This is a genomic window from Streptomyces sp. NPDC096132 (genome assembly GCF_044763345.1).
GTDB lineage: Bacteria > Actinomycetota > Actinomycetes > Streptomycetales > Streptomycetaceae > Streptomyces.
On record NZ_JBIWGA010000010.1, the window covers coordinates 277132 to 330863 of the forward strand.

Annotated in this window: 62 protein-coding genes and 1 pseudogene (1 of these 63 running past the window's edge); 32 read left to right on the plus strand and 31 right to left on the minus strand. The window is 72.2% G+C overall.

Translation table 11 applies throughout. From position 1 onward, the window contains the following. A partial coding sequence (locus ACIRF9_RS24880) for a sensor histidine kinase (protein ID WP_403826181.1) occupies positions 1-1286 on the minus strand: 1286 nt, incomplete at its 3' end. Positions 1287-1439: 153 nt separating this feature from the next. Here ACIRF9_RS24880 and ACIRF9_RS24885 point away from each other — a divergent pair. Next, on the plus strand, positions 1440-2075 hold the full coding sequence (locus ACIRF9_RS24885) for a VanZ family protein (protein WP_403826184.1): 636 nt from the start codon (positions 1440-1442) through the stop codon (positions 2073-2075). 22 nt (positions 2076-2097) lie between these two features. On the opposite strand, the gene ACIRF9_RS24890 is transcribed toward ACIRF9_RS24885, so the two are convergent. The 3 genes from ACIRF9_RS24890 to ACIRF9_RS24900 form a co-directional block, all read right to left on the minus strand. After that, entirely contained in the window at positions 2098-2307 is a 210-nt protein-coding gene (locus tag ACIRF9_RS24890) for a hypothetical protein (RefSeq protein WP_403826187.1), read from the minus strand. A gap of 11 nt (positions 2308-2318) precedes the next feature. Next, a complete protein-coding gene (locus ACIRF9_RS24895) occupies positions 2319-2729 on the minus strand; it encodes a VOC family protein (protein ID WP_403826189.1) in 411 nt (136 codons plus the stop codon). Between the two features lie 66 nt (positions 2730-2795). Further along, entirely contained in the window at positions 2796-3536 is a 741-nt protein-coding gene (locus tag ACIRF9_RS24900; RefSeq protein ID WP_403826192.1) for a flavodoxin family protein, read from the minus strand. A gap of 190 nt (positions 3537-3726) precedes the next feature. Here ACIRF9_RS24900 and ACIRF9_RS24905 point away from each other — a divergent pair, with 190 nt between their 5' ends. Continuing rightward, positions 3727-4728 carry an NAD-dependent epimerase/dehydratase family protein gene (locus ACIRF9_RS24905; RefSeq protein ID WP_403826195.1) on the plus strand — a complete coding sequence of 334 codons (1002 nt, stop codon included), beginning with the start codon at positions 3727-3729 and terminating at the stop codon, positions 4726-4728. Between the two features lie 309 nt (positions 4729-5037). Here ACIRF9_RS24905 and ACIRF9_RS24910 read toward each other — a convergent pair whose 3' ends face one another. Both ACIRF9_RS24910 and ACIRF9_RS24915 read right to left on the minus strand, forming a co-directional pair. Continuing rightward, on the minus strand, positions 5038-6159 hold the full coding sequence (locus ACIRF9_RS24910) for a sensor histidine kinase (protein WP_403826198.1): 1122 nt from the start codon (positions 6157-6159) through the stop codon (positions 5038-5040). A 2-nt stretch (positions 6160-6161) separates the two neighbouring features. Then, positions 6162-6899: a response regulator transcription factor gene (locus ACIRF9_RS24915; RefSeq protein WP_403826201.1), complete on the minus strand. Its 738-nt coding sequence runs from the start codon at positions 6897-6899 to the stop codon at positions 6162-6164. A 129-nt stretch (positions 6900-7028) separates the two neighbouring features. On the opposite strand from ACIRF9_RS24915, the gene ACIRF9_RS24920 reads away from it, so the two are divergent. The 3 genes and pseudogenes from ACIRF9_RS24920 to ACIRF9_RS24930 all read left to right on the plus strand — a co-directional run. Next, the gene (locus ACIRF9_RS24920; protein WP_403826439.1) at positions 7029-7724 is read left to right on the plus strand and encodes a glycosyltransferase family 2 protein; all 696 of its coding nucleotides are present in this window, start codon (positions 7029-7031) and stop codon (positions 7722-7724) included. Further along, positions 7721-8338, plus strand: a complete 618-nt coding sequence (locus ACIRF9_RS24925) for a DUF2064 domain-containing protein (RefSeq protein WP_403826204.1) — start codon at positions 7721-7723, stop codon at positions 8336-8338. The genes ACIRF9_RS24920 and ACIRF9_RS24925 overlap by 4 nt, the downstream gene beginning before the upstream one ends. Then, positions 8335-8811 (plus strand): annotated as a pseudogene (locus ACIRF9_RS24930) (class I SAM-dependent methyltransferase); the annotation flags it as partial. The gene ACIRF9_RS24925 and the pseudogene ACIRF9_RS24930, both read left to right, overlap by 4 nt. A 158-nt stretch (positions 8812-8969) precedes the next feature. Here ACIRF9_RS24930 and ACIRF9_RS24935 read toward each other — a convergent pair. Next, complete coding sequence (locus tag ACIRF9_RS24935; protein ID WP_403826207.1) at positions 8970-9443, minus strand: hypothetical protein; 474 nt, start codon at positions 9441-9443, stop codon at positions 8970-8972. Beyond that, positions 9443-10693 (minus strand): molybdopterin-dependent oxidoreductase, encoded by a 1251-nt coding sequence (locus tag ACIRF9_RS24940; protein WP_403826210.1) that lies wholly within the window; start codon positions 10691-10693, stop codon positions 9443-9445. Before ACIRF9_RS24940 ends, ACIRF9_RS24935 begins: the two co-directional genes overlap by 1 nt. A 113-nt stretch (positions 10694-10806) precedes the next feature. On the opposite strand from ACIRF9_RS24940, the gene ACIRF9_RS24945 reads away from it, so the two are divergent. The 3 genes from ACIRF9_RS24945 to ACIRF9_RS24955 all read left to right on the plus strand — a co-directional run bounded on the left by ACIRF9_RS24945 (position 10807) and on the right by ACIRF9_RS24955 (position 13030). Next, complete coding sequence (locus ACIRF9_RS24945) at positions 10807-12135, plus strand: hypothetical protein (protein ID WP_403826213.1); 1329 nt, start codon at positions 10807-10809, stop codon at positions 12133-12135. Positions 12136-12164: 29 nt separating this feature from the next. Beyond that, complete coding sequence (locus ACIRF9_RS24950; RefSeq protein WP_403826215.1) at positions 12165-12578, plus strand: TfoX/Sxy family protein; 414 nt, start codon at positions 12165-12167, stop codon at positions 12576-12578. 95 nt (positions 12579-12673) lie between these two features. Further along, the gene (locus tag ACIRF9_RS24955; RefSeq protein WP_403826218.1) at positions 12674-13030 is read left to right on the plus strand and encodes a PRC-barrel domain-containing protein; all 357 of its coding nucleotides are present in this window, start codon (positions 12674-12676) and stop codon (positions 13028-13030) included. 68 nt (positions 13031-13098) lie between these two features. On the opposite strand, the gene ACIRF9_RS24960 is transcribed toward ACIRF9_RS24955, so the two are convergent. Both ACIRF9_RS24960 and ACIRF9_RS24965 read right to left on the minus strand, forming a co-directional pair. Then, entirely contained in the window at positions 13099-13896 is a 798-nt protein-coding gene (locus tag ACIRF9_RS24960; protein ID WP_403826221.1) for an SGNH/GDSL hydrolase family protein, read from the minus strand. A 302-nt stretch (positions 13897-14198) separates the two neighbouring features. Then, positions 14199-14591, minus strand: coding sequence for a winged helix-turn-helix transcriptional regulator (locus ACIRF9_RS24965; protein ID WP_403826224.1), 393 nt, complete (start codon positions 14589-14591; stop codon positions 14199-14201). 330 nt (positions 14592-14921) lie between these two features. On the opposite strand from ACIRF9_RS24965, the gene ACIRF9_RS24970 reads away from it, so the two are divergent. After that, positions 14922-15797, plus strand: a complete 876-nt coding sequence (locus tag ACIRF9_RS24970; RefSeq protein WP_403826226.1) for a glycerophosphodiester phosphodiesterase — start codon at positions 14922-14924, stop codon at positions 15795-15797. 7 nt (positions 15798-15804) lie between these two features. Here the strand turns inward: ACIRF9_RS24970 and ACIRF9_RS24975 are convergent, their stop codons facing one another. Then, positions 15805-16422, minus strand: coding sequence for a phosphoribosylanthranilate isomerase (locus tag ACIRF9_RS24975; RefSeq protein WP_403826229.1), 618 nt, complete (start codon positions 16420-16422; stop codon positions 15805-15807). A 137-nt stretch (positions 16423-16559) separates the two neighbouring features. On the opposite strand from ACIRF9_RS24975, the gene ACIRF9_RS24980 reads away from it, so the two are divergent. Both ACIRF9_RS24980 and ACIRF9_RS24985 read left to right on the plus strand, forming a co-directional pair. Continuing rightward, positions 16560-16763: a DUF4287 domain-containing protein gene (locus ACIRF9_RS24980; RefSeq protein ID WP_403826232.1), complete on the plus strand. Its 204-nt coding sequence runs from the start codon at positions 16560-16562 to the stop codon at positions 16761-16763. A 66-nt stretch (positions 16764-16829) separates the two neighbouring features. Next, positions 16830-17243 (plus strand): VOC family protein, encoded by a 414-nt coding sequence (locus ACIRF9_RS24985; protein WP_403826235.1) that lies wholly within the window; start codon positions 16830-16832, stop codon positions 17241-17243. A gap of 6 nt (positions 17244-17249) precedes the next feature. Here ACIRF9_RS24985 and ACIRF9_RS24990 read toward each other — a convergent pair whose 3' ends face one another. Both ACIRF9_RS24990 and ACIRF9_RS24995 read right to left on the minus strand, forming a co-directional pair. Next, positions 17250-18332, minus strand: a complete 1083-nt coding sequence (locus ACIRF9_RS24990) for a class I SAM-dependent methyltransferase (RefSeq protein ID WP_403826237.1) — start codon at positions 18330-18332, stop codon at positions 17250-17252. A 106-nt stretch (positions 18333-18438) separates the two neighbouring features. Continuing rightward, the gene (locus tag ACIRF9_RS24995) at positions 18439-19053 is read right to left on the minus strand and encodes an ALF repeat-containing protein (RefSeq protein ID WP_403826240.1); all 615 of its coding nucleotides are present in this window, start codon (positions 19051-19053) and stop codon (positions 18439-18441) included. A gap of 135 nt (positions 19054-19188) precedes the next feature. On the opposite strand from ACIRF9_RS24995, the gene ACIRF9_RS25000 reads away from it, so the two are divergent. Beyond that, positions 19189-20241, plus strand: a complete 1053-nt coding sequence (locus tag ACIRF9_RS25000) for a PucR family transcriptional regulator (protein WP_403826243.1) — start codon at positions 19189-19191, stop codon at positions 20239-20241. Positions 20242-20305: 64 nt separating this feature from the next. After that, the gene (locus tag ACIRF9_RS25005; protein WP_403826245.1) at positions 20306-20518 is read left to right on the plus strand and encodes a hypothetical protein; all 213 of its coding nucleotides are present in this window, start codon (positions 20306-20308) and stop codon (positions 20516-20518) included. A 119-nt stretch (positions 20519-20637) separates the two neighbouring features. Here the strand turns inward: ACIRF9_RS25005 and ACIRF9_RS25010 are convergent, their stop codons facing one another. Both ACIRF9_RS25010 and ACIRF9_RS25015 read right to left on the minus strand, forming a co-directional pair. Beyond that, positions 20638-22281: an IS200/IS605 family accessory protein TnpB-related protein gene (locus ACIRF9_RS25010; RefSeq protein WP_403826248.1), complete on the minus strand. Its 1644-nt coding sequence runs from the start codon at positions 22279-22281 to the stop codon at positions 20638-20640. After that, positions 22274-22852 carry an IS607 family transposase gene (locus ACIRF9_RS25015; protein WP_403826442.1) on the minus strand — a complete coding sequence of 193 codons (579 nt, stop codon included), beginning with the start codon at positions 22850-22852 and terminating at the stop codon, positions 22274-22276. Before ACIRF9_RS25015 ends, ACIRF9_RS25010 begins: the two co-directional genes overlap by 8 nt. Here ACIRF9_RS25015 and ACIRF9_RS25020 point away from each other — a divergent pair. The 4 genes from ACIRF9_RS25020 (at position 22779) to ACIRF9_RS25035 (ending at position 26348) form a co-directional block, all read left to right on the plus strand. Continuing rightward, positions 22779-23798, plus strand: coding sequence for a sortase (locus tag ACIRF9_RS25020; protein WP_403826250.1), 1020 nt, complete (start codon positions 22779-22781; stop codon positions 23796-23798). The two genes, ACIRF9_RS25015 and ACIRF9_RS25020, sit on opposite strands and share 74 nt — an antisense overlap. A 98-nt stretch (positions 23799-23896) precedes the next feature. Then, the gene (gene pstB / locus ACIRF9_RS25025; RefSeq protein ID WP_403826445.1) at positions 23897-24661 is read left to right on the plus strand and encodes a phosphate ABC transporter ATP-binding protein PstB; all 765 of its coding nucleotides are present in this window, start codon (positions 23897-23899) and stop codon (positions 24659-24661) included. A 39-nt stretch (positions 24662-24700) separates the two neighbouring features. Beyond that, the gene (locus ACIRF9_RS25030; RefSeq protein WP_403826253.1) at positions 24701-25879 is read left to right on the plus strand and encodes a pyridoxal phosphate-dependent aminotransferase; all 1179 of its coding nucleotides are present in this window, start codon (positions 24701-24703) and stop codon (positions 25877-25879) included. A gap of 55 nt (positions 25880-25934) precedes the next feature. Then, positions 25935-26348, plus strand: a complete 414-nt coding sequence (locus ACIRF9_RS25035; protein ID WP_403826256.1) for a RidA family protein — start codon at positions 25935-25937, stop codon at positions 26346-26348. Positions 26349-26356: 8 nt separating this feature from the next. On the opposite strand, the gene ACIRF9_RS25040 is transcribed toward ACIRF9_RS25035, so the two are convergent. Together ACIRF9_RS25040 and ACIRF9_RS25045 are read right to left on the minus strand one after the other, a co-directional pair. Continuing rightward, the gene (locus ACIRF9_RS25040; protein WP_403826448.1) at positions 26357-26911 is read right to left on the minus strand and encodes a TetR/AcrR family transcriptional regulator; all 555 of its coding nucleotides are present in this window, start codon (positions 26909-26911) and stop codon (positions 26357-26359) included. Positions 26912-27194: 283 nt separating this feature from the next. Continuing rightward, the gene (locus ACIRF9_RS25045) at positions 27195-27668 is read right to left on the minus strand and encodes a DUF1569 domain-containing protein (RefSeq protein WP_403826259.1); all 474 of its coding nucleotides are present in this window, start codon (positions 27666-27668) and stop codon (positions 27195-27197) included. A 57-nt stretch (positions 27669-27725) separates the two neighbouring features. Between ACIRF9_RS25045 and ACIRF9_RS25050 the strand changes: the two genes are divergently transcribed. After that, the gene (locus tag ACIRF9_RS25050) at positions 27726-29147 is read left to right on the plus strand and encodes an aldehyde dehydrogenase family protein (RefSeq protein ID WP_403826262.1); all 1422 of its coding nucleotides are present in this window, start codon (positions 27726-27728) and stop codon (positions 29145-29147) included. A gap of 5 nt (positions 29148-29152) precedes the next feature. Here the strand turns inward: ACIRF9_RS25050 and ACIRF9_RS25055 are convergent, their stop codons facing one another. Beyond that, positions 29153-30028 (minus strand): carotenoid biosynthesis protein, encoded by an 876-nt coding sequence (locus ACIRF9_RS25055; protein WP_403826265.1) that lies wholly within the window; start codon positions 30026-30028, stop codon positions 29153-29155. A 156-nt stretch (positions 30029-30184) separates the two neighbouring features. Beyond that, positions 30185-31768, minus strand: coding sequence for a CBM35 domain-containing protein (locus tag ACIRF9_RS25060; RefSeq protein WP_403826268.1), 1584 nt, complete (start codon positions 31766-31768; stop codon positions 30185-30187). 250 nt (positions 31769-32018) lie between these two features. Between ACIRF9_RS25060 and ACIRF9_RS25065 the strand changes: the two genes are divergently transcribed. Beyond that, a complete protein-coding gene (locus ACIRF9_RS25065; protein WP_403826271.1) occupies positions 32019-32840 on the plus strand; it encodes a hypothetical protein in 822 nt (273 codons plus the stop codon). Here the strand turns inward: ACIRF9_RS25065 and ACIRF9_RS25070 are convergent. The 6 genes from ACIRF9_RS25070 to ACIRF9_RS25095 form a co-directional block, all read right to left on the minus strand. After that, positions 32833-33648: a hypothetical protein gene (locus ACIRF9_RS25070; protein ID WP_403826273.1), complete on the minus strand. Its 816-nt coding sequence runs from the start codon at positions 33646-33648 to the stop codon at positions 32833-32835. The two genes, ACIRF9_RS25065 and ACIRF9_RS25070, sit on opposite strands and share 8 nt — an antisense overlap. Positions 33649-33666: 18 nt before the next feature. Beyond that, a complete protein-coding gene (locus ACIRF9_RS25075) occupies positions 33667-34203 on the minus strand; it encodes an RNA polymerase sigma factor (RefSeq protein WP_403826276.1) in 537 nt (178 codons plus the stop codon). A 129-nt stretch (positions 34204-34332) separates the two neighbouring features. Further along, positions 34333-36909 carry a hypothetical protein gene (locus tag ACIRF9_RS25080; protein ID WP_403826278.1) on the minus strand — a complete coding sequence of 859 codons (2577 nt, stop codon included), beginning with the start codon at positions 36907-36909 and terminating at the stop codon, positions 34333-34335. Positions 36910-36982: 73 nt separating this feature from the next. Beyond that, positions 36983-37375, minus strand: coding sequence for a signal peptidase I (locus ACIRF9_RS25085; RefSeq protein WP_403826281.1), 393 nt, complete (start codon positions 37373-37375; stop codon positions 36983-36985). A 7-nt stretch (positions 37376-37382) separates the two neighbouring features. Continuing rightward, positions 37383-37895: a hypothetical protein gene (locus ACIRF9_RS25090; RefSeq protein ID WP_403826284.1), complete on the minus strand. Its 513-nt coding sequence runs from the start codon at positions 37893-37895 to the stop codon at positions 37383-37385. Between the two features lie 139 nt (positions 37896-38034). After that, positions 38035-39276, minus strand: coding sequence for a wax ester/triacylglycerol synthase domain-containing protein (locus ACIRF9_RS25095; protein ID WP_403826287.1), 1242 nt, complete (start codon positions 39274-39276; stop codon positions 38035-38037). A gap of 193 nt (positions 39277-39469) precedes the next feature. Between ACIRF9_RS25095 and ACIRF9_RS25100 the strand changes: the two genes are divergently transcribed. From ACIRF9_RS25100 to dcd, 4 genes are all read left to right on the plus strand, one after another. Then, positions 39470-40651, plus strand: coding sequence for a macrolide family glycosyltransferase (locus tag ACIRF9_RS25100; protein ID WP_403826290.1), 1182 nt, complete (start codon positions 39470-39472; stop codon positions 40649-40651). Between the two features lie 180 nt (positions 40652-40831). Further along, the gene (locus tag ACIRF9_RS25105; RefSeq protein WP_403826451.1) at positions 40832-41068 is read left to right on the plus strand and encodes a DUF1653 domain-containing protein; all 237 of its coding nucleotides are present in this window, start codon (positions 40832-40834) and stop codon (positions 41066-41068) included. Then, positions 41040-41297 carry a hypothetical protein gene (locus ACIRF9_RS25110; protein ID WP_403826293.1) on the plus strand — a complete coding sequence of 86 codons (258 nt, stop codon included), beginning with the start codon at positions 41040-41042 and terminating at the stop codon, positions 41295-41297. Before ACIRF9_RS25105 ends, ACIRF9_RS25110 begins: the two co-directional genes overlap by 29 nt. Next, complete coding sequence (gene dcd, locus ACIRF9_RS25115; protein WP_403826296.1) at positions 41298-42338, plus strand: dCTP deaminase; 1041 nt, start codon at positions 41298-41300, stop codon at positions 42336-42338. It begins immediately after the preceding gene. A gap of 3 nt (positions 42339-42341) precedes the next feature. Here dcd and ACIRF9_RS25120 read toward each other — a convergent pair whose 3' ends face one another. Further along, entirely contained in the window at positions 42342-42524 is a 183-nt protein-coding gene (locus ACIRF9_RS25120; protein WP_403826299.1) for a DUF397 domain-containing protein, read from the minus strand. Then, entirely contained in the window at positions 42524-43369 is an 846-nt protein-coding gene (locus ACIRF9_RS25125; protein ID WP_403826302.1) for a helix-turn-helix domain-containing protein, read from the minus strand. Before ACIRF9_RS25125 ends, ACIRF9_RS25120 begins: the two co-directional genes overlap by 1 nt. 123 nt (positions 43370-43492) lie before the next feature. On the opposite strand from ACIRF9_RS25125, the gene ACIRF9_RS25130 reads away from it, so the two are divergent. The 5 genes from ACIRF9_RS25130 (at position 43493) to ACIRF9_RS25150 (ending at position 46310) form a co-directional block, all read left to right on the plus strand. Continuing rightward, positions 43493-44026: an ATP-binding protein gene (locus tag ACIRF9_RS25130; RefSeq protein WP_403826304.1), complete on the plus strand. Its 534-nt coding sequence runs from the start codon at positions 43493-43495 to the stop codon at positions 44024-44026. A gap of 169 nt (positions 44027-44195) precedes the next feature. Beyond that, positions 44196-45050, plus strand: coding sequence for a helix-turn-helix domain-containing protein (locus tag ACIRF9_RS25135; protein ID WP_403826307.1), 855 nt, complete (start codon positions 44196-44198; stop codon positions 45048-45050). Positions 45051-45117: 67 nt separating this feature from the next. Beyond that, entirely contained in the window at positions 45118-45465 is a 348-nt protein-coding gene (locus ACIRF9_RS25140; protein ID WP_403826310.1) for a hypothetical protein, read from the plus strand. Further along, on the plus strand, positions 45462-45719 hold the full coding sequence (locus ACIRF9_RS25145; protein WP_403826312.1) for a hypothetical protein: 258 nt from the start codon (positions 45462-45464) through the stop codon (positions 45717-45719). Before ACIRF9_RS25140 ends, ACIRF9_RS25145 begins: the two co-directional genes overlap by 4 nt. A gap of 6 nt (positions 45720-45725) precedes the next feature. Then, entirely contained in the window at positions 45726-46310 is a 585-nt protein-coding gene (locus tag ACIRF9_RS25150) for a Uma2 family endonuclease (RefSeq protein ID WP_403826315.1), read from the plus strand. A gap of 9 nt (positions 46311-46319) precedes the next feature. Here the strand turns inward: ACIRF9_RS25150 and ACIRF9_RS25155 are convergent, their stop codons facing one another. Further along, positions 46320-47477: a sensor histidine kinase gene (locus ACIRF9_RS25155; protein ID WP_403826318.1), complete on the minus strand. Its 1158-nt coding sequence runs from the start codon at positions 47475-47477 to the stop codon at positions 46320-46322. Between the two features lie 86 nt (positions 47478-47563). Here ACIRF9_RS25155 and ACIRF9_RS25160 point away from each other — a divergent pair, with 86 nt between their 5' ends. Further along, positions 47564-47932: a DUF4333 domain-containing protein gene (locus ACIRF9_RS25160; protein WP_403826321.1), complete on the plus strand. Its 369-nt coding sequence runs from the start codon at positions 47564-47566 to the stop codon at positions 47930-47932. Between the two features lie 104 nt (positions 47933-48036). Beyond that, positions 48037-48786, plus strand: a complete 750-nt coding sequence (locus ACIRF9_RS25165; RefSeq protein ID WP_403826325.1) for an SDR family NAD(P)-dependent oxidoreductase — start codon at positions 48037-48039, stop codon at positions 48784-48786. Positions 48787-48813: 27 nt separating this feature from the next. Here ACIRF9_RS25165 and ACIRF9_RS25170 read toward each other — a convergent pair whose 3' ends face one another. After that, the gene (locus ACIRF9_RS25170) at positions 48814-49641 is read right to left on the minus strand and encodes an NAD(P)H-binding protein (RefSeq protein WP_403826328.1); all 828 of its coding nucleotides are present in this window, start codon (positions 49639-49641) and stop codon (positions 48814-48816) included. A 119-nt stretch (positions 49642-49760) separates the two neighbouring features. On the opposite strand from ACIRF9_RS25170, the gene ACIRF9_RS25175 reads away from it, so the two are divergent. Further along, the gene (locus ACIRF9_RS25175) at positions 49761-50168 is read left to right on the plus strand and encodes a winged helix-turn-helix transcriptional regulator (RefSeq protein ID WP_403826331.1); all 408 of its coding nucleotides are present in this window, start codon (positions 49761-49763) and stop codon (positions 50166-50168) included. On the opposite strand, the gene ACIRF9_RS25180 is transcribed toward ACIRF9_RS25175, so the two are convergent. Both ACIRF9_RS25180 and ACIRF9_RS25185 read right to left on the minus strand, forming a co-directional pair. Next, a complete protein-coding gene (locus ACIRF9_RS25180) occupies positions 50157-50534 on the minus strand; it encodes an AQJ64_40280 family protein (protein ID WP_403826334.1) in 378 nt (125 codons plus the stop codon). The two genes, ACIRF9_RS25175 and ACIRF9_RS25180, sit on opposite strands and share 12 nt — an antisense overlap. A 61-nt stretch (positions 50535-50595) precedes the next feature. Continuing rightward, complete coding sequence (locus ACIRF9_RS25185) at positions 50596-53343, minus strand: AAA family ATPase (protein ID WP_403826337.1); 2748 nt, start codon at positions 53341-53343, stop codon at positions 50596-50598. A 276-nt stretch (positions 53344-53619) separates the two neighbouring features. Between ACIRF9_RS25185 and ACIRF9_RS25190 the strand changes: the two genes are divergently transcribed. Then, a protein-coding gene (locus tag ACIRF9_RS25190) for a LuxR C-terminal-related transcriptional regulator (RefSeq protein WP_403826340.1) crosses the window boundary here: on the plus strand, positions 53620-53732 show its beginning. Its footprint extends 574 nt past the window's final position; only the first 113 of its 687 coding nucleotides appear in the window; the start codon lies at positions 53620-53622; the stop codon falls past the right edge of the window.

Here is a 53732-nt window from a genome sequence, read left to right on the forward strand (position 1 = left end):
CCGGGTGCGGCTCCCGGCACGGATCCATCGGCCGGCAGCGTCGCCTCGATCCTCCAGCCCCCGTCCGGCGCCGGTCCGGCCTGGACCCGGCCGCCGATCAGGCCCACCCGTTCGGCCAGGCCCTTCAGCCCGTAGCCGCCGCCCAGCTTCTGGAGGGCGTGCAGTGCCTGCTGGCCGGCGCGGGGGCGTCCGTCGTCGGTCACCGTGACGGTGACCCGGGACCCGGACCGGACCAGGCACACCTCCACCTCGCCGAAGTCGCGGGCGTGCTTGCGTATGTTGGTCAGCGCCTCCATCACCACCCGGTGCACGGTGGTGACCACCTCCATCGGCAGGTCCCCGAACTCGCCCTCCGTGCGCAGCGTCGCCCGGCCGCCGCCGACCGGCGCGAACTCCTCGACGAGGGACCGCACTTCGGCCATGCCCGCGAGCGGCGCGAGCGCCGGCTCCCACGCCGCGTCCGCCCCGCCGCGGCTCTCCGGGCTCTGCGGGCCGCTGTCGCGCAGCATCCCGACCATCGCGCGCATCGACTTCAGCGCCTCCGCACCCGCGCGTTCGATCCGTTCCAGGGCCGGAGGCACCAGGTCGGGGCGGCGTACGGCGACCGAGCGGGCGCCCTGTGCCTGGATGACGATGCCCGTCACATGGTGGGCGACGAAGTCGTGCAGGTCCCGGGCGAACTCCGCGCGCTGCTCCAGCCGTACGGTGGTCTCCCGCCGCTGCCGGTCCGCGACGACGAGCCGCACGGTCAGGCCGACGGCCAGGGCCGCGGTCGTCGTCAGGGTGAAGAAGAACGCGATGATGATGCTGCCCTCGTCGATGTCGACGGCCAGCGGGCGCACGATGATCGCCGCCATCGACGCCGGTGCGGCCACCGCCGCCCACAGGGGCGCCCCGCGCCAGGCGGTCAGGATCAACAGACCTGACAGCGCCGCCGGTTCGCAGAGTCCGAACGGGTCCTCGACGGGTTGGATGTCGCCGCCGAACGGGACCCTCGCGATGACGTGGACGGCGATCGTGGTGCCGAGCGACACCGCCGCCGCGACCCCGGTCGCCACCGGCAGGCCCCGCGCCCCGAGCCGGGGCCAGAGCAGCAGCGCGACGGCCGCCAGCAGGGCGGATGCCAGCAGCAACGGACCGGTCGTGGTGGCGTCGAGCCTGGTGAACGCCGAGCGGACACGTGTCCCACCGAACGTGTAGTCGAAGAGGCCGAGGCCGAGCAGCAGCACGACCACCACGGGCCACACCGCCGCCGCACGCAACGGGGGCCAACGCCGGGAGCTCATACGGGGAGCGTAGCCGTGGGGTCGGCCAAAAGTCGTAGCGCTCCGTCGAAGATCTGCCTTTCGCAAGATCCGGCGCCCGGGTGCGGCGGGCGAGAGTTGCCTCGCCGCCGGACGTCGTCGGCACCCGCCCGTCCCACCGAGGAGCAGACCCCCATGGGCAACGTCAACTTCGAGATCGGTGCCACGACCGTACTGGGCCCCCTGCTGGCCGCGTTCGGCCTCCTGCTGGCGCTGCGCGCACGGCGGGGCCGGGCCGGCTGGACCGGGCGGCACGCGGTGACCCGCCTGCTGGCCGCCGCGTACGCCGCCGGTGTGCTCAGCCTGACGATCTTCCCGATCGTCGTGACGTACGGCGAGTTCGCCAACCAGATGCCCTGGACCAACCAGATCAACTGGATCCCGATGCCCAGCCCCGATCCCAGCATCGTCGCCAACGTGATCCTGACGGTCCCGCTCGGCATGCTGCTGCCGCTGATGTCCGCCCGGGTCGGCTCCAAGGGGCGGGCCACCGCCGTGACCGCGGCGGTGAGTCTGTCGATCGAGCTGACCCAGCTCCTCATGTACGTGGTGTGCAACAACGCCCGGCTGACGGACACCACCGACCTCCTGGTCAACACGCTGGGCGGGTTCCTCGGTTTCGTCGTCCTCCACCGCGCGGCCCGGATCCCGGCCCTGGCCCGCCTGCTCCACACCTTCGCCCTGCCGGGCTCCGCGTTCGCGTCGAACGTCCAGACCTTCGCCCGCCCCACGCTGCGTCCCGCGGAAGAGGCCACCGCCACCCGCGCCTGACCCCGTCCTCCACCATCGCGTGTCAGCCCGCCGCTCTCCGCAGGAGAGCGGCGACGCGTTCCTCGTCGGCGGGCGCCTCGGGCATCTCGGCGGTCTTCGTACCGGTCCGGTCATCCGTGTCGCCGGGTACGACGGCATCCCCGTCGTCGGCGTCGTCGTCGGCGTCGCCCGGACGTGGGCCGGTCAGGTGCTGCGCCGCGGTGAGGGCGCGTGTCCACCCGGGATGGCACATGGGAGGGCCCCCTAGCGAAGTTCCTGGATGCGGATGAGGTTGCCCGCGGGATCGCGGAAGGCGCAGTCGCGGATGCCGTACGGCTGCTCCATCGGCTCCTGGACGACCTCGGCGTCGCCGGCCTGGACCTTCTCGAAGGTGCCGTCGAGGTCGGGGGTGGCCAGCAGGATCCAGCCGTAGGTGCCCTTGGCCATCATCTCGGTGATGGTGCGGCGCTCGTCCTCGGTGACACCCGGGTCGGCGGCCGGCGGCGCCAGCAGGATGGACGTACCGGGCCGGCCGGCGGGGCCGACCGTGATCCAGCGCATCTTGCCCTGCCCCACGTCGCTGCGGACCTCGAAGCCGAGGACGTCGCGGTAGAAGGCCAGGGAGGCCTCCGGGTCGTCGTGCGGGAGGAAGGTCGTGTGAATGCTGATGTCCATGACCTTCACGCTAGCCGCGCCCCGCCGACCGCCGCTTCTCCGATCCTGACCGGTTGCGCCGCCCGCTCAGCGGTGCTCGGGGTTCTCGAAGTCCTGGCGGCAGCCGGCGTCCCACGCGGTGCGCTGGTTGCCGTGGGCGGGGATGCCGCCCAGGTCCTTCAGCGCCCGGGCCAGATGCAGGAGGTTCCAGGTCATGAAGGTGGTGTTGCGGTTGGTGAAGTCGTTCTCCGGGCCGCCCGAGCCGGGGTCGAGGTAGGAGGGCCCGGGTCCCGCCTCGCCGATCCATCCGGCGTCCGCCTGGGGCGGGATGGTGTAGCCGAGGTGCTGCAGGCTGTAGAGGACGTTCATGGCGCAGTGCTTGACGCCGTCCTCGTTGCCGGTGATCAGACAGCCGCCGACCCGGCCGTAGTAGGCGTACTGCCCGGCTTCGTTGAGCAGGCTGGAGCACGAGTAGAGGCGTTCGATCACCCGCTTCATCACCGAGCTGTTGTCGCCCAGCCAGATGGGTCCGGCCAGCACCAGGATGTCGGCCGCCAGGACCTGCCGGTACAGCTCCGGCCAGACGTCCGTCGCCCAGCCGTGCTCGGTCATGTCGGGCCACACTCCGGTGGCGATGTCGTGGTCCACCGCCCGCAGGACGTCGACGCGCACGCCCTGCGCCTCCATGACGGCGGTGCTGCGGTCGATCAGGCCCTGGGTGTTGCTCGTCTCCGGCGAGCGCTTGAGGGTGCAGTTGATCACCAGGGCGCGCAGGTCGTCGTACCGGGCCGGCGGGGTGGTGTCGGTGGCGGGCGACGGAGCGGTCACACGGTCCTCCCGGGGGGGATCTGGCCGGCGCACGGCGCGCCCGCCGAAGGCGTAGGGAAGCTTCTCGCGCGAGGGGCGTTTTGTCCGCTTACGACGCACCTTCCTCCGGCGCGCCCCGTCGTCTTACGGAGTGATGACGTGCCGGGCGGGTCTCGGGGCGTGCCGCGCCGGCGGTGCCTAGCGTGGCCGTATGCGTGTACTGGTCACCGGCGGTGCCGGGTTCATCGGGTCCCATGTCGTCGACGCGCTGCGGGCGCGCGGGCACGAGGCGCTCGTGTACGACGTCCGGGACGATCCCGGCGCCGACGTACGCGACCCGGCGGCGGTGGCCCGGGCGCTGACCGGCGTGGACGCCGTCTGCCATCAGGCGGCGATGGTCGGGCTCGGCGCCGGGGTCTCCGACGCGGCGGAGTACGTCTCCCGCAACGACCTGGGGACGGCGGTCCTGCTCGCCGCCGTGGCGGAGGCAGGGGTACGGCGGCTCGTGCTGGCCGGGTCGATGGTCGTGTACGGGGAGGGACGGTACGCGTGTGCGCGGCACGGCGTGGTGCGGCCGGGGCCCCGGACCGTCGCCGACCTGGACGCCGGGCGCTTCGAGCCGCCGTGTCCGGTGTGCGGGGCGGACCTCTCCCCCGGGCTGGTCGCGGAGGACGCGCCCGCCGATCCCCGCAACGTGTACGCCACGACCAAGCTCGCGCAGGAGCACCTGGCCGCCGCGTGGGCCCGGTCGACGGGCGGGGCGGCGGTGTCGTTGCGCTACCACAACGTGTACGGGCCCCGGATGCCCCGCGACACCCCGTACGCCGGGGTGGCCTCCTTCTTCCGTTCGGCGCTGGCCCGGGGTGAGGCGCCGCGGGTCTTCGAGGACGGGCGGCAGCGGCGGGACTTCGTGCATGTGCGGGACGTGGCCGCGGCCAACGTGGCCGCGCTGGAGGCGCGGGCCCGCGCGGGCGTGCTCACGGCGTACAACACCGGCAGCGGTGAGCCGCGCACCGTCGGCGAGCTGGCGCGGGCGCTGTCCGCCGCGTGCGGGGGGCCGGAGCCGGTCGTCACCGGCGAGTACCGGCTGGGCGACGTCCGCCACATCACCGCGGACTCCGCCCGGCTGCGGGCCGAGCTGGGCTGGAAGGCGGAGGTGGACTTCGCGGCGGGGATGCGGGAGTTCGCACGGGCGGAGCCACGTACGGGCTGACCGCCCGGCTGTTCCGCCCCCGCCGCCCCTACCCGTCCCGCCCCTGGGGGCTGCCGCCCCCAGCCCCCCGCTTCGGCCCTGAACGGGCCTCGTCCTCAAACGCCGGACGGGCTGAATGCACCAGCCCGGTGCCGACAAGCGCAGCCCCCTGCGGGTGGGTGGGGGTTCGGGACGGCAGAGGGCTCGCCCTCAGACGCCCGACAGGCTGAAGGTCCTGGGCGGTGCTGACAAGCGCAGCCCTCAGGCGCCGGACGGGCTGAGTGGCCTGGGTGGTGCTGACAGGCGCAGTCCTCGGCGTGAGGCTCGTTCTCAGGGGCCGGAGGGGCTGGAGACGGGGAGTGTCACCTCGAAGCAGCAGCCGCCCGGGATGTTGCGTACGGTCGCGCGGCCCTGGTGGGCCTCCACGATGCCCCGCACGATGGCCAGGCCCAGTCCCGCGCCGGCCGGCGGTGTGCGGGCGTCGGTGCCGCGCCAGCCGGTGTCGAAGACGCGTGGCAGGTCCTCCTCCGGGATGCCCCCGCAGCCGTCCGTCACCGACACCACCACGCCCTCCGGCGAGCGCTCGGCGGCGACCGCCACCGTGCCGTCGGCCGGGGTCCGGCGGATCGCGTTGACCAGGAGGTTCCCGAGCACCCGGCTCATCTCCTTGCCGTCTACCTCCACCGGAACGGCCGCCACCCGGTCGCCGACCAGCCGTACGCCGTGCTCCCGGGCGAGCGGGTCCGCGCCCGCGAGGGCGTCGCCGACCAGGTCGTACAACGACATCCGGGCGCAGCTCAGGGGCAGGGTGCCGGCGTGGATGCGGGAAAGCTCGAAGAGGTCGCCGACCATGTCGTTGAGACGCTCGACCTCGGTGCGGATCTGCCGCAGATAACGCTCGGGGTCCGTGGCGACCCCGTCCTCCAGCGCCTCGGACATGGCGCGCAGACCGGCCAGCGGGGTACGCAGGTCGTGCGAGATCCAGGCGACCAGCTCGCGCCGGGAGGTCTCCAGCGCGCGTTCGCGGTCCCGGGACTCGGCCAGCCGGGCGCTGGTGGCCGCCAGTTCGCGGCTGAGCGCCTCCAGTTCGGCGGGCGCCGGGCCGTCGGGCGCGGTGAAGCCGTCACCGTCGCCGAACGAGCGTGCCGCCAGGGCCAGTTCGCGGCTGCTGACGACGACCCGGTGGCCCAGCAGGAGGGCGGTCGCCAGGGAGACCGCGGCAGCCATCGCCACGACCGTGGTCACCACGCTCAGGTCGTGGGGCGAGAGGAACATCGCCCAGGCGACTGCGAGCGTGCCCGCGAGCATGGCCAGCACCCCGACGGCGGCGACCACGGCGAGCGACGCGGTGAGCGAGCGGCGCCGCAGCAGGCGCAGCGCCCCCGCGCCGGCCAGGCCGGTGGTGGCGGCCCCGGCGAAGGCGTACAGGGCGATGAGGAGGACGTCCCGCACGATCACTCCTCCTCGTGGCCGGCGCCGGGTTCGAAGCGGTAGCCCACGCCCCACACCGTCTGGATCAGACGGGGCCGGCCCGGGTCGTCCTCGACCTTGCCGCGCAGCCGGCGGACGTGGACGGTCACGGTGGACAGGTCGCCGAAGTCCCAGCCCCACACCTCGCGCATCAGGTCCTCCCGGCCGAACGCCCGTCGCGGGTGCCGGAGGAAGAAGGCGAGGAGGTCGAACTCGCGGAGGGTGAGGGAGAGTTCGGTGCCGTCCTTGGTGGCGCGGCGGGCGGCGGGGTCGACGGTCAGACCGGCCGCGCCGAGCGGGGCGGCACCGGTGGCGGGCCGGGTGCGGCGCAGCACCGACTCCACCCGCAGGACGAGCTCGCGCGGGCTGAAGGGTTTGGTGACGTAGTCGTCGGCGCCGACCTCCAGGCCGAGGATGCGGTCGTCCTCGTCGCCGCGCGCGGTGAGCATGATGACCGGGACGGGCCCGTGTCCGCGCATCCGGCGGCACACCTCCAGTCCGTCCATCCCCGGCAGCATCAGGTCGAGGACGACCAGGTCGGGCCAGTGCGCGGCGGCCCGGGTGAGGGCCGTCGGGCCGTCGTCCGCCCGGTCGACGGTGAAGCCGGCCCGGTCCAGATATCCCGCGACGACCTCCGCGACGGTGGGGTCGTCGTCCACGACCAGCACCCGGGCGCCGGTCCCCGCCCGCGGGGCCCCGGGCCCGTACGACTGCTGCTGCATGCCTCCAGCCTCGCACCGGGGCCGCGCCCACGGCGCCCGCCGGGACTCCCGGCGCCCCGACGTCCGCGTTTCGTAAGGAGCCGAAGCCCGTTTTGCCTGATTCGCGTTCGTAGGGTGAAGGCCGTGACCATGGACGCGGACGTAGACGTGGACGCTGAAGTCGTCCTCCCCTGTCTGAACGAGGCCGAGGCCCTCCCCTGGGTCCTGTCCCGGATCCCCTCCGGCTGGCGGGCCCTCGTCGTCGACAACGGCTCCACCGACGGCTCGGCGGACATCGCCCGGGCGCTCGGCGCGAGGGTCGTGCACGAGCCCCGCCGGGGTTTCGGCGCCGCCTGCCACGCCGGGCTGACGGCCGCCACCGCCGACGTCGTGTGCTTCTGCGACTGCGACGCCTCCCTGGACCCCGCCCTGCTCGTGCCCTTCGTCCGGGAGGTGCGGGCGGGCGGCGCCGACCTGGTGCTGGGCCGCAGACGGCCGTACGGCCGGGGCGCGTGGCCCGCACACGCCCGCGCGGGCAACCTCGCGCTCGCCCGGCTGCTGCGCCGCCGCACCGGCCTGCGCCTGCACGACCTCGGCCCGCTGCGGGCCGCCCGGCGCGAGCCCCTGCTCGCCCTCGGCCTCACCGACCGGCGCAGCGGCTACCCCCTGCAGATGGTGGTGCGCGCCGCCGACGCGGGCTGGCGGATCACCGAGCACGACGTCCCCTACCGGCCCCGGACCGGCGCCTCGAAGGTGACGGGCACCTGGCGCGGCACCTGGCAGGCGGTACGGGACATGAGCCGCGTCCTGAACGAGCTCCCCGTCCGGGAAGGGGCCGAACGGTGACCACCCTGCTCGTCATCGCCAAGGAACCGCTGCCGGGCCGGGTCAAGACCCGGCTGACCCCGCCGTTCACCCCGCGGGAGGCGGCGGCGCTCGCCGAGGCCGCCCTGGCCGACACCCTGCGTACGGTGGCGGCCGCGCCGGCCTCCCGCCGCGTCCTCGTCCTGGACGGCGCCCCCGGCCCCTGGCTCCCGCCCGGCTTCGACGTCGTACGGCAGTGCGCGGGCGGCCTCGACGAACGGCTCGCGGACGCGTTCGCCCGGTGCTCCGGGCCCGCCCTGCTGATCGGCATGGACACCCCCCAGGTGACCCCGGACCTGCTCACCGTCGACTTCACGGCCTGCGACGCGTACTTCGGCCCGGCCGAGGACGGCGGCTTCTGGGCCCTCGGGCTGGCCGAACCCGATCCAGCCCTGCTGCGGGGCGTGCCCATGTCGACACCGGTCACGGGAGCCGTCCAGCGCGAACGCCTGGTCGAAGCCGGGCTGCGGGTCCGGGACCTCCCCCGGCTCCGGGACGTCGACACCGCCGACGACGCCCACGCCGTCGCCGCCCTGACCCCGCACAGCCGCTTCGCCCACCACCTGGCCCGCCTGACGACGACGGCGAACCGATGAGCACCGCCGTCTCGCCGCCGTGGGCGGCCTCCGCCCCCTACGACGCCGCCCTGCGCGCCGGCCGCGGCCCGCTCTTCCTGCGCCGCGCCGACGGCTGGCTGCTGCCCCTGGACGTGGAACGCTGGTGCGCCGGGGCCGACCCCGTCGACCTGGACGTACTGGACCGGTGCGAGGGCTCCGTCCTGGACGTCGGCTGCGGACCCGGACGCCTGGTCGCGGAACTCGCCGCGCGGGGCCGGACCGTCCTCGGCATCGACGTCAGCGCGGCCGCCGTCGGCCACACCGCGCGGCGTGGCGGCCGGGCACTCCGGCGCTCGGTGTTCGAACCACTGCCGGACGAGGGCCACTGGGGCACCGTCCTGCTCCTCGACGGCAACGTCGGCATCGGCGGCGATCCGCCCGCCCTGCTGAACCGCGTCGGCACGCTCCTCACGCCCGGCGGCCTGCTGATCGCGGAAACCGCACCAATGGACGTCGACGAACGCACCGAGGTACAGGTCGTCGACGCCCTCCACAGCTGTGGATACGGAGGGCACGACGGCGGCGCGGCCCAAGGCGCGTTCCCCTGGGCCCGGGTCGGCAGCCCGGCGCTGTCGCGGTATGCGGGGCGGGGCCGGTGGCGTGTCGTGGGTCAGTGGTCGGCGGGCGGGCGCTCCTTCGTCGCCCTGCGCGGCCGCAGCCACGGCCGCAGGCCCAGCAGCAGCGCCGAGCCCGCGAAGAGCACGGCGGTGATCAGCAGCCAGCGGGCGAGGAAGCCGTCCGGGGACAGCCCGGTGCCCAGCCGGTAGCGCCGGTCCACCCGCCCGCCGATCAGCGGGAACCACACGAGCAGCAGCAGGCCGGAGAGGGCGGCCGGTACCCGCACGTACATCACCCGGTCCCGGTGACCGGCCGCGCCGAGCCCTCGTACGACCGCCCGGTCCGCCACCGCGTACAGCGGCAGCAGCACGAGGTCGTGGATCAGCGCGGCTCCCACGAACCACAGCGCCACGCCGAACCAGTCGTCGGCGAGGAGGCGCACCCCCGCGTAGGCGGCGAGGGCGAACGACGCGGTGAGCAGGAGGAGCTGGAACGGGCTCCCCAGCGGGATCCGTGGCCGGCGCATCACAGGTCTCCGAACGTCATGCGGGCCACCCACTTGGTGTTCAGCACGCCGGGTGCGGCGGGCACGATGACGCGTGCCGGGTAGCCGTGGTCCGGGGAGAGGTCCTCGCCGTTGACGTACAGGGCGAGCAGGGAGCGCGGGTCGGCGACCTGGTTGGCGCGCAGGGCCGCGTGACGGAAGGCACCGCGCCGCTGGAGGGACTCGACGAGCAGGTCCGGCGGGTCGTCGTCGTGGCCGACGAGCGCGGCGAGGTCCCGCAGGCGTACGCCCCGCCACCACTGGTCGGACGTCGACCAGCCCTCCACGCAGGCGATGGGCAACGCCGAGCTGTACAAGGGGAGTCGGGCCAGTTGGGCCCGGCTGAGGCGGACGGTGCCCGTGCGCCCCGTGACGACGAGTCGCCAGGCGTCCTCGCTCGTCCGAGCCGCGTCGATCCCGGCGTACGCGGCCGTCTTGTTGATCTGGAAGCCGTTCGGGCCGCTGCCGGGGTCGGCTCCGCCGTGGGGCGCGAGCAGGGCCGTTCGCCGCAGCGGCCCGTCGAAGCCCTGCCCCACCGTGGTCGCGAACAGCAGCAGCGAGCCGCCCCCGACGAACCACAGGGCTCCGCGCCGGGAGACGGTCGGGGCGTCCGGGCGCGGGGAGACCAGATCCCCCGCTTCATGCCCTTCTTCATCCCCCTCCCCCCGCAGCCGCCGCACGTTCCGCACCGCCGCCGGCGTCTTCAGGGCGGCGTGGGCGACGAACGCGGCGAAGAACACCCACGCCCCGTAGAAGTGCAGGGGGTAGAAGGAGCCGGGGAAGACGTAGTCGAGCTGGATGTTGAGGACCCCGGTCACGAACTCGAACAGCCCGCCCCCGACCAGCAGCAACAGCGAGATCCGCTCCAGCGCGTGCGCGAGCGAGCGGGCCGGCGGGAGCGCGAACAGCCTCGGCACGACCGACCACAGTTTGGCCAGCAGGACGGGGATGAGGGTGATGCCGAGGGTGACGTGGACGCCCTGGGTGAGCCGGTACAGCCAGTGCGGGTCCGTCGGCCAGGCGAAGAGGTAGAAGCCGAGGATCCCCTTGCCCGGCGTCTTGTCGTTCACGGGCGACAGGTCCGGGTTGTAGGCGGCGTAGGAGACCAGGCCCGTCACGAACACCACGGTGATGCCGACGAGCAGGACGAGACCGAGCACCGAGGTGAACCGGGGGCCGCGCAGGGGGCTGCGCCAGAAGCCGGGTGAGGTGGGGAGCGGTGGGGCGGGCATGTCCCGACGGTAGGCCGGGGCACCCCCGGAAAAGGGGGCGCGACTCATGACGAAACGCTGACGCCCGGCCCGGACGGACGTCCCCCGCCCCTCGCCCGGCCTAGCGTGCCGCTGTGAACCGCGCCCTTCTCCGCGAGCTGTACGCCGCCCTCGCCGCCGCCCTCCTCGTCGTCCTGGCGGTGCTGGTCGGCCGGCACATCCAGGACACCCGGCACACCCTGCGGGTGAACTGGCCGCCGCTGCTGGCGACCTGGCACCCGCACACGGGGCCGGGCACCTGGGCCGCCGTCGCGGTGGCGGGAGCCGTCGTCGCGTACGGTCCCGCCCTGGCCGCCCGGCTGCCCTGGCGCGCCCTGCTCGCGACGGCCTGGGCCGCGTCCACCGCCTGGATCCTGTCCCTCGCCCTGATCGACGGCTGGCAGCGGGGCGTCGCCGTCCGGCTCACCACCCGCCACGAATACCTCCGGGTCGTCGACCGCTTCGACGACATCCCGGCCGCCCTGCGGGACTTCACCCACCACATCCTGCTCGACTCCCCCGGCAACTGGCCCGCCCATGTCGCGGGACACCCGCCGGCGGCCACCCTCACCTTCGTGCTGCTCGACCGGATCGGGCTGCGGGGCGGTGGCTGGGCGGGCATCTGGTGCGTCACCGTCGGGGCGACGGCGTGCGTGGCCGTGCTGGTCACGGTGCGGGCACTGGCCGCGGAGGGCCTCGCCCGGCGGGCGGCGCCGTTCCTCGTGCTGGCGCCGGCGGCGGTGTGGATGGGCACCTCGGCCGACGCGTACTTCGCGGCGGTCGCCGCGTGGGCGGTGGCGCTGCTGGCGCTGGCGGTCACCGGCCGCCCGGCCTGGGCACTGCCGTCCGGGCTGCTCCTCGGCCTCACCTGCTACCTCTCCTACGGCCTCACGCTCCTCGCGCTCCTCGGCGCGGCCGTGCTGTGGCTCGGCAGAGGCCGGGTCCGGGAGCGTCCCCTGCTGCTCTTCCTCCTCCTCGCGGGTCTGGCCGTCGTACCGACGGCGTTCACGCTCGCCGGGTTCGACTGGTGGGAGGCGTACCGGCTGCTGGTCACGCGCTACCGCCAGGGCGCGGGCGGAGTGCGCCCGTACGGCTACTGGGTGTGGGCGAACCTGGCCTGCGCGGTGCTGATCACGGGCCTGGCGACGGCGGCGGGGCTGCGGCGGACCGGGGCCGTGCTGCTGCGCCGGCGCGGCTCGGCACGCGACACCGCCCGGCTCGCGCTGCTCGTCGCCGCCGCCCTCCTCGCCCTCCTGGCCGCCGACCTGTCCGGTATGAGCAAGGCCGAGACGGAACGCATCTGGCTCCCCTTCGCGATCTGGCTGCTCCCGTCCTGTGCCTGCCTCCCGCACCCCCGCCCCTGGCTCACCGCCCAGGCGACCCTCGCCCTCCTCCTCAACCATCTGCTGCTCACCGGGTGGTGACCCGGGGCGGGCGCGCGGAAGCTGAACACATGACGACCGACGTCACGGCCCGGCGACTCGCGGAACAGAGCGGAACAGAGGTGAGCTGCGGATGGTGTACGACGAAGGGCTGGCGCAGCGGATCCGGGAGCGGCTGGGGGCTGATCCGGGAGCGGCTGGGGGCTGATCCGGCGGTCGCGGAGAAGCGCATGTTCGGTGGGATCGCCTTTCTCGTCCACGGCAACATGGCGGTGGGCGTCACCGGTCACGACCTCATGGTCAGGGTCGGCCCGGACGCCACGGACGCGGCGCTCGCCCGGCCGGGGGCGCGTCTGTTCGACATGACCGGCCGCCCGATGCGCGGCTGGGTCGTGGTCGACGGTGCCGCCGTCACCGAGGACGAGACGCTCGGGGCCTGGGTGGCCGAGGGAGGGGCTTTCGCGGCGAGCCTGCCGCCCAAGTGAGCAGCCGCTGCCGGGCCCGGCGCCCGCTCGCCGCGTGGTGAGACCGGTCGGCGCAGGGGTACCCGGAGTGACGCGGCACGAGAGAGGGAGCAGCCATGATCCATGCGGCGGACGTCCGGGAGTGGCGCAACGAGAACGTGGTCGATCCCAAGGGGCGCAGGATCGGCATGCTCGAGGCGGTCTACGTCGACACGGCCACCGACGAACCGGCGATGGCCACGGTCCGTACGGGGCTGCCCACCCGTCAGCGCCTGGTCTTCGTCCCCCTGGACGAGGCGGTCCTGGGGCCCGGTTACGTCCGGGTGCCGTACGTCAAGGGGAAGGTGCGCAAGGCCCCCGCGATCGGCACGGACGACATCCTGCCCGCCGACCAGGAGGAGACGATCTTCCACTACTACGACCTGGAGTACCGGACGGGCCTCCAGGGCGAACGGCGCCTCGCACGCCGCTGAACAGGTCTTTTGGCGAGGCGGCCCGGGACGGTGTCGTCCCTGGCCGCCTCACCGGCCCCCGGGCCGGGTCAGCTCCAGGTGGCCTTGAGCTTCGCGGCGTAGCCCTTGGTGTAGCCGGCCGCGTTGGGGTGGAAGACGGAGGCGGCGTTGGTCAGGTCGTTGATCCACGGGTCGGAGCCGCACGCCCCGTGGTCCTTGAAGGTGGCGCGCATGTCGAGGAAGTAGACCGAGCCCTTGGTCGCCGCGGCCTTGGTGCCCTCGGCCAGCGCGTCGGCCAGGCCGTTCATGGCGGTGCGCTTGGCGGGGCTGAGGTCGATCACGGGGCAGGCGCCGGACGAGGAGAGCGTCTGCGGGTAGCCGAGGACGAGGATCAGGGCCTTGGGCGCACGCGCCCTGATGTCCTTGTACAGACCGGTCAGCTCGTCCACGAGCTGGTTCTTCGCGTAGTACGACATCCAGTCGGTGGCCGTCTTGCAGTAGCTCTCGCTCTGGGTGAGGCACGCCTGGACCACGGAAGAGAACTGTGCGTCGTTGCCGCCCACCGTGAGCGTGACGAAGTTGGTGGAGGAGCTGAGGGCGGACAGCTGGTTGTTCCGTACGTCCGCGATGGTCGCCCCGCTGCAGGAGACGTCCGTCAGCTTGTACTCGGGGTTCGCGGCCGCCCACTGGTGCGGGTAGTTGAGCGGGCTGCGCTTGCAGTCACCGCTGGCGGCGTCGTACGTACCCGCGCCCACGCCGGACGCGTACGAGTCCCCGAGGGCCACGTACTCGGCCTGCGTCGCCGCCTGGGCGGGGGTGCTGGCCATCCCGGCCATTCCGGCGAACGCCATCACGGCACTGGCGACGACCGACGTCAATTTGCGCATGAGTTCCTTCTGCATCCTGGGAGTTGGAGCCGGAATCGGCGTGCGGAGCGAGGAGCGTACAGTCGCGCTTCAGCCGGGAATTTCCGGTCCGTCCGTTACCTGTCGGTAGATTGACCGACTTTCAAGACACGGCGGAATCAGGCAAGTCGGCCTCGGACCAGTACGGCAGCGGGTCCCGGGCCCGCCGTCCGGGAACGCGATCCCCTCCGCCCCGCCCGCCCCTTCCCCCGCGCCCTGCCCCTGTTCCTGCACCCCCGGCCCCGGCGGCCGCCCCGAAGGGCAGGCTCGCGCGCGGCGTTCCGTCAGCCCTTTGCCTCGTCGTACGCCTCGCGGGCCTCCTGGATCGCCGCCATCCGCCGGTCCGTCCACTGGGCGAGGGCACGGACCTGTTCGGCGGCCTCCCGGCCGAGGTCCGTGAGGGAGTAGTCCACGCGGGGCGGGATCACGGGCTTGGCGTCGCGGTGCACCATGCCGTCGCGCTCCAGGGTCTGCAGGGTCTGGGTCAGCATCTTCTCGCTCACCCTGCCGATCTCCCGGCGCAGTTCGCCGAAGCGGTACGGGCGGTCGAGCAGCGCGATCAGGACGAGGGTGCCCCAGCGGCTGGTGACGTGCTCCAGGGCCGCACGCTGCGGGCACATCCCGTCCCCGCCGGCGTTCCGCACACGCTCCACGAGCGACGTCTCCCTCACTGCCATGCCCCTACGTTACGTCGGGGCGGGCCCTTCCGGTGAGAGGGTCCGCCTCCCGGGATCAGGGGGCTCTCACCTCATCGGACCAGCAGGGACGGCGCCCACCCCGGGCCGCGACCAGACTCTGACTCGAAGGGCCGTGAGGGCCTTCGCCCTTCGGCGCCCCGCGCCGTCACCGCGCCCTCGTCCCCCGCCGACGCCTCCGCGTCGCGCGTCCTTTCGGGGCCGCCCGCCCCTGTGATCGGGCGGCGCCCCGCCGTCCACTCCCCTCCCGGACCCCGTCCGGCCCCAGAGATGTCGCGGCCCGGCCCCGCCGGGCCCGCGAAAGGAGACTCCATGCGCTCACGCACCGCCGCCGTCACGTCCGTCGCCCTGAGCACGGCCGCCGCCCTGCTCGTCCCCGCGGCCGCCCAGACCGCCACCGCCGCCGAGGTCCGCCCTCGCGTCAGCGGACACCGCGGCGCCGCCGGGTACGCCCCCGAGAACACCCTGCCGTCCTTCGACAAGGCCGACGCGCTCGGCGTCGACTGGGTGGAGACCGATGTGCAGCGCACCAGGGACGGTGAGCTGATCCTCCTGCACGACAGGGACCTCCGTCGCACGACGAACGTCGAGACGGTGTTCCCGTCCAGGGCGAACCGGGCCGTCGGCGACTTCACCGCCGCGGAGCTCGCCCGGCTCGACGCGGGGAGCTGGAAGGGCGCCCCGTTCGCGGGCACCCGGATCCCCACCCTCTCCCAGACGCTCGACCGGCTCGACCGCAACGGCCAGAACCTGCTGCTGGAGATCAAGCAGCCGGACCTGCATCCGGGCATCGAGGGCGACATACTCGACGTCCTCGCGCGCAAGGGCTGGCTGGACGAGAACCACGTCAGGAACCGCCTGACCGTCATGAGCTTCGGTACGAACTCGGTGCGGACGATCCATCAGAAGCGGCCGGACCTGATGACGTCCGTGCTGGTCAGCAGCAGGCCGTCGCTCTCCGCCCTGCGGGGCTACGCGACCTACGCCGACCAGGTCAACCCGGACTACAGGCAGGTGTCCGGCGACTTCGTCGCCACCGTGCACGCGCTCAAGGGCGCGCACGGCAAGCGGCTGGAGACCGTCCCCTGGGTCGTGAACACGGCCTCCGCGGCCCGGACGGTCGCCGGCTGGGGCGTGGACGGCATGACCAGCGACCTGCCCGACGTGGTCGACAAGGCCCTGGGCTGACGGGATCTCAGGCGGTGCGGGCGGCCTCGACGAACGCGGTGATCAGGGCGGGGTCCTTGACCCCCCGGCTGCGCTCCACGCCGCTGGAGACGTCGACACCCCACGGGCGGGTGGCGACGACGGCGTCCCGCACGTTGTCCGGGGTGAGCCCGCCGGCGAGGATCCACTTCTCGTCCTGGCCCACCGGCGTCTTCCGGGACCAGTCCCAGGCGGTGCCGGAGCCCGGCACGGGGGCGTCGAGCAGGAGCATGTCCTCGCCCAGCTCCCCGCGGCGCGGCACGGAGTCGCCGAAGGCGGCCGCACGGATCAGCGTCCAGCCGCCCGCGGCCAGCTCGTCGTAGTACCCCCGGTCCTCCGGGCCGTGCAGTTGCACGGCCCGGATCCCGGACTCGGCGGCCAAGGACCGTACGGCGTCGAGGGGTTCGGCGCGGAACACGCCGACCGTCAGCACGTGCTCGGGCACCCGCCGGGCGAGCCGCGCGGCGGTGGCGGCGTCGATGCGGCGCGGGCTGGCCGAGAAGACGAACCCGATGGCGTCGGCACCGGCCTCGACGGCGGTGGCGACGTCCCGTTCGGTCTTCAGCCCGCAGATCTTGACGAAAAGAGAGTCACTGGAGTTGCTCACGGACCCAAGCCTGCCGCATCGGGGACGACAGCCGCACACCTGGATATGACGCAGCTCACACACGAGGCGCCGATGACTTCACTCCCGCCCCTCGGTCCCTACCCGCGACAACCACCGACACCGACGGGAGCGCCACCATGACCGCCGCCACCAAGGGCCCCGCCTCCTACTTCCCCTCGATCGAGAAGAAGTACGGCCGGCCGATCGCGGAGTGGAAGGAGCTCATCCGCTCCTCGCCGCTGACCCGGCACATGGAGCTCGTGAACTGGCTGAAGTCCGAGCACGGACTGGGACACGGCCACGCCAACGCCCTCGTCGCCGACACGCTCGCGGAGCGCTAGGCTCCGCACGGTGACCATTCGCCCCCTTTGACCGCATTGACCCCGTCTCATCCCCAGGAGGTTGCGATGGCCTCGCGACTCAACCCCTACCTCAGCTTCAACGGTGACGCCCGGGCGGCGCTGGAGCACTACAAGGAGGTCTTCGGCGGCACCCTCAGGCTGAGCACCTTCGGCGAGTTCGGCCAGGCGGACAGCCCGCAGGCGGACCAGATCATGCACGGAATGCTGGAGGCCCCGAACGGCTTCACGCTCATGGGCGCCGACACCCCGCCGGGGATGGAGTACAGCCCCACCGGCAACGTCTCCGTGAGCGTGAGCGGCGACGACGACGCCGAACTGCGCGGCTACTGGGAGAAGCTGTCCGCCGGCGCCCATGTGTCCGTCTCGCTGGACAAGCAGATGTGGGGCGATGTGTTCGGCATGTGCACGGACCCCTACGGCATCACCTGGATGGTCAACATCACCCAGCCCCAGGACTGACGGACGTCAGCCCTTGCGGGCGATGTAGTAGACGTTGACGGGGTCGCCCTCGACGGACCTGACGTCGACGTCCCCGAACCCGGCCGCCCCGAGCATCCGCAGCGCCGTCTCCTGGCCCCACACCGTGCCCAGGCCGGCTCCGCCGGTGCTCAGGGAGGTGGTCATGCAGTAGAAGACGGAGAAGCCGTAGAGGGTGGGCCCGAAGGGGTGCCCGAGGTTCTCCTCCAGCCTGCTGGACGCGGCGATGTCCGCCATGAGGAAGGTGCCGCCGTCGCGCAGGGCGCCGGCGATCGCCGAGAGCGTCTCGGCCGGCCGCGCCAGGTCGTGGATCACGTCGAAGGCGGTGATCAGGTCGTACGCGCCGTCGACCGCCGTCGAGTCCGCCACGGTGTAGCGGAGGTTGCCGAGTCCGGCGCGTTCCGCCTCGGCGCGCGCGGCCGCGATGCCCTCCTCGGACCGGTCCAGGCCGTGGAAGCGGCTGCGCGCGAAGGCCTTCGCCAGCAGGAGCGGCGCATGCCCCTGGCCCGTGCCCACGTCGAGGACGTCGATGCCGTCCCGCAGCCGCCCGGCCAGCCCCGGCACCAGCGGCACGACGACGTCGACGAGCGCCAGGTCGTAGAACCGGGCACTCTCCTCCGCCTGCAGCGCCTGGAAGCGCGGATACGCCCCGTACGGCACCCCGCCGCCCTCCCGGAAGCAGCGCACGACCTGCTGCTCGACCTCGCCCATGAGGGCGATGTACGGCATCATCCCGGCCAGGTTGTCGGGACCGGCGGCGCTGGTCAGCGAGGCGGCGTGCGCCGGGGGCAGCCGGTACGTCCGCCCGTGCGGCTCGTAGACGACGAACCCGCCGACGACCATGCCCCCGAGCCACTCGCGCACATACCGTTCGTCCAGGTCCGCCGCCTTGGCGATGTCGGCGCTGGTCGACGGGGGCAGAGCGGCCAGGGTGTCGAACAGGCCGCACTGGTGGCCGACGCCGACCAGCAGCGCCAGCGCCCCCTTGTTCAGCACGTCGGCCACCTCGGCGGCGAACGCCTCCTGCGCGACGGGATCCGGCGCCGCCCGCTGCCCCTCGAGAGTCGCCATGGCCGCTCCTCCTCTCCCGCGAGGCGCCGCCGACACCCGACGGCGCCGCTTTTGTCAGGCTATGCCCGACGGCAAGCAGGAGACCTCACGGAACGGGAACCGCGCTCTAGCCGTCCACCTCGTACTGGCCGACCTCCAGGAACCAGCGCAGTTCCTCCGGGGTGCCGTCGATGGCCGCCTCCGCGGCCGCGCGCAGGGCGGCGCTGATGTCGGTCCTGGCCAGGATCCTCGCGATGGCCACCCGGTCGTCCTCGGCCTGGGCGAGCCGGTAGCCGGTCGCCAGGAAGGCCACCCGGTCCTCGATCGTGCCCTCGATGGCCTCCACGGCCTCCCGGTGGACGGCCTTGCCGCTGTCGGGGTCGGCGAGGATCCGGAAGATCGCCACCTTGTTGTCCTCGTCCTGGGCGAGCACGATGCCCGTCTTCAGGAAGGCGCGCATGTCGTCGACGGTGCCGTCGAGCGCCTCCTGGGCCTCCCTGCGCACCGCCTTGCCGGTGCTCTCGTCCGCGAGGATGCGGGCGATCGCGATGCGCAGGTCGTCCTCGGACATCGAGTCGTACGGCGACTCGGCGTCCGTCTCGATGGCGGTTTCCGTGTCCGTCGCCGCCGTCGCGGTGACGGACGAGGAGGCCGGGGCCGCGGCGAAGGACGGCGTGGCGAGCAGCAGGGCCGGAGTCAGGGCGGCCGCGGCCACGGCGAGCGCCGCACGGGTCGGTCTCATTGTCGTTCCCCCATGATTGATTGGCTTCTTGCCGGCGAGAAGATCGTTCCAGGGGCGGGGTCCACCGCGCAGTGCGCGGACCGGGCAACGTTGTCCGCCGGTTCGTTGCCGATCAGCATCCGGGGGGGCGCGGTGGTGGGGGAGATTCCCGAGCAGTATCTCGACGGCTACGGCCGGCTTCTGGAGGAGGTCGCGGTCACCGGCCGCCGGCTCACCCGGGAGGAGCTGGAGTCCCGGCGCGCCCTCGGCGAACGGGCCGCGGAGGCCGGTCACGGGCTGCGGGCCCTGGTCAGCGCCCATCTCTCGGCCGCGCGCTCGGTCCGGCCCGGTCCCCGCGGCTCGGCCGAGGGCACCCTGGCCGCCGTACAGCAGGTGATAGACGCGCTGGCCGAGGGCCACGAACGCGCCCAGCGCCGTGCCGTACGCCGGGAGGAGGCGGCGCGCCGGGAGTTCATCGACGACCTGCTCTACGGCCGCAGCGACCTGGGCCGCCTCGCCGGGCGCGCCGAACGCTTCGGCTTACGGCTGTCCCACGCCCACGCCGTGGCCGTCGCCCAGGGCCCGGACGCCTACGACGAGGGCGGCCCGGTGCTCCGGCAGGTGGAGCGTGCGCTGCTCGCCCGCTTCGGCGACCGGGACGTGCTGCTGACCACGAAGGACGGCCGGCTGCTGTGTGTCGCCCCCGGCCACCAGGACGAGATCCTGCCCTCGTTCGCCCGGCAGGCGCGGGCCGCGATCGGCGGCGGCCGGGTGGCGATCGGCCGCCCCCAGTCCGGCCCCGGCGGGATCGTCCAGTCCTACGAGGAGGCCCTGAACGCCCTGGACCTCGCCGAGCGACTGGGGCTGGACGACCCGGTGCTGCGCGGCGCCGACCTGCTCGTCTACCCCGTCCTGACCCGCGACCGGCAGGCCATGGCCGACCTCGTCCACGGCGTGCTCGGCCCGCTGACCACGGCCCGCGGGGGCGCCGAACCCCTCCTCGACACCCTCGCCGCGTACTTCGACTCGGGCTGTGTCGCCGCGCAGGCGGCCCGCCGGCTCTCGCTGAGCGTGCGCGCCCTGACGTACCGGCTGGACCGCGTCCACAAGCTCACCGGCGTCAACCCGGCCGATCCGGCCCACCGTTACACCCTGCAGACCGCCGTCATCGGCGCCCGGTTGCTGGACTGGCCCGCCCAGGACCTCTGAACCGCTCCACAGCCATCCCACGAAAAGGCCACGAGCTGTTCACACCTCGTCCACATCCGACGCGTTGCGGCGACAGGATCCGGCCATTGACTCTCCCCGGCGCGCCTCGATCACGAAGCCGCATGGGAAGATCGCCACCGGCACCCACAGCGGCGGCAAGGTCACCATCACCCTGCCCAGGCTGAGCCGGGGCCGCCACACCCTGCACGTGTACTACGCGGGCTCCTCGACGGTGAACGCCAGGAACGGCGCGAACTTCGTCATCAGGTCCACCTGATTCCCCCGGATCCCGGCGGCCGGGGAGACCACTGAGGGAGTGTCTCCCGGCCGACCGGTCCCACCCCCGCCCGTACATCCCCCGTCCGTAAGGCCGCCGTGACGGTCGCCGTACCGTTCCTAAACAGTGTCCAGGAGTGACATCTGATGCCAGCTCCCGGAACTGCGCGCATCCCGAACGGTGTTGGATGCGCTGGGTTCCCGCATTCGCTGTTCCCCGATCCGGCGACGTGCATCGTGTGCACGCTCCGTGACGGGTGGGCGGGTTCCCTTACGCCCTCGTGCGGCTGGTCCGGCCTGGGCGGTCCGATGCCCACGGCGATCACTCTGGTCGTCGTGGGGCGGTGCCGTCCGTCGCCGGATCGAGTGTCCGAGGGCGCGTCGCCCGATCGCCACGCTCGCGGCGTCGTGCCGGGACATCTTTCGCTTGTTGCTGGTCAACGGCTTACGCCAGTGTTCATCGCCCCATGTCGACGTGTACGCCGGATCGACCGCGACGATCGACAGACCGTGCTCGGCGGCCATGGACACGAGCCGGGCCTTGAGCTTGCCAGTGGGGATGCCGGAGATGAGCTGCCTGAACCGCTTCCGGCGGCCGTGCTTCTCCCGCGTCTTCTCCTGGCCGAAGTCCAGGTTCTCGATACCGATCGCCTTGACGCCACACCGGTCGGCCCAGTGCAGTAACTTGCTGATGGCGTGCCGGATCTGGGCGTCTCGGTGATCAGCGGTGCCGGAAAGGTCGTAGAAGAACCGGCGCGGATCACCCATCGGGTTGCCGTTGCGATCGAGTTGGTAGGCGGCGAAGTGGTCGGCGTTGGTGTCCACACCGACCATGCCGTCAGCGCGGGCTGCCTCCAACGGCACCGTCTTGCCGACGGGCCTGGTCCACGAGGCGGTGAGATACCAGCGGCTCCGCTGCACGTCGAGGTGAATGCGGTACGCCACGGCCCGGTTCCCCTCGATGCGGTCGCGCCATTCGGCGCCCCGATGCTGGAAAGCGACCTTGGAGGCCAGCACGTACCGGCCGTTCTTGCTGTTGGCGTGGTGGGCCAGCGGTGCGGGCAGCTTGATGCTGACCTCGCCGTCGGGGGTGACGCGGATCGTCTCGTTCCCGTATCGCTTGCCGGACTCGCCGTCGGCGGCTGTGAACCAGCGTTCGGCCTCCCAGCGCTGGCGCCACTCGCGCTCGGTGAGCTGGGCGGCTTCGAGGTTGTGACGGTTGTTGAGGAGGCGTCGGCCGCCGCGTACGACATGCACGACACCGGCTTCACGCTCAGCGCGGGCGACGTCGAGGTGGTGTTCCAGCACGGCCAGACGCCGGGACTTGCAGAACCACTCGTTCTTGGAACGGTATCCGCCGGGGGCGCGCTTGGTGCCCTTCTCTCCGAGCGGCTGCGACAGGCGGTGCATCAGCGTCCGAACGCCCGCTTCGAGGGACTGGATGTGGGCGAGCTGGCAGCGGCGCGAGAGCGCCCACTGGTCGTGGGTGGCCTTGGTGATGCTCCCGGCCCAGCGCGACGACGACTTCGCGGTCAGGGCCTGCTTGCGGGCCGCCCACGAATCCGAGTTGTGGTCCAGGCCGTCAGCGCACCGGGCCTTGAGGTCCAGGGAGGCGAGGCGTCCGAGGTGTTCGCCGACCAGCCGCAACACCGTGTCGTCTTCCGGCGTGAGGTGCTTGAGGCGGTCGCGTATCGCCACGCCGGACGGGCCGAGTGCGACGAACGGCGCGTCGATCGTGCGGAGCTTCTTTTTCGGCTCAGCCATCCGAGGCCGCCGCTTCCAGCGCCTTCTTCGCCCGGTTCTTCGCCGAGCGGCGCCCGTACAGGCGGGCGCAGAACGAGGTCAGAACCTCGACCATGTCGTGCACCAGGTCGTCTTCGACCTCGCCGTCATCGAGGACGACGAGTCGTCGGCCGGTCGCGGACAGGGCCGCTTCGACCAGTTCGACGTTCATCCGGCCGAGGCGGTCTTTGTGCTCCACCACCACGGTGGTCACCTTCGGATCGGCCAGCAGCCGCTTCGCCTTCACACGAAAGCCGTTCATGCCCGACGCGATCTCGGACTCGACACGGACGACCTTGTGACCGGCCTTCGCCGCCCACGCCGACAACCGTGCAGTCTGGCGCTCCAGATCCGGCTTCTGATCGCGCGAGGAGACACGGGCATACAGGCCCACACCACCGGTCACGGTGGGTGAGGTGTTCGCGTCGATGTTCACCAGGATCGTGCGCGGCCCCACTCGTTCCGCAGGGACCGGCAACGTGCCCTCACGGAACCAGCGGTACGCAGTACGCGGGGCGATCCCCTGTGCGCGTGCCCATTCCGTCAAGTTCACACACGAGACCATACAGCACTCGTGTTATCTAAAAGACACTTATGGACACTTATCTAGGAGTAGTTGCCGACCCCTGACGCTCCCCGGCGTCCGCAGCGTCACCGCCGTCCGCCATCTCGCCCGCGGCGGCCTGCTCGCCCTCGCCGCCCTGCTGCTCGGCATCACCGCACAGCTGCTGGTGGTCAGCGGCGCACAGGAACGTGCCGCGCAGCACGCCGCGTTCGACGACCTGCGCGGCCGGCTCGCGCTGGGCACCGCCCCGGTGGCGCAGACCGACCAGGAGGGCCGGCTGCTCGCCCCCGGCACCCCGGTCGCGCTCATCACGGTCCCCCGCCTGGACATGACCCAGGTCGTCCTCGAAGGCACCGACGCGGCCGTCCTCACCGACGGCCCCGGCCACCGCCGGGACACCCCGCTGCCCGGACAGGCCGGCACCAGCGTCCTGATGGGCCGTGCCGCCGCCTACGGCGGCCCCTTCCGCGAACTCGCCTCCCTCGCGGCGGGCGACACGTTCACCGTGACCACCGGCCAGGGCAAGGCGACGTACCAGGTCAGCGGCGTACGACGGGCCGGTGACGCGGCGCCCGCACCGCTCGCCTCCGGCAAGGGCAGGCTGGTCCTGGTCACCGCCACCGGCCCGCGTTTCGTCCCCTCCGGTGTCCTGCGCGTCGACGCCGACCTGGTCTCCGCGCCCTTCACCACCCCGGCCGCGGTGATCCGCTCCGGCACGCTCCCCGCGTCCGAGGAGCCGCTGGCGCGCCCCTCCGGGGTGCCGTGGCCGCTGGTGATGTGGCTCCAGGCGCTCCTCCTCGCCGCGGTGGCCGCCGTCTGGGCCTGGCACCGGTGGGGCCGTCACCAGACCTGGATCGTGTTCGCCCCGGTCGTCGCGGTCCTCGGCCTCCAGGTCGCCACCCGCACCACCGAGCTCCTGCCCAACCTGCTGTGACCGCTTCCCGTGAGGTGTCCGACGTGACCGAAGTAGCCGATTCCCCGACCGACACGGTCGTCCTTCCGCCGGTGACGTCCACCGGCGCCCCCGCCACCCTGGAGGCCCGCGCGGTCTCCGCCTGGTTCGGCTCCCACCAGGTGCTCAGCCGGGTCTCCCTGACCATGCCCGCAGGCGAGGTCACCGCCCTCATCGGCCCCTCCGGCTGCGGCAAGTCGACCTTCCTGCGCACCCTGAACCGTATGCACGAGCTGATCCCGGCCGCGCGGTTCGGCGGCGAGGTGCTCTTCGAGGGCGAGGACGTCTACGACCCGTCGTGGCGGCTGACGGACGCCCGGCGCAGGATCGGCATGGTCTTCCAGAAGCCGAACCCGTTCCCCGCCATGTCGATCTACGACAACGTGGTCGCGGGCCTGCGCCTGACGGGCACGAAGGCGAACCGGCGCGAGAAGGACGTCCTGGTCGAGGAGTCGCTGTCCCGGGCCGGCCTGTGGAAGGAGGTCAGGGACCGCCTCCGGCAGCCCGGCGGCGCGCTCTCCGGCGGCCAGCAGCAGCGGCTGTGCATCGCGCGGGCCCTGGCCGTACGGCCCCGGGTGCTGCTGATGGACGAACCCTGCTCGGCGCTCGACCCCACCTCGACGCGCCGCGTGGAGGAGACGATCCAGGAGCTCGCCGGGGAGGTGACGGTCGTGATCGTCACCCACAACATGCAGCAGGCCGCCCGCGTCTCCCAGCAGTGCGCCTTCTTCCTCGCCGAGCAGGGCACCCCCGGCGGCATCGTCGAGGCGGGCCCCACGGACGAGGTCTTCGGCTCCCCGCGCGACCAGCGGACGGCGGACTATGTGGCGGGCCGCTTCGGCTGAGCGACCACACAGGCGCCCGGCTGTCGGAAAATCGACGGTATGAGGATCTCGCAGCGCGCCCAGGCCATAGCCCCCTTCTACGCGATGGAGTTCGGCAAGCAGGCCGCCGAACTGGAGGCCGAGGGTCACCACGTCGTGAAACTCAGCCTCGGCGAACCCGACTTCGGGGCGCCCCCGGCGGTCCTGGAGGCGCTGCGCGACGCCGTCGACGACGGCCGCCCGCTGACCTACACGGCGGCGCTCGGGCTGCCCGCGCTGCGCCGCGCGATAGCGGGCTTCTACGCCGACCGGCACGGCGTCGACGTCGACCCGGCCCGGGTGGTCGTGACCGCGGGCGCCTCCGCCGCGCTGGTGCTGGCCACCGCCGCCCTGGTGGACCCCGGTGACGAGGTGCTGATCGCGGACCCGTCGTACCCGTGCAACCGGCAGATCGTGGAGAGCTTCGGCGCCCGCGTCACCCTCGTCCCCGCCACCGCCGCCTCCCGCTTCCAGCTGGACGCCGCCGCCGTACGGTCGCACTGGACGCCGGACACGCGGGGGGTCATGGTCGCCACGCCGTCGAACCCGACGGGCACCTCGGTGCCGGCGGACGAGCTGGCCGCGCTGTGCGCCCTCGCCCGGGAGCGGGAGGCGTGGCGCCTGGTCGACGAGATCTACCTCGACCTCGGCGACCACGACGAGTCGGGCCGCCCGCCGCGCAGCGCCCTCTCGTTCGACCCCGACGCGGTCGTGATCAACAGCTTCTCGAAGTACTTCGGCATGACCGGCTGGCGGCTCGGCTGGTGTGTCGTCCCCGAGGCACTCGTCCCGGCGCTGGAACGCCTGGCCCAGAACTACTTCCTGTGCGCCTCCGCCCCGGCCCAGCACGCCGCCCTGGCCTGCTTCACCCCCGAGTCCCTCGCCGTGTGCGAGGCCCGACGGGTGGAGTTCGCCGAGCGGCGCGCGCTCGTCCTGGACGGCCTGCGGCGGATCGGCCTGCCCGTGCCCGTCCCGCCCGACGGCGCGTTCTACGTCTACTTCGACGTCAGCGGCACCGGGCTCACCTCCTGGGAGTTCTGCGCACGGGCCCTGCGGGAGGCCCACGTCGCGCTCACCCCGGGCCGGGACTTCGGCGTGGCGACGGCCGAGACCCACGTACGGCTGTCGTACGCGGCGTCGGCGGACGAGCTGCGCGAGGGGATCGCCCGGCTGGGGAAGTTCGTGGCGGCGCTGAGCTGAGCGTCGGCCCGTAATCCACCTGCGTCCGTCCGGGGCGCCGTGAAGAATGCGCGCCATGGCACCCACACACAACACCCCGGACCTCACGCACATCGCCGCACCGGAGGGAGTCGCCCCGGGCACCGGCTACACCCATGTGGTCATGGGGACCGGGCGGCTGGTCGCGATCTCCGGGCAGGTCGCCTTCGACGCCGACGGGAAGGTGGTCGGCGAGGGCGACCCGGCCGCGCAGGCCCTGCAGGTCTTCGAGAACCTCCGCCGCTGTCTGGCCGCGGCGGGCACCGGCTTCGAGAGCGTCGTGAAGTTCACGTTCTACGTCACCGACGTCGCCCATCTGCCCGCCGTACGCGAGGCCCGCGACCGGTACATCGACGTGGAGCGCCCGCCCGCCAGCACCGCCGTCCAGGTGGCGGCCCTGTTCCGGCCCGAACTGCTGCTGGAGGTGGAGGCGCTGGCCCTGCTGCCCTGACCTCGGGTCTAGGGCGCGGCTCCGAGGGCCCGCAGGACGAACGGCAGCAGACGGTCCGCGCCGGCCCTCGCGGCCTCCGCGTCCACCTCCTCCGGCGGCCGCGGTGTGATCAGGAAGTGGCTCAGCATCGGCCCGACGACCAGGTCGCCGAGCATCTCCGGGTCGTCGACCGGCGGAATGTCCCCACGGGCCGCCGCCCGGGTCACCGCCTCCTCCACCCGGCGGCGCACGGGCACCAGGAAGCTGGTCGCGAGGGCCTCGGCGAGGGCGTCGTTGTGGGCGGCCTCGCCGATGAGGGCCCGCATCAACCGCCCGCTCTCACCGCTCAGGCTCGCGGCCTTGTCCCTGAGCAGGGCCCGCAGGTCTCCTTCGAGGCTGCCGGTGTCGGGCTGCTTGACGAGGTCCTCGGCGCGGGTCGTGGCGGCCGCGATCACCAGTTCCTCCTTGGAGGACCAGCGGCGGTAGAGCGTCGCGGTGGACACCCCGGCCCGGGCGGCCACCGCACCGGTGGTGAGCCCCCCGTACCCGCTCTCGGCCAGCACGGCGAGCGTGGCCTCCAGCAGAGCCCGGTCCCGCCCGGCGTCCCGGGGCCGCCCCCGCCGGGCGGGACCGGGCGCGGGATAGTACGAGTCGTGCCCGGCCGTCGGCGGCGCGTGCCGACGCGGCGGGACGGGTGGCGCATCACGCGGGCCTTCCCGGCGGGACGGGGCAGACGTGGCGTCACGCGGGCCTTCCCGACCCGACGAAGCGGGCGCGGCGCCGCTCGTGCCCCGGCGCTGTGCGCCCGGCTCCGGGGCGGCCCCGGCCCCCGCCCGCAACTCGCCCGGCCGCGGGGTCGCCCCCGCCTCAGGCACCGGCCGTCCCCGGCAGGTGCTCCGCCAAGTGCATCGCGTGCAGCCGCTCGTACTCCTCGTGGCTGCAGCGCCCGTAGGCCGGGTGGAGGGCGTGCGGGCCGGTGTGGGCGGAGAAGAGGGTCACCGCGTCCGCGAGCTGTGCCGCGGCCTCGGCGGCCGGCAGCCCGGGGTCGAGCGGCGGGGCGCCGTCGAGTTCCGCGTCCAGGGCGTGCCGCGTGGCGCCCCGGCGCAGGAAGAGACGCTTGGCGAGGGTCCCGGCGGTGGCCCGGAAGAGGGCCGGCTTCAGCCGGGGGTATCCGGTCACCGAGTAGCGCACGGTCTGGGCGCAGTGCTGCAGCGTCTGGGAGAGGTTCCAGGAGCTGCCCGGCGCCAGGAGTTCGCCCTCGGGGGAGTCGGCGCGCGCCGTCAGCCGGGCGGCCAGTTCGGTGAGGGGAGGGGCGGGGGACGGGGTGCGGGTGGCGGGCATGGCGCGAGTATAGCCAATACGAAACGAAAGGCTTTCGTTTCGTATATGGTCCGGGGTATGCCGACCACCGCGCACTCCAAGCACCCCGAGCACCCCACGGCCACCGCCGGCGAGACCGTCACCCGCCTGCGCGCCGCCTTCGCCACCGGCCGCACCCGCCCCCTGTCCTGGCGCAAGGCCCAACTCCGCGCCCTGCGCACCCTCCTGACCGACCACCGGGCGGAGTTCGCGGCGGCCCTCCACGCCGACCTCGGCAAGAGCCGCACCGAGGCCCACCTCACCGAGACCGGCTTCGTGGTCAAGGAGATCGACCACACCCTGCGCCACCTCGACCGCTGGCTGCGCCCCCGCCGCGTCCCCGTACCCCTGACGCTCGCCCCGGCCCGGGCCCGGACGGTACGGGAGCCGCTGGGCACCGTCCTGATCATCAGCCCCTGGAACTACCCGCTGATGCTGGCGCTCGCGCCCCTCGTCGGCGCCCTCGCCGCGGGCAACTGCGCGGTGATCAAGCCCAGCGAACTCGCCCCCGCGACCTCGGCCCTGCTCGCCGAACGGCTGCCCCGGGCCCTCGATCCCGAGGCCGTGGCCGTCGTCGAGGGAGCCGTACCGGAGACGACGGCCCTGCTGGAGCAGCCGTTCGACCACATCTTCTACACCGGCAACGGCACCGTCGGCCGCGTCGTGATGGCCGCCGCGGCCCGCCGCCTCACCCCGGTCACCCTCGAACTGGGCGGCAAGTCCCCCGCCGTGGTCGAATCGGGCACCGACCTCAGGGCCGCCGCCCGCCGCATCGCCTGGGGCAAGTTCCTGAACGCCGGCCAGAGCTGCACCGCCCCCGACTACGTCCTCGCGATCGGCGAGGCGGCCACCGGCATCGAGCGGCACCTCACGGCCGCGATCCGCGAGATGTACGGCACCGAGCCGTCCGCGAGCGCCGACTACGGCCGGGTCGTCAACGAGCGCCACTTCGACCGCCTGCTGGCCCTGCTGGACGGCGACGGCGGCGGCCGCCTCGTCACCGGCGGCGAACACGACCGTACGACCCGCTACCTCGCCCCCACCGTCCTCGCCGACGTGGACCCGGACGCGCCCGTCATGCGCGAGGAGATCTTCGGACCGATCCTGCCGATCATCCGCGTCCCCGACCTGGACGCGGCGATCGCGTTCATCACCGCCCGCGACAAGCCCCTCGCCCTGTACGGCTTCACCGCCTCCCGGCACTCCAAGCACCGGCTCGCCACGGAGACCTCCTCCGGCGCCCTCGCCTTCGGCGTCCCGAACGCCCATCTCTCCGTGCCCGGCCTCCCCTTCGGCGGCGTCGGCGAGAGCGGCCTCGGCCGCTACCACGGGGCGCACTCCCTCGACACCTTCAGCCACACCAAGGCCGTCCTGGACAAACCCCTGCTCCTGGACCCACTCCGGGCCGTCTACCCCCCGTACACCCACCGCAAGGAAAGCCTCCTGCGCCGCTTCCTCTGAGGACGTCAGCCGCGTCGCAGGGCCAGGTCGTCACGAGCCAGCTTGACCGCGGCGAGAAACGCGGCGAACACCGTGCCGAACAGGTTGATCGTCATCAGCGCCTCGTTGATCGCGTCCCCGCTCCAGCCGACCGAGGCCCCGTCCCTGACCAGGTCGGCGGAGGCGCCGATGAAGTAGGGAACCGAGCTCAGCCCCAGCGCCCCGTAGAAGAGCACGTTCTGCGCCAACACACCCCGCCCCTCGGTCCGCACCGACACGGCCCCGGACGTCGTCTGACGCTTCATCAAATACAGCGCGAAGACCTGGAAGTAGAGATAGGTGACGAACCACCAGCCCAGATAATTGGTGTACGGCACCCCGAACACCCCGCCCCCGTCCTCCCAGACCCAGACCCGCTTCACGGTGGAGGCGACCGAGTCGACGCCGAGGTCGAACATGGTCATCAGGGCCCCGGCCACCATCGGCAGCGCCACCACCTCGACCCGGCCGGCGAGCGACCCGGACGAGCCGCTCAGACGGCTGTCCGCCTCGTCGAGCAAGGTGTTGGCCACCTGCCAGCAGATGTAGCCCAGGCCGAAGTAGATCGGTCCGATCTCGATGGGCACATGAATCAGCTGCGGGTGGCCCGTGTAGTGGTAGTGGCCGAACGGGAACCCGGTGGAAACGCTGAGGTTCTCGAAGAAGTTGCTCACCACCAGGGTCACGACGAGAAAGAACAGCAGCGTCCGCCACCCATACCGCCGCACCCCGTGGATCAGCGCGAACGGGACCGACAGCAGCAGTATCGGCGTCGTGACGTGCGTCCCGGTCAGCGGCACGGTGAGGCCCACTACCGCGGCGGCGGCTGCCAGCAGCCAGAGGACGCGGTTCCATGCGTTCATGTCGATGCTCCTGTGATGGCGGGTTCGCCATCAAGACACCAGCCACCCCGCCGCCATAACAGCCCGCGGATGAGACGTGGCGCACACCGCACGCGAGGAACGCCGCGAAGGCCCGGGCCGCCGGTCCGGTCCGGGCCTTCCTGTCGTGCGGCACGGTCACAGCGTGACCTGGCTGCCTCCCAGGGTCACGACCAGCTTGCCGTCCGAGGCGAAGGACCAGGCGAGGGCCCCGCCGTACGAGGAGGCGCAGCGGGAACCGTTCGTGCCGGTCCAGAACTGGTTCGTGCTGTCGGCGTCCCCGACGGTCTTGTCGTTGGAGCCGCTGACGTTGTACCGGCACGAGGTGTTGGTGCGGAACACCGAGGTCCCCGCGTCCCACGAGTAGTTGCGCTGGGCGTTGTCGATGCTCAGGTTGTTCGAGACGGCCATGGAGCCCGGGTTGCTGTTGTACGTGAACCCGTGCTTGCCGTTGCGGTAGGCGATGCTGCGCCGCACCACGTGGTTGACGGCGATGTCGTCGCCGCCGAGCTTGTAGCCGTTGCGGTCGCCGTTGGAGTTCACGGTCCCGTCGGAGAGAGTGCCGTTGTTGTAGGCGAGGGAGTCCTCGATGGTCACCGGGCCGATCGCGCCGGTGTCGGTCTTGGTGTAGAGGTCCCAGCCGTCGTCGATGTTGTTGTGGGACACCGCGTAGCGGAAGACGTTCCCGGTGCCCGTCGTCAGCTTCGCGGCGAAGCCGTCCGCGTCCTCGCCGTCGGAGTCGGCGTTGTCGTGCGACTCGGCGCTCAGGATCAGGTTGTCGGCGGGCCAGTCCGCGGTGGCCGTGGAGGAGGAGATCCGGCCGAGCTGGAGCCCCGTGTCCCGGTTGTAGCGGGTGACCGTGCGCTCGATGACGTTGTGGCTGCCGCCGACATAGATGCCGTTGTCCCCGGCCCGCTCGACGACGATCCCGTACACGCGCCAGTAGGAGCCGTACAGCTGGAGCCCGCGGTTGGACGAACTCTCGCTCTGCGCCGAGAAGTTGAGCACCGGCGTCTCGCCCGGGTAGGCGGACAGCGTGGTCCGCGCCGATGACGTCCCGTTGTTGGTCTGCGGGACGGTGACCGTCGAGGAGTAGCTGTACGTCCCGCCGCGCAGGTAGATCGTCCCGCCGGCGGTGACCCGGCTGATCGCCGAGGTGAGGGTGGTCGGGGCGGACTGCGTCCCGGCCGCGCCGTCGGTGCCGCTCGGCGAGACGTAGATCGCGCCGCTCGTGGGGGGTGTGGTGCTGTCGGTCGTCGTCGCCTCGAGGTAGTCGACGTTGGGCAGCCCGTCCGAGGCGGTGGGGTTGAGGCGGATCGTGTTGCTGCCGGCGTTGAGCGACACGGTGAGCGTCTTGGTGACCCAGGTGGACCAGGCGCCGGTGGCCTCGAAGGACGGCGTCTGCACGGTCGTACCGTTGACGACGAGCGAGGCCGGGCGGGCCGTGGTGGTGCCGTTGGCGAAGCGGACGTTGAGCGTGGCCGTGCCGGCGACGGCCGCGTTCACCGTGAACTGGGCGTATCCGCTGGTCGAGTTGGTGCCGTTGCAGAATCCGCTGCCGGAGTAGCCGGTCCAGTCGGAGTCGATGGTGCCGGTGCAGACCGCCGGGGAGGTCTCGGCCTCGTAGCGGACGGTCGCGGCCTGCGCGGGCGTGGTCCCGGCGAGCGCGACGAGCGTGCCCGCGAGCAGACCGGTGCACGCGATGACGGATCTCAGCTGCATGGGTTCATCTCCAGGAACGGGACGAGTGCGGGTCGGCCGAACTGGAAAGCGCTTTCTCCCGGAAGTTAAGGGCCTAGCCTGAACACGTCAATAGACATGCACGGACGCATACCTGATTTCTGTTCATGTAGATGGACACTGGGAAGGTCCTCAAGGGATTCACGCAGGAGCCTCACACGGACTGCACACAGTCCTGCGCACAAGTCGTTAGCGTTGCCCGCCGTCGGATCCCCGCCTAGGAAGACCGCAAATGGACTACTGCTCCACGTGTCGCCGGCATCTCAACGGCGCCCTGGTGTGCCCCGGATGCGGCGCCTACGCCCCGGACATAGCTCCGGTCACGTCGGGCGGTCGCACCGTCGCCGCCCGGGCCGCCCGGGCGACGCCGTACGGGGACACCGCGCCGCTGCCCGAGCCGGTACCCACCCCCGAGAGCGTGGCGCCCGCGCAGTCCGCGCCGTCGGGGCGAGCGGCGCGGCGGCGGCAGTTGGCCCGCTGGAAGAAGAACCAGCGTCGCGCCGTCGTCGCCACGGCCGTCGCCCTGGTCGGCGGCGGGCTGAGCGTCGTAGCGCTGGACCGGCAGAACGGCGAGCGGGCACAGGCGGCCTCGGCGCCGGAGAACCCGACCGCGATGGGTGGAGAGGAACCGACGTCGGAGTACACCCGCCCGACGGACACCGGCTCCGACGCGCACCGGTCCTCGCCCTCCCCCACCGCCCCGTCGCGGTCGACCGACCGCGCACGCGAGCAGGACGCGCCCACGGACATCCACCCGGACGCCGCCGCGTCCCCGCGGACCGACTCGACGGCACCGTCGGCCACGGCCCGGCGGCAGACCACCACTTCGTCCTACGACGGCACGGTCACCACGCCCACCGGCACGACCGACCAGCAGTCGTCGACGTCCACCACGACGGACGGCACGGACACGTCGGCAACGACACCGACATCGACATCGACTTCCTCGTCGTCGACGTCCTCGTCCTCGTCGTCGTCCTCCCAGACGAGCTCCTCAACGGCGTCGACCTCACCCTCGGAGGTCTGTCTGCTGGGTCTGGTCTGCCTCAGCTGACCGGACCGGGCGTCGCGGTGGCGTGGTCCATCAGCGCGTCCGCCGAGAACGTGTGGCTCGTACCGTCCTTGAGGGTGACCGTGAACGTGCCGGTGAGCAGGCCGTCCGGTCGGCCGTCGGGCCACCAGGCGGTCATCCGGCCGTCGTCGACCGTGGCGCGGGCGGTCTTCCCGTGGTCGTGTACGACGACCTCCTCGACGTCGGAACCCACCGCCCCGACCACATAGTTGAACTCCTGGTCATCACTCCCCCGGGCGCCGTAGGTGTCCAGGGAGATCCCGTCGGCGGGCAGCGCGACCACCGGGGAGATGGCCATCGCGATACCCGAGCCGTCCGATCCGGCCAGGCAGTACACCGCGTCGCCGCCCCGGGTGACGACCATGGAGGCCACGTTGCCGCGGATGTCCGCGTTGCTGACCTCGGGGGAGCCGGTGCCCATGTCCTCCGTCAGGTCCAGGCACTGCTTCCCCGCCGCGGAGCCCATGGCCGCGGCGGTGTCCAGCACCTTGGGCGTTCCGGTCCAGCTGGCCAGCTCCGCCGAGGAGAGCGGCCCGCTGCCGCCGATGCCCGGCAGTCCGCCCGTCACGGCGACGAGGGCCGTACCGGCGGCGAGCGCACCGGCCAGCGCGAAGCCGGTCCGGCGTACGAGCGGGCGGCGGAAGAACACCCCGGCGCTCCCGGCCGGCCGCCCGGTGTCGGCGAGGATCGTCCGCAGCAGGGTCTCCTCGCGGTCGATCTCCGCGGCGGTCGGCTCGGTGCGCGGGGCGGCGTCGAGTTCGGCGAGGCGGGAGAGCAGGTCGTTGTTCATGGTGATCGAGGGCTCCTGTCAGTGGTTCGTGGCGAGGACGGGCGAGGCGGTGGCCGTGGCGCTCAGCCGACCGGCCAGCCGCCGCCGGGCCCGGGTGAGGCGCATGGCGTACGCGGCGCGGGTGCAGCCGAGGACCTTCGCCGCGTCCTTGGCGGAGAGCTGCTCCCAGACGTGCAGCGCGAGGACCTCCTGGTCGGCGTCGGCGAGCGACTGCCAGGCGGCGGCGAGGTCCATGCGGTCGTCCGCGCGGGCCGTCGGGTCGGCCGTGAGCGGGTGCGCGCCGAACGCGTCCCCGGCCTGCTGGACGCGCACCGCGAGCGCCGAGTGCCTTCGCATCCCACGGTTCGCGTTCAGCATCACCTTGCGGGCCGTGCCGAACAGCCAGGGCCGCGGGTCCTCGGGCAGCTCACGCCTACGGCGCCACGCGGTGAGGAACGTCTCCCCGACGATGTCGTCCACGTTCATCGGGTGGGCACGCCGGCGTACGAACCTGAGCACGTCCTCGTAGTGCGCCCGGTACACCTCGGTGAACTGGGCCTCGGTATCGATGGGCATGGCTTCCTTCCGTAGCTTCTGCCCTTACGTGTCCACGACGGCCACAGGTGCAACAGGGGTTCTTCGCGGGGTTCGGGAAACGCGTCGGGCCCCGGCCGGAAAGCCGGGGCCCGAGCGGGGTGGGTGCGGTCAGCGGACGTCCACGTAGTCGGCGCCCGAGGCCGCCGACGCCGTACTCGACGAGCCGGTGAAGACGTAACGCCAGTAACCGTCGGCCGAGGCCTTCACGGTGGTCTTCAGGTTGCCGGAGCTGTCGGCGGTGACCGTCTTCACGAGGGTGTAGGCGGTCGCGCCCGCCTTGCGGAACTGCAGCTGCACCTTCATGCCGGAGTAGCCGTGGTAGCCGCCGAGGGTCTCCCAGTCCGCGCGGGTGAGCTTGCCGGTGACGGTGAGGGTCCCGCCCCTGACGACCGGCTCGGGGGTGGCGTTGGCGGTGAGGGCCGAGTCGCGGACGACCGGCACCGTCTTGATCGCGTGCACGTCCCGGACACCCGTGCCGTCGGCGGACTCGGCCCAGACGGCCACCTTCCAGGCACCGGCGAAGGCGTTGCGGCCCAGGCTCCAGCGCGGGTGGATGTACGCGAACTGCGCCTCGCAGGTGGACGTGGTCTCCGTGGCCTTGGTGCAGGTCGCCGGCCATGTCTCGTACAGGACCGCGTCGGGGGTGTCGTACGTGCCCCGGTACAGGAGGATGCCGGCGTTCGCGACGCCCGCCGGGTCGTTCACGGTGAACTTCGCCGTGAACTCCTGGAGCGGCTCGGTGGTCAGTCGCACCGGCTTGCCGCCGTTGACGACGACGCCGGAGACGCCGGTCGCCCCGGCCCGCTCGTCGCCCTGTGGCGCGGGGCCCCCGAACGCCCGCCGCAGGGTGCGGGTGAGGCTGCCGCCGAGGTCGTCGGCGGCGGTGACGCGCAGGGACACGAAGGAGGCGCTGGCGGGGACGTCGAGGGTCGCCGAACCGTCGGCCGCGAGGGGGAGGTCCGTCCAGGTCGCGCCGTCGTCCGTCGAGTAGGCGAGGGCCGTGACCTTGGTGTTCGCGTCCGCCGCGGCCCGGTTGCGGGTGGTCGCGGTGGTGTCGACGCGGACCGTCCCGGCGGCCGCGCGGCCGTACCCGTCCAGCCCGTCGACGGTCACCCGGGCGTCGATCAGCGGGAGTTCCTGCCCCGACTGGTAGGCCGAGCGGAACGTCCACAGGCTGTGGACATCCGTGGAGAGCCGGGCGTACGGGACGCGACGGTGGACCGTCTGGTCCAGGGTGTACGTCCGTTCGGCCGACGGCAGGGCCGAGGAGGTGACCGTGTCGTACGCGTCGAGGCCGGACGCCTGGGCGTAGGTGACGCCGTCGGAGCCGGTCAGCTTGTAGCCGTACGTCGCCCGGCCGTCCAGGCCCTGGTGACCCGCGGTGTCGGCGTAGGCGAACGGCTCGTACAGCCAGATCTTCCCGGCGTTGCGCTGCGAGCCGCCCCACTCCCGGCGCACCGGCTGGGCCGGGCCCGTGCCGAGCACCTCGCCCTCGGTGGTCCCGGCCGGCAGGGTGCGGTCGGGCAGGTCCAGGCTCAGGTCGCCGGTGCCGTAGTGCAGCAGGCGGCTGTAGGTGACCCCCGGCGTCGCGTACTCGGTGACGGAGCCGGCCACCGGGACCGGGCTGCCGATGTACACGCCGGTCCACTCGCCGAACTGCGGGACGCTCAGCAGGTCGGCGGGGGTGCGGGTGCCCGGGGCCCGCACCGTCGTGACCGTCTTCGCCAGGTCGGCCCTGAGGACCGTCTTCACCGGCGACGTCGGCACGGTCGTGGTCCAGGTGTGCGTGAGGTCGTACCTGGTCGGGCTCGGGACGGCCGCCGAGGAGCCCTTCTTGCCGAGCACGTCGTGCAGGCGCAGCGAGACGCCCGACTGCTTGAACGGCGTGACGTACACCTTGTCGGCGCCGCCGCCCGCGAAGCCCGCCAGGTCACCGCCGGGGACGCTGAGCCACGCGGCGGAGGACATCCGGGTGGCCGTGGTGTCGTCCGTGCGGATCGCGGTCTCCTTGGCCAGCCGCTGGTCGAAGGAGACCGTGGTGGCGGCCGAACCGACCGTGAAGGTACGGGTGAGCAGGTAGCTCGGCTCCTGCCAGTCGTTGTGCAGCGCGACGGAGAAGTAGTCGCCCGGCGGCAGCTTCACGGTCGCCGACGGACCGATGACGTCGCTGTTCACGGCGTACGACGTCCAGGTCGTGCGGTTCCAGACGTAGAACAGCTTCGACCGCACGTCGGCGTGGGTGATGTTCAGCTTCACCGTGTACGTCGCCGCCGACACGTAGGTGTCGCGCTCGGGGCTCGTGCCCGTGTCCTTCGCCGCCGCCGACGCCGACGCCGACGCCGACGCCGACGGGAGCGTCGTGGTCTCGGACGTCCCGGCGGGCCGCACCGACACCTTGCCGTCGACCGCGCCGATCGCGTACCGGGACGTCCCGCCCCCGGCACCCTCCGGGTCCGCCGTGATCCGCACGTCCCGCCCGTCGACCAGCTCGACGCGACCGCCGTCCGCCAGTGCGGCGCTCGGCGTGTCCGCGCCCGCCGCGGAGACCACGCCCACCGTGGCGGGTTCGCCGTCCGCGGCCGTCGCCGTCATCGTGGGTGCCAGCAGCGCCGAGGCGGTGACCACGGCCCCGCACAGCCCCACCGCGGCGGATCTTCGTCCTCGCCCGCTCCGGAAACCGGACATCGACTGCCCCCCTTGTCGTTTCCCCTGGAAAGCCACTCCTGGCGTGTTCATCACAGGAAGCGGCCAGGCCACTCTAAGGGAGCGGGTCGGACACCGAGTAGCCGGTTACCGAGGGCCAGCGGACGGTCAGGACGACGGACTCCTCCTCCGCGTACCAGGAGTGGTCGACGCCCCGGCCCCAGACGACGTAGTCGCCCTGCTCGGCCAGGAGGACGCTGCGGCCGGGGAGTTCCACCCGGAATCGGCCGCTGATCAGCACCAGCAGGGCCGTGCGCGCCTCCCCGGTCACCCACTGGGCCCGCTCGTCGCCCTTCGGATGGACGCCCCACTTGATCTCGACGTCCTCACTGTGCCGGGGATCGGAGGCGTCCTTGAAGTGCCCGAGCAGCCAGCCCCGGTCCAGCGCGGCGTCCCGGCCGGCGTTGCCGACGTAGACGGTGCCCGAGTCGGGGCCGGCGTCACTCATGGCGGGATCAGACCTTCGTGAAGCAGTACGTGTAGTCCATGCTGCGGCTGTTGCTGACGAGGATGCCGTAGTCGTACTCCGACCCGCACTTCTCGCCCTCGCCCATCAGCACGTCCTCGGTCTTGTACTGGGCCTCGGAGGAGTCGCAGTCGACGATCGTCGGCACGGGCTCGCCCTGCGGGTCCGCGACCTTGACGCAGTCACCGATGTTCGGGCGGTGCGTCGCGTCCTCGGAGGCCTGCGCGGACGCCGACGCCTCCGCCTTCGCCTTCCCGCCGTCGGGGTCGGTGTTGTAGTCGTAGACGTAGTAGGCCAGTCCGCCGAAGATCGCCAGCACGACGGCGGCGGACTTCACCATCCTCGACGCCCCGCCCGGCTGGGGCCGCCCGGGCCCGCGCGGCGGCTGGGGCTGCTGGGGCGGATAGCCGTGCGGTGCCTGCGGCTGCTGCGGGTAGCCGTAAGGCTGTTGCGGCTGGCCCTGGTACTGCGGCTGGTTCTGGTACGGCGGTGGTGCGGACATGCCTGAGAAGCCCCCGTTGTCGACTGAACTCGATGCGGTCAACGTGACATTGACGGGCCGGAGGCTACCTTTCGGCCACGGGTCATCGCGAATCAGAAGGCCCCCGTCCCACGGGCTTCACGATCACTCCACATAACCGTCAGCGGGCCGTGACCCTCCCCAGCAGACCGAGTTCATGGACGAACGCCTCGGCCAGGAGTTCCGCGTCCTCGGCGCCCGAGTTCGTCGCCACGCTCAGGGTGTATCCCTGGGCGCAGCCGCCGAGGCCGAAGGTGACGGTGTCGTCCGGGGGGATCATGGGAACCGCGGTGACCTGCCGCAGGCGCCGCCCGGCGAGCGTGCGGCCGGTCTCGCGCAGATGGACGTACGTACAGGCGGCCGGAGCGTACGCGGCGGCGAAGACCCGGCCTCGCGCCAGGGCCTGGACCGTCCCGGGAAACGCCCCGAACGCCCCCTCGACCAGCCGCTCCGCCACACCGCGCGGGCGGGTCACCGTGGTCAGCAGGCCGGTACAGGCGGCCAGCCGCGCCACGGGATCGGCCAGGGTCACCGGCGCCGCGACACGGACGTTGGTGAACGCGTTGCCCAGGAAGTCCCCGTGCCCGGCGGGCCGTTGGTCGACCGGGACGGACAGCCAGACCTGCCGTGCCGCGCCCTCCGGCTCACCGCGGTCGGCGGTCGCCAGGCAGGACCGCAGCACCCCGGACACCACCGCCATGAACACCTCGTTGGTGGTCGCCCTCCGCCCCGTGACGGCCTCGCGCGCGGCCCGCAGGAGGTCGGCGGGAAGCCGTACGACGGTGTACGCCGGTTTCCGCTCGCCCTTGCCCGGCATCGGCACCGGCAGCCCCACCGTGAGCATCCCCGGCCCGCCGGCGGCCGTCCGGCGCAGGGCGCGGGGCTCCGCGACGGACGCGGGCCCGTCCACCGGAGGGGCGCCGTCGAGCAGGGCACGCAGGAGCGTGGTCAGGGAGCGCCCGTCGAGCAGGCTGTGGTGCATCCGGAACAGCAGGGTGAAGTCGCCGTCGGCCGCCCCGCGCAGGAGGTGCAGGTTCCACGGCGGCGGCCCGTCCGGAAACGGCGTGTGGAACCAGCCGCTCACCGCCTCCCGCAGCGTGACGTCCGCGCAGCGCACCCGCCCCGCCGGGTCGGGGCCGTCGTCCACCGCCTCCCACCGGTGCCGCCGCGCCCCCCGCGCGTCGCCGACCAGCCGCTGCGCGAGCCGGGGCAGGTCTGCCCAGCGCGCGTCCACCAGTCTGCGCAGCTCGCCCGGGGTCGGCGGGGCGCCCGCGAAGTCCAGGGCGACCCCGGCGTTGGGCGGGCCGAACGGCCAGCGGGCCATCCCCTCCTCCATGAAGGGCAGAGGCGTCGATCCGGGCATGGGGCTGCTCCTGTCGTGGGGTCCGACACCCCCAACGGCCCGACGCCGCCCCTGGTCACGCAGTCAACACGGGACCGGTCCGGGCTCCCCGATCGGGTGAGCCCCGGCGGGTGAGGGTCACGGACGGGACCGGCGAGCCGTTGTGCAGAACCGCACACTTCGAGGCCGGCCAACAGGACAGGAAATACGCAACGTGTCAGGCACCAGTCCCGCTCACATCGCCGTCGTCAACCTGCCGATGCTCGGGCACGTCAACCCGACCCTGGGCGTGGTCGAGGAACTCGTGCGACGAGGCCATCGGGTCACGTACGCCATCAGCGAGCACTTCGTGCACCAGGTGAAGGCGGCCGGCGCCGAACCCGTCCTCTACCCGGTCGACCCCGGGGACGGCTCGGAGGCGCCGGAACGTCTCGCGGAGGGCCTCGCCCGGGCGGTCCACGCCTCCCTCGGCTCCCTCCCCGCCCTGACCCGCGCCTACGCCACGGACCGCCCGGACCTGATCGTCCACGACGTCTACGGCTTCGCGGGCCTGCTGCTGGGCATGCAGTGGCAGATCCCGAGGGTCCTCTTCTCCCCCACGCATCTCCACTACGACGGCATCGTCCCGGAGTTCTTCGACGGCGAGCCCGACATCTCCTCCCTCCCGGGCTACGCGGACCTGGCCGCCGCCTTCGTCGAGCGCGGCCTGGACAGCTCCCGCCTCCGTGAGGCCGAGGCACCGGACTACGCGATCGCCGCCCTGCCGCGCTCCTTCCAGCGCCGTCCGGACACGGTCGCCGCACGCCGCGTCGCGTACACGGGCCCCGCCCTGGGCGACCGCTCCTACCAGGGCACCTGGCGTCCCCCGCACCCCGACGCGCGGGTCCTGCTGATCTCCCTGGGCTCCCAGTTCACCCGCCGCCCGGACTTCTACCGCTCCTGCGTGGAGGCGTTCGCCGACGGGGACCACCATGTGGTGATGGCGGTGGGCTCCGAGGTGCCGACGGACCAACTCGGCCCGCTCCCCGCCAACGTCGAAGTCCACCCCCACGTCCCCCAACTGGCCGTGCTCGCCCACGCGGACGCGTTCGTCACCCACGCCGGCATGGGCGGCACCATGGAGGCCGTCGCCCACGGCGTCCCCATGGTCGCGGTCCCCCAGATGGCCGAACAACGCGTGAACGCGGACCAGATCGAACACCTCCGCCTGGGCGTCCACCTCCCCCGCGAACAGGCCACCCCCGAGGCCCTGCGCGAGGCGGTGAGGAAGGTGACGAGCTCCCCGGAGATCCGCGAAGGTCTCACGACGCTGCGCGCCGAACTGGCGGAGTCGGGAGGCGCGAGGGCAGCGGCCGACCTGATCGAGGAAGCCCTTCGCTCCGGAGTGACCCCTTGACGCCTTACTTTTCCCGACAAAGGGGCCTTCGAAGAGCGTGGCGGCGCTACGGTGGCATACGGCCACTAATGCTTGACAGCTCTGTGGAGAGGGTAGTCATCAGGTTTGCGAACCGAGGAGGCGCTTTTGAAGCCCAGCAGAAACAAGCCCCAGAGCAAAAGTCGTCCGATCCACAAGGGCGTGTACAGGCATTACAAGGGACAAATGTACCGCGTGCTGCATGTGGCGCAGCACAGTGAAACGTCGGAAGAGCTTGTCGTTTACGAAGAACTCTACGGCGAGCACGACGTATGGGCCCGGCCCATCGGAATGTTCCAGGAAACCGTGGAAACCCGATCGGGGCCCCGCCAGAGGTTTGAACTGGTGAACCTGGAAGAGGATCACAGCCATGGCACCGACACCGTCCGTCGACGCTGACCGGACCGCGGAACCCCAAGAACCCCACCAAGAAGCAGTACGCATCCTGTATGTGAACTATCGCGGCGAGAAATCCTGGCGCAGGGTTCATCCCGTCAGAATCTGGTTCGGGGCCACGGAGTGGCACCCCGAAAATCAATGGCTCATGGATGCCGTCGACCTCGACAAAGAAGTCGAACGATCCTTCGCACTCAAGGACATTCATTCCTGGGAAGAGCTGGGGGCGTAATTGTATGCGGCGGACCGAACCATCAGGAATCTCCTTCCGGCGTTAGACATCGAAGCACGGTTACCGGACTACGGGTTCGATCCCACCACCCAGGTCCAGCCCTGCTCGATAGATCTACGGCTCGACACACGCTTCTGGAAGGCCCGGAAGGTTCCCCGCCCACCAGGTTGGCGCTTCTGGCGCCGGCCGGTACTCGACCTCCGAAAAAAGCAGCTCCAGGAACTGGCTCCCCGACGGCGGTGGCAGAAGATCGACCTCCGCCCCGGAGAAGCCATCGACCTCAAGCCCAACGAGGTCCTGCTGGGGCGCACCTACGAAAAGTTCAGTGTGCCACCCTCGTACGCGGCGAAGATCGAGGGTCGTAGCTCCTACGCTCGCCTCGGCCTGATGATTCACTGCACCGGCGACTTCATCAACCCCGGTTATCGCGGCCATATGCCGGTCGAGCTCGTGAGCTTCGCCCGATCGGCGATCCGGCTCACGCCGCTGATGCCCATAGCCCAACTCATCCTCGTGAAGCTGACGGAGGATCCGGAACGGCACTACGGGCATCAGAGCCTGGAAAGCAAGTACCCCGAAGACGACGGCGGACCCTCCTACTGGTGGAAAGACCGCCTGTTTTCCCAGATCGCCCAGAGCATCGGAGGCCACAACCTGCACACGGACATCCGGGACAGCATCGCCGAACAACTGGACCCGGATATAAGCATCGAAGCCCTCGAACGGCTCGATCGCTACATCCAGAGGCAGCCGGTCGGCGAGATCGACAGCGGCACGGACCTGATGGACCGGTTCGCCGTGTCAGAGGACCGGCGCAGAAAAATCGGGAAAATGGCGCGCGGTGGTGCACTCACCATTGCGTCCCTACTGGCGGGGACCACGCTTGCCTCGCTCTTCGTACATCCCGTCGGGTGGGGCCATTACACGCTCTGGATGGGCGCGGTCCTCGCGGTGATCGTGAGCGGTTTCGCGTTCTGGTACAAGGCGGAGGGCCACTACGGCACAGCGGAACTGAGCAGGCGCCGCTCCAACTTGCCCTGAGCGTCAGCAACTGGCGTAGACGAGGAACTCCGTCCAGGTGGCGGGGGTGACGTGGAAGGTGGGGCCGTCTTCGGGGTGCTTGGAGTCGCGGATGTGGATGGTGGTGGGGGTGGGGGCGACTTCGACACAGGAGTCGCCCTCGGGGCCATCGCTGTAGCTGCTCTTGAACCACACCAGGTCCCGCATCATTCGTCTCCCCGCAGTTGCTCGATGAAGGCCAGCGACTCCCGCGGCGAGAGAGCCTGAGCCCGGATGGTGCTGTACCGCAACTCAAGGATGCGGAGCTGCTTCAGATCGGAGGTCGGCCGACCGTTGAACGCTCCGTGGGAGCGGCCCAGCGCTGTACCGTCCTCGAACTTCAGCACCTCGATCTTGCCGCTGAGCCCCGGGTGGGCGCCGGAGTCCGTCGGCATCACCTGAAGGGTGACATTGCGCAACGACGCCACCTCAAGCAGATGTTCGAGCTGCTGCCGCCACACCATTGTGCCCCCAACCGTTCGTCGCAGGCTGACCTCTTCCTGGACGAAGCTGAGCATCGGCGCGGGATCACGCTCGAAGATCGATTTGCGCGCCATGCGAGCGGACACCAGGCGTTCCAACTCGGCTTCCGAATAAGCGGACTGGGAGACCTCGAACAGGGCGCGCGCATGCTCCGGCGTCTGCAACAAGCCGTGGATGCTGAGACCGACGTACACCCCCATCTCCACGGCCTTGGCCTCCAACTCGGCCTGCTCCCGCACCTTCTTCGGGTACTGGACCTTCTTGACGTCCTCCTTCATCGCCGCGAGCAGCCCACCCGCCTTCAACACCTCGTCCGCCTTGTCCAGGAACTCGGGCCGGGGGATCCGCTTGCCGCTCTCCAGCTTGTAGATCATGTCCTCGCCGTACCCGACGGCTGTGCCGAAGTCGCCGGCCCGCATCCCGACGGCCTCTCGCCTCAGCTTCAGTTGTCGCCCGACGGTGGCGACCACCGCGACACCCCACTCGTCGGTCGGGTCCACCTCCCACCCCGGCTCGTCCCCCTGCGTCATCGCGGAACCCTCCCCATACCGTGCTCGACATGCCCGGACACCACCGGACAGACAGCGGACAGTGACCGTACGCAACCGCGTAGTCACTGTTCACAGTAAGCATGGGCGGCCACGCTAAGTGACGTGATCCAGAAATCCCCCCAACTCGACTCCCCCATCCGCAACTTCGACGTACGTCTGTCCCCCACGCCCCGAGGCGCCCGCCTGGCCCGTCTCCTCGCCACGGAACAACTCCGTTCCTGGGGCCTGCCCATGGACCCGGCGGCGCAGATCATCGCCGAACTGGCCACCAACGCCGCCACCCACGGCCGCGTCCAGGGACGGGACTTCTCCCTCCTGATGTACGTCATCGCGGACACCCTCCGTATCGAGGTCACGGACACACGGGGTGACCGGATGCCGCGTCGCCTCCCGGCCCCCGGTGACGGAGAGTCAGGCCGAGGGCTCCTCCTCGTCGACGCCTACGCCGACCGCTGGGGCGTATACGAGGGCCTGCCGCCCCGCAAGACGGTCTGGGCGGAAGTACGTCTGCCACCGGAACCCAAGATCCTGTGCCCCGGTGATCCATGCCGTCTTTCCCAACCAAGAACCTGGGGAAAGGAACCGCACCAAGCCCCACCCCTCCCGCCCGCTGATCAAACTCACCCTCGCGGGTGAAAAGGACCAACTCAACTGGATTTGGGGCCCATTGCCTGCCTTACGCTCAGCGCAACCACAGCAGACATGCGACGGCCCTCGCAGGGACTGGCATCCCTTGCGAGGGCCTGGCCACCAAGGAAGTTCAGAGCTTCCCGGTGGACGACCACCAAGGAACCGAAACTTCCCGATGGACACCGAAAACCCTAGCGCGCCCGAGCACGCCAAGTCCCGTACGACGGGCAAAAACCACCCTCACGCGGGTCTCGTCCACGACAACGCCCGCCACACCACCCGCTTCACGGTGATCGGCAACCACCTCGCCCAGCACGAGGAACTGTCCCTCCTGGCGATCGGCCTCGGCGTCCACATCCAGTCGCTGCCGCCCGGCGCCCTCATCGACATCAAGTCCCTCGCCAGGCGTTTCCCGGAGGGCACGACCCGTATCGCCGCCGCCCTGCGCGAACTGGAGACCCACGGCTACCTCCGCCGCGAGCGCAAGCGCATCGCAGACGGCCGGATCGTCACCCGCACGGTGTCCTGCAACAAGCCGGGCCACCGCAACACCCCGTCCGACACCTCCAGCAGGCCCGCACCCCGCCCCGCCCAGGACAAGCCACCGCCACGCCGCAAGCTTCTCCCCGCCGTGCCCAAGCCTTCGTACACCTCCCCCGCCCTCCTCGCGGCAGCCGTCGACGTCCTCGCCGGCCTCCGCCGCCACGACCCCCGCCTCCTCCTCTCCACCACCGACGCCGAACACCTCGCCCCCGGCGTCGCCGCCTGGCTGGAGCGCGACCTCACCCCCACGGCCGTACGCGAAGCCCTGACCACCAACCTCCCGACCGAGCCCCTCCACCGCCCAGCAGCCCTCCTCGCCCACCGCCTCACCAACCAACTCCCACCCCCACCGCCCCTCCGCACACCCTCTCCCCCACCTCCCATCCGCCACCCTCTCCGCAACTGCGACGGCTGCGACCACGCCTTCCGCTCACCAACCCCAGGACTCTGCCGTGACTGCCGCGTTTCCCTTGCCCCCACCTCCTGAGACCGTTCTGTCCGGTTCTCTACCCTCAGGCCGGATACTCTGGCCGGGACACCGTCAGGAGGACACCATGAGCTCCCAGGCCGACCACGGGCACGAGCTGATCCCCCGTCCCGAGCTGACTCCTGATGCCCTGCGTGCAGCCCTGACCGTCGTTGCCCCAGGCCGCCTGGACGAAATGCAGGCCATGAAGGACGAGGCCTTTGCCAAGGCGGTCGAGTGGCAATCACTCAGCCCGGTACAGAGCTGGGTCCTGATCTGGGCCAAGGAGATCGAAATCGCCCGCCGTCCGGACCTCTCCACCCGCTACGCCCGGGCGGAGAGCAATCTGGAACATGAAGATCCGGACGTCGCGCGGGAAGCCCTCCGCGAGCTGAGCGCGGTCCTCGACGAGGCTCTGAAAGCAGTGCGCGAGTGAGCTGGAAGTGGGAATACGCCTTCGGCGCCGAAGCAGCCGCTCGTACTGCCCCTGCAGACTTCCTCACCGCCGTGGAACGCAAGGCCGACGAACTGGTCAGAGCGGCCGAAGCCCTCCACATTCACGGTCGGGCCCATGAAGGGATCGACCCGAAGGGCGGCGAAATCATCGTCTCCGGCGGCTGGTTCGGTTACCAGGTCGTCGTACGCAGCGAACGCGTCTACGTCGTCCAGCTCACCTACCTGGGTTTCTGAGCCCCCATGAACGAACCGATCCCTCGCGAATCCACGCACGCCTACCGGGCCATGCGGGACTTCGTACAGGCCATGGACGACACCCTTCCCGGCCGGTTCGAGATCACCAAGGAGGGGATCGTCCACGATCTGCGGGCGCCCGCCGGCCGACACGCGCTGACCACCCTGCACCTGCGAAAACGTCTGGAAAGCGTGATGCCGGAGGAGAACGTGGCGCATGCCGGCGTGCCCGACGTGGAGGACGAGGCCGAGGGCATCATGCGCCGTCCCGACCTGATGGTGATCACCTGGGCGGACATGGACGTACCCGGCTCCTTCGAGCCTCGCACGCTCATCGCCGCCGTCGAGGTCGTCTCCCGGTCCAACCCCGACAACGACTGGGTGACCAAGGTGCGCGACTACCCGCTCAGCGGCATCCCCGTCTACGCCGTCTTCGACCCCCGCACCGGCACCGGCGCCGTCCTCAGCGACATCCATCCCACCCCCGACGGCCCCCGCTACGCCACCCGCAAGGACTTCGTCTACGGCGAGGACGTCACCATCGCCGAGTGGACCATCTCCACCGAGGGGCTTCCTCTCTACGGCTCCTGATCAGCCGCTTCAGCGGGCCGCCGGGAAGCGTGCCCGGACCTCCCACCCGTGCCCCGCTCCTGTAGGCCCCGCCCGCAGTTCCCCGCCCAGTGCCGTGACCCGTTCCCGCAAACCCACCAGGCCGAAGCCGCCGCCGTGGGCCTCGGTGGGGAGTTGGGTGCCGCCGAGGCCGTCGTCGGTGACGGTGGTTTCGAGGCGGCCGTCGTCGTAGCGGAGGCGGACGATGACCGTGGTGGCGTCGGCCGCGTGGCGTCGTACGTTCGTCAGGGCCTCCTGGACCACGCGGAAGGCGGCGGCCTGCACCTCGTGGGGGAGGTCGGCGGGGAGGCCGGGGTCGCGGTCGAGGGTGACGTGCTGGGTGGGGCCCCCGAAGCCGTCCGTCAGGTCGGTGATGGCGGCGAGGTCGCCGACCGGACGGCGCCCGGCCTCCTCCGTGTCCCGCAGGACGCCGACCGTGCGGCGCATGGAGGCGAGGGCCTCGGTGGCGGCGCGTTCGATGCCGGCGAGGACGGGGTCGAGTTCCCGGGGCTGCGTCTCGGCCATCATGCGGGCCACCTGCGTCTGCACCAGGATCCCGGTGACATGGTGGGCGACGAAGTCGTGCAGGTCGGCGGCGATCGCGAGCCGCTCCTCGCGGCGCGTGTCGGCGACGGCGACGGTCCGGCGGTAGTCCAGGGAGCGCAGATACGCGGCGAGCCCGGCGACGAGCCCGACGAGGATCAGTCCGACGAGGGCGAAACCCAGCGCCCCGCCCGAGGGCAGCTCCCGGTAGTACCGCAGCGGCGTGGCGAGCAGCGCCCCCGCGTCCAGCACCGCGCACACCACGACCCAGCGGGGCGGGCAGTGCCGTACGGCGACGAAGAGGAGGGAGAGGAGGACGGCCAGTTCACCCGGGCCGAAGGGGGCGCTGCGGTGGAGGAGGACGGCGGCAGCCGTGTAGAGGAGGGAGACGAGCGCGGGTACGGCCGTGCGGAGCTGCGGGGTGAGCCAGGCGGGGCGGCGGGCCGCCGGCCACAGCACGGCGATCAGGCCGACCGCGAGGACCGCCGCCGGGCGCCGGAGGGGGTACTCCATCTCGTGCGCGGCCGCCAGGTCGACGAACGCCGCCGCGAGGAGCGCACCGACGGCGGCGCCGCGCGCACAGCCCTTCAGCCAACCGGATTTCATGCAGGCCACCGTAGGCGCGGGCGGCGGGCGCGGTATCGGCCGAATGGTCGAGGCGACCGGGGTTTCCCGGCTGGTACGGTCCGGTCATGCCCGACAGCAGGTTCCTGGTCGGCTTCGCGGGCGGCGCGGCCGCCGTACTCGCCCTCTTCGGCGTCACCACGGAACTGGTCACCACCACCGAGTCGACCACGACCCTCGACGCGTACGACACGGTCCTGGTCGACGGGCACAAGGCGCTCGCCCCGAACATCGTCGCCGGCCGCGTCGAGAGCCTCTACCATCCGCTGCCCTGGGTGGGGACGAAGGTGCGGGTGTCCTGCCCCACCGGGCTGAAGGCCGTCGAGGGGGCACGGATCGTCTGCACGGGGCGGCGCGGCGACGGGACGTCGGTGGACGTGCCGGTGCGGGTGGTGAGGGTGTCGGGCGCGCGGCTGACGTGGAGTTTCGAACGCTAGCCCGTCACCGGCTCCTCCTTGGGCCATCCGGGTTGCCGGAACTGCGGCCGGTGCCCGGCACGCCCCATGCTGGGCGGGTGCTGTCGTCGTCTCAGGAGGTCACGATGGGTCGTCTCGACGAGCGGGTGGCGATCGTCACCGGTGGGGCCAGGGGTATCGGCGCGGCGGTGGCGCGCGCCCTCGGGGCCGAGGGGGCCACCGTGGTGGTGGCCGACATCCTCGACGCCGAGGGGACGGCCCTGGCGGCGGAGCTCGACAACCGCTCGCGTCATCTGCATCTCGACGTCACCGACGAGCACAGCTGGCAGAAGGGGCTGGCCGAGACGGAACGGGAGCTCGGCCCGGTCTCGGTGCTGGTGAACAACGCGGGGGTCGCCGGGTGGGGCACGATGGAGGAGGAGAGCCTCGCGCAGTTCCGCCGGGTCATCGACGTGAACCTCCAGGGGCCGTGGCTGGGCATGCGCACGGTGGCGCCCTCGCTGCGCCGGGCCGGTGGCGGGGTGATCGTGAACATCTCCTCGCTCGCGGGCCTGACCGGCTATGCCGGTGTCGGAGGGTATGTGGCGAGCAAGTGGGGCCTGCGCGGTCTGACGAAGACGGCCGCGCTGGAACTGGCTCCCGACGGCATCCGCGTGTGCTCCGTGCACCCCGGCGCCATCCGTACGACGATGACGGCCGGCTTCGACGACTCCTTCGTCTCGGCCCAGCCCCTGCCCCGCTTCGGTGAGCCGGAGGAGGTAGCCCGTACGGTCCTCTTCGTCGTCACCGAGGCCACCTTCTCCACGGGCAGCGAGTTCGTCCTGGACGGCGGCGTCCTGGCCGGCGCACCGACGGTCCTGGACGCCGACCACTGACCTGTCGCTCTCGGGGTCGCCTCCGGGTCAGCGGAAGGCCGAGACGTTGTCCTTCGCCCACTCGGCGAAGCTGCGGGCCGGGCGGCCGAGGAGCCGTTCGACGTCCGGGGCGACCCGCTGGAGGGCGGGTGGCGGTGTGCCGAGCAGGTGCAGTGTGCTGTCCGCGACCGGCTCGGGCATGAACCGGAGCATCGCGGCCTTCGCCTCGTCCCGGGTCTGCTCGACGAACCGCACCGGCTCGCCCAGCGCGTCCCCGATGGCGGCGGCCTGCTGCCGCGGGGAGAGCGCGGCCGGGCCGGTCAGCTCGTAGACCTGGCCGTCGTGGGCGGCGTCCCGCAGCGCGACGGCGGCGACGCCCGCGATGTCGTCCGGGTCGACGGTCGGCAGCGCGACGTCCCCGAACGGGGCGGTCACCAGCCGGTGCGCGCGCACCGCTTCGGCCCACTGCAGGGTGTTGGAGTGGAAACCTCCCGGCCGCAGCACGGTCCAGTCCAGGCCCGAGCGCCGGACGGCGTCCTCCAGTGCGGAGGGGTGGTCTCCGGTGCCGACCCCCTGCGAGGACAGCAGTACGACCCGCCGGACGCCACCCGTGCGGACGACGTCGAGGACGTCACCGAGGTCGCCGCCGGCCGCCATGAAGTCGCCGGAGGTCAGCAGGAACAGGGCTTCGGCCCCGTCGAGGGCGGGTTCGAGGTCCTTCGGCCGGGTCAGGTCGGCCTGGTGGTGGCGTACTCCCGCCGGCACCTGTGCTCCCGGGATCCGCCGGGAGACCGCCGTCACCCGCTCTCCCGCCGCGACGAGCGCCCGCACCAGCGGCCGCCCGACGTTACCCGTTGCGCCGGTCACCACGATCATGAATCGCTCCATCCGTCTAGGTCCGTCGTAGGAAGGGGAGTTCCCGGGGTTCCTGGGGACACGGCGAAGCTACTAGCCTGAAGACAGTAGGTACCTAGAGGAAAGTATTGGGGGAGAGGATGAATGTGACGGAGGTCACAGCGCGAGCGCCCAGGTCCGGGGACGCGCCGGAGAACGCCTGCCCGATCGCCCCGGTGGTCGACATCGTCTTCAGTCGCTGGACCACCCCGATCCTGTGGACGCTCCACGAGTACGGCCGGCAGCGCTTCGTGGAGCTGGAGCGCCGCATCGCCACGATCACGCCCAAGGTCCTGACCCAGCGGCTGCGGCAGCTCGAACGCGACGGTCTCGTCGTCCGCACCTACCACCCCGAGGTCCCACCCCGGGTGGAGTACGAGATCAGCGACCTCGGCCGCAGCCTGGCACCGCTGTTCGCGGCCCTCGCCGAGTGGTCCCCCCACCTGGCCGAGGTCGAACAGGCCCGCGAGGCCTACGACGCCAGGGACCGGGCGGCATCAGCCCGCTGACCGGTCCGGTCCGGTTCCCTCGTCCCAGGCCTTCTGGAGGGCGGGCCGCGCGTTCTCGCCCAGTACCTGGTGCACGCTCAGGCCCGGCAGGGTGGGCAGGTACGCCCAGTGGGTGACCGGTTCGTCGCAGGGGCGGCCGTAGGGGAGCCGGACGACACGGTCGGAGTCGACGAAGCAGTCGTGGTGCTCGGTGCCGTCCTCGGCGAAGTGGAGGGCGGTGAAGACCATGGGGCGTACGAGCCAGAAGTCCTCCCCCGGCCCGTCCTCACGGTCGGACGGGTAGCGGCCCACCGTCGCCGCCGCCACCGGCATCCCGGACCTCGGCAGCCTCTTCCGTGCGTCCACCCACTCCACGACCGCGTCCATCGTCCCTCCCCGCTCCGTCACCGCGCCGGCCGACCGGTCCATTCTCGCCGCCCGGGCCCCGTCACACCTCCAGCACCCCCCGCAGCTCGCCCCGCCTGCGTATCCCCAACTTCTTGTAGGCGCTGGTCAGATGGGTCTCCACGGTACGGCGGGCCACATGCAGGAGCTCCGCGATCTCCATGTTCGTACGGCCCTCCACCGCGAGTTCCGCGACACGGCGTTCGCTGTTGGTGAGGGCGGCGGAGCCGGTGTGGGCGGGGGTGGTGCGGCGGGCGCCGGCGAGCCGCAGGGCCTCGTCGGCGTAGCGCAACAGCCGTGCGCTGCCGATGCGTTCGGCCCGTTCGGCGGCCTCGCGCAGCTGCTCGCGGCCGCGGGTGCGCTCGCCGGCGGCGTGCAACTGCCAGCCCTGGGCGAGCAGCGCCGTGGCGAGTTCGGTCTCGTCCGGGCAGTCCCGCAGGACGGCCACGGCCTCCTCGCCGAGTTCCAGGCCGCGACGGCCGCGGGTCGCCCGGCCGAGGACGCGCAGGGCCCGGCCCACCGTGCGCGGGGTGTCCCACACCCGGGCGAGCCGCAGTTCCTCCTCCGCCAGGGCCAGTGCCTCCCGCGGGTTGCCCATCATCAGCCGGCACTCCGCGGCCGCCTGCCGCCACGGGGTGACGACCGGGCTGACGACCGCACGGGCGGACTGGCGGCGGCCGCACTCCAGGAAGTCGTGGAGGGCACCCGCGTTGTCCCCCTCGGTGAGGCGGAGCACTCCGCGCGCGTAGAGGAAGCGGTTCAGTTCCCAGGAGTCGGGGGCGTCATGGAGGTCGAAGGCGTCCGCGAGCCGGCGCGCCTCCGGCATACGGCCCGTCTCCACCAGCGCGACCAGGGCGTGCGCGTCGGTGTTCGTGGGGCCGGTGCGGCGGCCTGCGCGGGCCGTGCGGCGCAGGGCGAGGAGGGTGTCGTAGGAGCCGCGCGCCGCGGCGATGTCGGCCCTCGTGTCCAGCAGGGCCTGTTCCATGGGGTGCAGGAAGGACGGGCGCTGACCCGCCAGGCCCCGCTCCACCAGCCGTTCGGCCTCGTCGAGTTCGTCGGCCCACTGGGCCACCGCCGCGGCCGTGCCCAGCAGGAACGGCTCCGCCAGCGGGTCGGAGGGCTCCTCCAGCAGGGTCCGCAGCCGGCGCATCGCCTCCCGTGACCCGATGTCCCCGGCCGTCGCCGCGTACCGCACGAGCAGGGCCCGGCCGGAGGCGCCGACCAGCTCCGGAGCGCGTTCGGTGGTCTCCGCCAGCCACCGGTAGGCCTCCTGGCGGACGGTCTGGTCCTGGTCGGAGAGGAGGGCGGACGCGGTCTGCAGGGTGCGGGTCAGCTCGGGGTGGTCGGCCAGCCGTTCCTCCAGGCGGCGCAGCACCTCCACCGCCGTTCGGACCTCACCGGTGCCCGCCAGGGCGGTGCCCAGCGCGATCGCCGTACGGACCCGGTCGCGGGGTTCGGCGGGCAGTTCGAGCGCCTCGGTGAGACGGGGAATGCCGGCCGGGGCGTCGGCCGAGGTGTACTCCAGCGATCCCAGCTCCGTCAGCAGTCGCTGGCGCAGATCGTCCGGCAGCGGCTCCTCCAGGGCGCGGCGCAGATACAGCACGGCGTCGGCGGGGCGGGCCGCGCGCACGGCGACGGTGACCGCGTCGCGCAGCACGCGCAGCGCCCACGGCAGCCCCACCGGCGTGCTGCGCAGCAGCTGCCGGGCCACGGCCTCCACCTCGTCGCCCCGGCGCAGCATCGCCTCGGCGACCGCCCGGTGCGCGTCCTGCCGGCGGCCAGCGGGCCAGCCGCTGAGGACGGCGTCCCGCAGCAGGGGGTGGGCGTAGCGGGGCGTGCCGCAGGCGTCGGTGCGCAGCACGCCCAGCCGGGTCATCGCGGTGATCCAGCCGGCGACCCGGGCGGCGTCGGCGGCGCAGGCGTCGGTGAGGAGCATGGCGAGGCGGTGGGGGGTGTCGTACGTGTCCGCCCCGCCCGCCCGCTCCAGCGCGGCCAGCGTCCGCGCCACCTGTGCCGTGGCCTCCCCCGCGCTGTCCAGCCACCAGGTCACGGCGGCGGGATAGGCGCCCGGGTACAGCGCGGCGCACGTCTCCGGGACGGCCGGCGCGGGCGGGGCGCCCGCGAGGTCGTCGAGGAGGGCGTGCAGGAGCAGGGGGTTGCCCGCGGCGGCGCGTACGCAGTCCGCCGTCCAGCGCGGCCGGGCCGTGGGGAAGGCAGCACGAACCAGCTCGGCCGACGCGTCGTCGGTGAGCGGGGCGAGCGTGTGGGTGCGGATGAGCGAGGGGGTGAGGGTGTGGGTGAGTCCTACGGGCCGGGGATCGATGTCGTACTGGCTGCGCTCGGTGACCACGAGCAGTAGCGGTAATCGGTCGGCGTGCCGGGCCGCCTCCACCAGCCAGCGGCGCGAGGCCTCGTCGGCCAGTTCGACGTCGTCCACGGCCACCAGCACCGGGCCCTCGGAGGCGTACGACCGCAGCAGCCGCCACAGCCGGGCCGCGCTCCCCCGGTCGTCGAGCCCGGGCTCCACGTCCCCGGCGAACTCCGGTACGGGGCCCAGGAGGTGGAGGACGGAGGAGAAGGGGACGGCGGTGTCCCCGGGGGAGCAGCGGGCCCGCAGCACGCGCAGCCCGCGGCACTCCACGTGCGCCACCGCCGCCTCCAGCAGCGCGGACCGGCCCGTGCCGGTGGCTCCGCGCAGCAGGACCAGCCGGCCGGCGCCGGCGCGTGCGCGCTCGACCTCGGCCGCGAGCAGTGCGTGCGCGTCGTCGCGTTCCCGCAACGGTCCGGTCATCCCTGCCTCCTGCCAACCCGTATGTCTGTAGGACGCGGTTCGACTCCACGTCGTACGGCCGGTGTGGCGAGGCTCACGAATGCCTCCCGCACGGCCACCGAACCCCCGTTGACCTGCAGTGATGTTCGCATGCTGTGGTTGCTTGGCTGTTGCTCTCGTGGTCCGCCTCGTGGTCCTCCACGATTGCCCCCGTCACAGGGGACGCAGAAGTCTTGACCGAACCCACCCGTTACCGGTACCCGCCGGCCGACGGGCCCGTGAATTTGGGGGATACGGTTGCTCAGCTCAGTCCGGACACCAGAGACCGGCGCCACACCCGGCGTCGGCGCCACCACGACCAGGCGACGCATACCCGTCGCCGTCCTGGCCCCGGACCCCATCTCCCGTGA

Coding starts and splice junctions, on each gene's coding strand:
- ACIRF9_RS24885 (WP_403826184.1), top strand. CDS start 1,440: ATGGGCAACGTCAACTTCGAGATCGGTGCCACGACCGTACTGGGCCCC.
- ACIRF9_RS24890 (WP_403826187.1), bottom strand. CDS start 2,307: ATGTGCCATCCCGGGTGGACACGCGCCCTCACCGCGGCGCAGCACCTG.
- ACIRF9_RS24895 (WP_403826189.1), bottom strand. CDS start 2,729: ATGGACATCAGCATTCACACGACCTTCCTCCCGCACGACGACCCGGAG.
- ACIRF9_RS24905 (WP_403826195.1), top strand. CDS start 3,727: ATGCGTGTACTGGTCACCGGCGGTGCCGGGTTCATCGGGTCCCATGTC.
- ACIRF9_RS24915 (WP_403826201.1), bottom strand. CDS start 6,899: ATGCAGCAGCAGTCGTACGGGCCCGGGGCCCCGCGGGCGGGGACCGGC.
- ACIRF9_RS24920 (WP_403826439.1), top strand. CDS start 7,029: ATGGACGCGGACGTAGACGTGGACGCTGAAGTCGTCCTCCCCTGTCTG.
- ACIRF9_RS24935 (WP_403826207.1), bottom strand. CDS start 9,443: ATGCGCCGGCCACGGATCCCGCTGGGGAGCCCGTTCCAGCTCCTCCTG.
- ACIRF9_RS24940 (WP_403826210.1), bottom strand. CDS start 10,693: ATGCCCGCCCCACCGCTCCCCACCTCACCCGGCTTCTGGCGCAGCCCC.
- ACIRF9_RS24950 (WP_403826215.1), top strand. CDS start 12,165: ATGACGACCGACGTCACGGCCCGGCGACTCGCGGAACAGAGCGGAACA.
- ACIRF9_RS24955 (WP_403826218.1), top strand. CDS start 12,674: ATGATCCATGCGGCGGACGTCCGGGAGTGGCGCAACGAGAACGTGGTC.
- ACIRF9_RS24960 (WP_403826221.1), bottom strand. CDS start 13,896: ATGCGCAAATTGACGTCGGTCGTCGCCAGTGCCGTGATGGCGTTCGCC.
- ACIRF9_RS24965 (WP_403826224.1), bottom strand. CDS start 14,591: ATGGCAGTGAGGGAGACGTCGCTCGTGGAGCGTGTGCGGAACGCCGGC.
- ACIRF9_RS24970 (WP_403826226.1), top strand. CDS start 14,922: ATGCGCTCACGCACCGCCGCCGTCACGTCCGTCGCCCTGAGCACGGCC.
- ACIRF9_RS24980 (WP_403826232.1), top strand. CDS start 16,560: ATGACCGCCGCCACCAAGGGCCCCGCCTCCTACTTCCCCTCGATCGAG.
- ACIRF9_RS24985 (WP_403826235.1), top strand. CDS start 16,830: ATGGCCTCGCGACTCAACCCCTACCTCAGCTTCAACGGTGACGCCCGG.
- ACIRF9_RS24990 (WP_403826237.1), bottom strand. CDS start 18,332: ATGGCGACTCTCGAGGGGCAGCGGGCGGCGCCGGATCCCGTCGCGCAG.
- ACIRF9_RS24995 (WP_403826240.1), bottom strand. CDS start 19,053: ATGAGACCGACCCGTGCGGCGCTCGCCGTGGCCGCGGCCGCCCTGACT.
- ACIRF9_RS25010 (WP_403826248.1), bottom strand. CDS start 22,281: ATGGCTGAGCCGAAAAAGAAGCTCCGCACGATCGACGCGCCGTTCGTC.
- ACIRF9_RS25030 (WP_403826253.1), top strand. CDS start 24,701: ATGAGGATCTCGCAGCGCGCCCAGGCCATAGCCCCCTTCTACGCGATG.
- ACIRF9_RS25035 (WP_403826256.1), top strand. CDS start 25,935: ATGGCACCCACACACAACACCCCGGACCTCACGCACATCGCCGCACCG.
- ACIRF9_RS25045 (WP_403826259.1), bottom strand. CDS start 27,668: ATGCCCGCCACCCGCACCCCGTCCCCCGCCCCTCCCCTCACCGAACTG.
- ACIRF9_RS25050 (WP_403826262.1), top strand. CDS start 27,726: ATGCCGACCACCGCGCACTCCAAGCACCCCGAGCACCCCACGGCCACC.
- ACIRF9_RS25055 (WP_403826265.1), bottom strand. CDS start 30,028: ATGAACGCATGGAACCGCGTCCTCTGGCTGCTGGCAGCCGCCGCCGCG.
- ACIRF9_RS25060 (WP_403826268.1), bottom strand. CDS start 31,768: ATGCAGCTGAGATCCGTCATCGCGTGCACCGGTCTGCTCGCGGGCACG.
- ACIRF9_RS25065 (WP_403826271.1), top strand. CDS start 32,019: ATGGACTACTGCTCCACGTGTCGCCGGCATCTCAACGGCGCCCTGGTG.
- ACIRF9_RS25070 (WP_403826273.1), bottom strand. CDS start 33,648: ATGAACAACGACCTGCTCTCCCGCCTCGCCGAACTCGACGCCGCCCCG.
- ACIRF9_RS25075 (WP_403826276.1), bottom strand. CDS start 34,203: ATGCCCATCGATACCGAGGCCCAGTTCACCGAGGTGTACCGGGCGCAC.
- ACIRF9_RS25080 (WP_403826278.1), bottom strand. CDS start 36,909: ATGTCCGGTTTCCGGAGCGGGCGAGGACGAAGATCCGCCGCGGTGGGG.
- ACIRF9_RS25085 (WP_403826281.1), bottom strand. CDS start 37,375: ATGAGTGACGCCGGCCCCGACTCGGGCACCGTCTACGTCGGCAACGCC.
- ACIRF9_RS25090 (WP_403826284.1), bottom strand. CDS start 37,895: ATGTCCGCACCACCGCCGTACCAGAACCAGCCGCAGTACCAGGGCCAG.
- ACIRF9_RS25095 (WP_403826287.1), bottom strand. CDS start 39,276: ATGCCCGGATCGACGCCTCTGCCCTTCATGGAGGAGGGGATGGCCCGC.
- ACIRF9_RS25110 (WP_403826293.1), top strand. CDS start 41,040: ATGGCACCGACACCGTCCGTCGACGCTGACCGGACCGCGGAACCCCAA.
- ACIRF9_RS25120 (WP_403826299.1), bottom strand. CDS start 42,524: ATGCGGGACCTGGTGTGGTTCAAGAGCAGCTACAGCGATGGCCCCGAG.
- ACIRF9_RS25125 (WP_403826302.1), bottom strand. CDS start 43,369: ATGACGCAGGGGGACGAGCCGGGGTGGGAGGTGGACCCGACCGACGAG.
- ACIRF9_RS25135 (WP_403826307.1), top strand. CDS start 44,196: ATGGACACCGAAAACCCTAGCGCGCCCGAGCACGCCAAGTCCCGTACG.
- ACIRF9_RS25140 (WP_403826310.1), top strand. CDS start 45,118: ATGAGCTCCCAGGCCGACCACGGGCACGAGCTGATCCCCCGTCCCGAG.
- ACIRF9_RS25150 (WP_403826315.1), top strand. CDS start 45,726: ATGAACGAACCGATCCCTCGCGAATCCACGCACGCCTACCGGGCCATG.
- ACIRF9_RS25155 (WP_403826318.1), bottom strand. CDS start 47,477: ATGAAATCCGGTTGGCTGAAGGGCTGTGCGCGCGGCGCCGCCGTCGGT.
- ACIRF9_RS25160 (WP_403826321.1), top strand. CDS start 47,564: ATGCCCGACAGCAGGTTCCTGGTCGGCTTCGCGGGCGGCGCGGCCGCC.
- ACIRF9_RS25165 (WP_403826325.1), top strand. CDS start 48,037: ATGGGTCGTCTCGACGAGCGGGTGGCGATCGTCACCGGTGGGGCCAGG.
- ACIRF9_RS25170 (WP_403826328.1), bottom strand. CDS start 49,641: ATGATCGTGGTGACCGGCGCAACGGGTAACGTCGGGCGGCCGCTGGTG.
- ACIRF9_RS25175 (WP_403826331.1), top strand. CDS start 49,761: ATGAATGTGACGGAGGTCACAGCGCGAGCGCCCAGGTCCGGGGACGCG.
- ACIRF9_RS25180 (WP_403826334.1), bottom strand. CDS start 50,534: ATGGACGCGGTCGTGGAGTGGGTGGACGCACGGAAGAGGCTGCCGAGG.
- ACIRF9_RS25185 (WP_403826337.1), bottom strand. CDS start 53,343: ATGACCGGACCGTTGCGGGAACGCGACGACGCGCACGCACTGCTCGCG.